Annotated in this window: 41 protein-coding genes and 1 pseudogene (1 of these 42 running past the window's edge); 21 read left to right on the forward strand and 21 right to left on the reverse strand. The window is 42.4% G+C overall.

The window, feature by feature from the left end:
* Positions 1-498 precede the first annotated feature (498 nt).
* A complete protein-coding gene (locus tag VL121_RS05335) occupies positions 499-2742 on the reverse strand; it encodes a Tex family protein (RefSeq protein WP_325402927.1) in 2244 nt (747 codons plus the stop codon).
* A gap of 189 nt (positions 2743-2931) precedes the next feature.
* The gene (locus VL121_RS05340) at positions 2932-4281 is read right to left on the reverse strand and encodes an exonuclease domain-containing protein (RefSeq protein WP_325402929.1); all 1350 of its coding nucleotides are present in this window, start codon (positions 4279-4281) and stop codon (positions 2932-2934) included.
* 722 nt (positions 4282-5003) lie between these two features.
* On the opposite strand from VL121_RS05340, the gene VL121_RS05345 reads away from it, so the two are divergent.
* Entirely contained in the window at positions 5004-7694 is a 2691-nt protein-coding gene (locus tag VL121_RS05345; RefSeq protein WP_325402931.1) for a valine--tRNA ligase, read from the forward strand.
* Positions 7695-7791: 97 nt separating this feature from the next.
* On the opposite strand, the gene VL121_RS05350 is transcribed toward VL121_RS05345, so the two are convergent.
* From VL121_RS05350 to VL121_RS05360, 3 genes are read right to left on the reverse strand one after another with little or no spacing between them, the layout of a single operon-like run.
* On the reverse strand, positions 7792-9837 hold the full coding sequence (locus tag VL121_RS05350; RefSeq protein WP_325402933.1) for an OmpA family protein: 2046 nt from the start codon (positions 9835-9837) through the stop codon (positions 7792-7794).
* A gap of 26 nt (positions 9838-9863) precedes the next feature.
* Entirely contained in the window at positions 9864-10862 is a 999-nt protein-coding gene (locus VL121_RS05355; protein ID WP_325402935.1) for a PorP/SprF family type IX secretion system membrane protein, read from the reverse strand.
* A gap of 32 nt (positions 10863-10894) precedes the next feature.
* Positions 10895-12478: a T9SS type B sorting domain-containing protein gene (locus VL121_RS05360; protein ID WP_325402937.1), complete on the reverse strand. Its 1584-nt coding sequence runs from the start codon at positions 12476-12478 to the stop codon at positions 10895-10897.
* 294 nt (positions 12479-12772) lie between these two features.
* On the opposite strand from VL121_RS05360, the gene VL121_RS05365 reads away from it, so the two are divergent.
* Positions 12773-13207 (forward strand): CBS domain-containing protein, encoded by a 435-nt coding sequence (locus tag VL121_RS05365; protein ID WP_325402939.1) that lies wholly within the window; start codon positions 12773-12775, stop codon positions 13205-13207.
* Between the two features lie 65 nt (positions 13208-13272).
* Here VL121_RS05365 and VL121_RS05370 read toward each other — a convergent pair whose 3' ends face one another.
* Positions 13273-13554, reverse strand: a complete 282-nt coding sequence (locus VL121_RS05370) for a DciA family protein (RefSeq protein ID WP_325402941.1) — start codon at positions 13552-13554, stop codon at positions 13273-13275.
* 155 nt (positions 13555-13709) lie between these two features.
* Between VL121_RS05370 and VL121_RS05375 the strand changes: the two genes are divergently transcribed.
* From VL121_RS05375 to VL121_RS05385, 3 genes are all read left to right on the forward strand, one after another.
* Entirely contained in the window at positions 13710-14432 is a 723-nt protein-coding gene (locus tag VL121_RS05375) for a YebC/PmpR family DNA-binding transcriptional regulator (RefSeq protein WP_325402943.1), read from the forward strand.
* Positions 14433-14483: 51 nt separating this feature from the next.
* On the forward strand, positions 14484-15134 hold the full coding sequence (locus VL121_RS05380; RefSeq protein ID WP_325402945.1) for a carbonic anhydrase: 651 nt from the start codon (positions 14484-14486) through the stop codon (positions 15132-15134).
* Positions 15135-15880: 746 nt separating this feature from the next.
* Positions 15881-18295 (forward strand): TonB-dependent receptor, encoded by a 2415-nt coding sequence (locus tag VL121_RS05385; protein ID WP_325402947.1) that lies wholly within the window; start codon positions 15881-15883, stop codon positions 18293-18295.
* A gap of 55 nt (positions 18296-18350) precedes the next feature.
* Here VL121_RS05385 and VL121_RS05390 read toward each other — a convergent pair whose 3' ends face one another.
* The 6 genes from VL121_RS05390 to VL121_RS05415 form a co-directional block, all read right to left on the reverse strand.
* Positions 18351-19130 (reverse strand): SGNH/GDSL hydrolase family protein, encoded by a 780-nt coding sequence (locus VL121_RS05390; RefSeq protein WP_325402949.1) that lies wholly within the window; start codon positions 19128-19130, stop codon positions 18351-18353.
* 15 nt (positions 19131-19145) lie between these two features.
* The gene (locus VL121_RS05395; RefSeq protein WP_325402951.1) at positions 19146-20153 is read right to left on the reverse strand and encodes an SMP-30/gluconolactonase/LRE family protein; all 1008 of its coding nucleotides are present in this window, start codon (positions 20151-20153) and stop codon (positions 19146-19148) included.
* A gap of 32 nt (positions 20154-20185) precedes the next feature.
* Positions 20186-21202 carry a zinc-binding alcohol dehydrogenase family protein gene (locus VL121_RS05400; protein WP_325402953.1) on the reverse strand — a complete coding sequence of 339 codons (1017 nt, stop codon included), beginning with the start codon at positions 21200-21202 and terminating at the stop codon, positions 20186-20188.
* A 57-nt stretch (positions 21203-21259) separates the two neighbouring features.
* Positions 21260-21721 (reverse strand): IS200/IS605 family transposase, encoded by a 462-nt coding sequence (gene tnpA / locus VL121_RS05405; protein ID WP_325402955.1) that lies wholly within the window; start codon positions 21719-21721, stop codon positions 21260-21262.
* Between the two features lie 490 nt (positions 21722-22211).
* Positions 22212-22586 carry a GxxExxY protein gene (locus VL121_RS05410; protein ID WP_325402957.1) on the reverse strand — a complete coding sequence of 125 codons (375 nt, stop codon included), beginning with the start codon at positions 22584-22586 and terminating at the stop codon, positions 22212-22214.
* 254 nt (positions 22587-22840) lie between these two features.
* The gene (locus VL121_RS05415; protein ID WP_325402959.1) at positions 22841-25012 is read right to left on the reverse strand and encodes an alpha/beta hydrolase; all 2172 of its coding nucleotides are present in this window, start codon (positions 25010-25012) and stop codon (positions 22841-22843) included.
* A gap of 221 nt (positions 25013-25233) precedes the next feature.
* Here VL121_RS05415 and VL121_RS05420 point away from each other — a divergent pair, with 221 nt between their 5' ends.
* Positions 25234-26586 carry an Nramp family divalent metal transporter gene (locus VL121_RS05420; RefSeq protein ID WP_325402961.1) on the forward strand — a complete coding sequence of 451 codons (1353 nt, stop codon included), beginning with the start codon at positions 25234-25236 and terminating at the stop codon, positions 26584-26586.
* Positions 26587-26625: 39 nt separating this feature from the next.
* On the opposite strand, the gene VL121_RS05425 is transcribed toward VL121_RS05420, so the two are convergent.
* From VL121_RS05425 to VL121_RS05440, 4 genes are all read right to left on the reverse strand, one after another.
* The gene (locus VL121_RS05425; RefSeq protein WP_325402963.1) at positions 26626-27162 is read right to left on the reverse strand and encodes a hypothetical protein; all 537 of its coding nucleotides are present in this window, start codon (positions 27160-27162) and stop codon (positions 26626-26628) included.
* A 50-nt stretch (positions 27163-27212) separates the two neighbouring features.
* Positions 27213-27896, reverse strand: a complete 684-nt coding sequence (locus tag VL121_RS05430; RefSeq protein WP_325402965.1) for a hypothetical protein — start codon at positions 27894-27896, stop codon at positions 27213-27215.
* Positions 27893-28021 carry a hypothetical protein gene (locus tag VL121_RS05435; protein ID WP_325402967.1) on the reverse strand — a complete coding sequence of 43 codons (129 nt, stop codon included), beginning with the start codon at positions 28019-28021 and terminating at the stop codon, positions 27893-27895. The genes VL121_RS05430 and VL121_RS05435 overlap by 4 nt, the downstream gene beginning before the upstream one ends.
* A gap of 661 nt (positions 28022-28682) precedes the next feature.
* A complete protein-coding gene (locus tag VL121_RS05440) occupies positions 28683-32909 on the reverse strand; it encodes a T9SS type A sorting domain-containing protein (protein ID WP_325402969.1) in 4227 nt (1408 codons plus the stop codon).
* Between the two features lie 328 nt (positions 32910-33237).
* Between VL121_RS05440 and VL121_RS05445 the strand changes: the two genes are divergently transcribed.
* On the forward strand, positions 33238-33873 hold the full coding sequence (locus tag VL121_RS05445; RefSeq protein WP_325402971.1) for a response regulator transcription factor: 636 nt from the start codon (positions 33238-33240) through the stop codon (positions 33871-33873).
* Positions 33874-34084: 211 nt separating this feature from the next.
* Here the strand turns inward: VL121_RS05445 and VL121_RS05450 are convergent, their stop codons facing one another.
* The 4 genes and pseudogenes from VL121_RS05450 to VL121_RS05465 form a co-directional block, all read right to left on the reverse strand.
* Positions 34085-35836, reverse strand: a complete 1752-nt coding sequence (locus VL121_RS05450; RefSeq protein ID WP_325402973.1) for a sensor histidine kinase — start codon at positions 35834-35836, stop codon at positions 34085-34087.
* The gene (locus VL121_RS05455; RefSeq protein WP_325402975.1) at positions 35833-37110 is read right to left on the reverse strand and encodes a two-component regulator propeller domain-containing protein; all 1278 of its coding nucleotides are present in this window, start codon (positions 37108-37110) and stop codon (positions 35833-35835) included. The genes VL121_RS05450 and VL121_RS05455 overlap by 4 nt, the downstream gene beginning before the upstream one ends.
* 204 nt (positions 37111-37314) lie before the next feature.
* Positions 37315-37809, reverse strand: a pseudogene (locus tag VL121_RS05460) (sensor histidine kinase).
* A gap of 82 nt (positions 37810-37891) precedes the next feature.
* Positions 37892-38230 carry a hypothetical protein gene (locus VL121_RS05465; protein WP_325402977.1) on the reverse strand — a complete coding sequence of 113 codons (339 nt, stop codon included), beginning with the start codon at positions 38228-38230 and terminating at the stop codon, positions 37892-37894.
* 317 nt (positions 38231-38547) lie between these two features.
* Here VL121_RS05465 and VL121_RS05470 point away from each other — a divergent pair, with 317 nt between their 5' ends.
* Entirely contained in the window at positions 38548-38838 is a 291-nt protein-coding gene (locus tag VL121_RS05470) for a hypothetical protein (RefSeq protein WP_325402979.1), read from the forward strand.
* A gap of 222 nt (positions 38839-39060) precedes the next feature.
* Here VL121_RS05470 and VL121_RS05475 read toward each other — a convergent pair whose 3' ends face one another.
* The gene (locus VL121_RS05475) at positions 39061-39258 is read right to left on the reverse strand and encodes a hypothetical protein (protein ID WP_325402981.1); all 198 of its coding nucleotides are present in this window, start codon (positions 39256-39258) and stop codon (positions 39061-39063) included.
* 262 nt (positions 39259-39520) lie between these two features.
* Between VL121_RS05475 and VL121_RS05480 the strand changes: the two genes are divergently transcribed.
* The 13 genes from VL121_RS05480 to VL121_RS05540 all read left to right on the forward strand — a co-directional run.
* Positions 39521-39916, forward strand: coding sequence for a RidA family protein (locus VL121_RS05480; RefSeq protein ID WP_325402983.1), 396 nt, complete (start codon positions 39521-39523; stop codon positions 39914-39916).
* 4 nt (positions 39917-39920) lie between these two features.
* Positions 39921-40892: a 3-hydroxyacyl-CoA dehydrogenase family protein gene (locus VL121_RS05485; RefSeq protein ID WP_325402985.1), complete on the forward strand. Its 972-nt coding sequence runs from the start codon at positions 39921-39923 to the stop codon at positions 40890-40892.
* Positions 40893-40972: 80 nt separating this feature from the next.
* The gene (locus VL121_RS05490; protein WP_325402987.1) at positions 40973-42277 is read left to right on the forward strand and encodes an aspartate aminotransferase family protein; all 1305 of its coding nucleotides are present in this window, start codon (positions 40973-40975) and stop codon (positions 42275-42277) included.
* A 40-nt stretch (positions 42278-42317) separates the two neighbouring features.
* Positions 42318-43280, forward strand: a complete 963-nt coding sequence (locus tag VL121_RS05495) for a 3-hydroxyacyl-CoA dehydrogenase NAD-binding domain-containing protein (protein WP_325402989.1) — start codon at positions 42318-42320, stop codon at positions 43278-43280.
* 159 nt (positions 43281-43439) lie between these two features.
* The gene (locus VL121_RS05500) at positions 43440-44528 is read left to right on the forward strand and encodes a dipeptidase (protein WP_325402991.1); all 1089 of its coding nucleotides are present in this window, start codon (positions 43440-43442) and stop codon (positions 44526-44528) included.
* 224 nt (positions 44529-44752) lie between these two features.
* A complete protein-coding gene (locus tag VL121_RS05505; RefSeq protein WP_325402993.1) occupies positions 44753-46105 on the forward strand; it encodes a hypothetical protein in 1353 nt (450 codons plus the stop codon).
* 177 nt (positions 46106-46282) lie between these two features.
* On the forward strand, positions 46283-47908 hold the full coding sequence (locus tag VL121_RS05510; RefSeq protein WP_325402995.1) for a glycoside hydrolase family protein: 1626 nt from the start codon (positions 46283-46285) through the stop codon (positions 47906-47908).
* A 41-nt stretch (positions 47909-47949) separates the two neighbouring features.
* Positions 47950-48219, forward strand: a complete 270-nt coding sequence (locus tag VL121_RS05515; protein ID WP_325402997.1) for a hypothetical protein — start codon at positions 47950-47952, stop codon at positions 48217-48219.
* A gap of 131 nt (positions 48220-48350) precedes the next feature.
* Positions 48351-49811 (forward strand): GDSL-type esterase/lipase family protein, encoded by a 1461-nt coding sequence (locus VL121_RS05520; RefSeq protein WP_325402999.1) that lies wholly within the window; start codon positions 48351-48353, stop codon positions 49809-49811.
* 486 nt (positions 49812-50297) lie between these two features.
* Positions 50298-53462: a SusC/RagA family TonB-linked outer membrane protein gene (locus tag VL121_RS05525; RefSeq protein WP_325403001.1), complete on the forward strand. Its 3165-nt coding sequence runs from the start codon at positions 50298-50300 to the stop codon at positions 53460-53462.
* A 35-nt stretch (positions 53463-53497) separates the two neighbouring features.
* On the forward strand, positions 53498-55108 hold the full coding sequence (locus VL121_RS05530) for a RagB/SusD family nutrient uptake outer membrane protein (RefSeq protein WP_325403003.1): 1611 nt from the start codon (positions 53498-53500) through the stop codon (positions 55106-55108).
* 229 nt (positions 55109-55337) lie between these two features.
* Positions 55338-56960, forward strand: coding sequence for a hypothetical protein (locus VL121_RS05535; protein ID WP_325403005.1), 1623 nt, complete (start codon positions 55338-55340; stop codon positions 56958-56960).
* A gap of 65 nt (positions 56961-57025) precedes the next feature.
* A protein-coding gene (locus VL121_RS05540) for a mandelate racemase/muconate lactonizing enzyme family protein (protein ID WP_325403007.1) crosses the window boundary here: on the forward strand, positions 57026-57671 show its 5' portion. 617 nt of this gene lie beyond the right edge of the window; only the first 646 of its 1263 coding nucleotides appear in the window; its start codon is at positions 57026-57028; its stop codon lies beyond the right edge, outside the window.

Genomic DNA, 57671 nt, shown 5'->3' on the forward strand with positions numbered 1-57671 from the left:
CTTGTCATGCTGAGTCCGCCGCCGCGGCGGGAACGAAGCATCTGAGTTGTTAATGATAAGCGTAGCGAAATGATCGGAGCGAAGATGGATTCCTCCCTGCCTACGCCAGTAGCCGGGCTTCATCGGAATGACAGGCGGTGGTAGTATAGTTGAGCTGTGGTAGTGAAGCTGAACCGAACGGCGTTGCTTGTCATGCTGAGTCCGCCGCCGCGGCGGGAATGAAGCATCTGAGTTGTTAATGATAAGCGTAGCGAAATGATCGGAGCGAAGATGGATTCCTCCCTGCCTGCGCCAGTAGCCGGGCTTCATCGGAATGACAGGCGGTAGTAGTATAGTTGAGCTGTGGTAGTGAAGCTGAACCGAACGCCGTTGCTTGTCATGCTGAGTCCGCCGCCGCGGCGGGAACGAGACATCTTTAGCTTCGAATTTAATATCCGCCCCGGCGGACAGGTTTGGTTCTTGTTTTTTGTTATTTGATCCTTTGTATTCTCTGTATGCTTATTTCCCAAACTTTTTCTTCAACGCGCTTAGGGCATCGGTAAGCGAAGCATTAGACAGATCAGGCTGCTTTTCTTTTTTTTCAGGCGATGGGGTATGGCCTTTACGGAACTCATTTCGTTGAGGCGCTTCCTGTGTTTGTTTAATGGAAAGGGCAATGCGTTTACGCGCCTGGTCAACCTCCAGCACTTTTACGGTTACCTTGTCGTTGAGCTTTAATACTTCGCCGGGATCCTGTATATATTTATGCGCTATTTCCGACACATGCACCAGCCCGTCCTGCTTTACGCCAATGTCAATAAAAGCGCCAAAGCGGGTAAGGTTGGTAACAATGCCCGGCAATACCATGCCCACCTGCACTTCTTCTATGCTGTAGATGGCCGCAAATTCAAACTGCTGTACTTCGCTGCGGGGATCCAGTCCGGGTTTCTGTAATTCTTTTAAAATATCCTGTATGGTATGCTCCCCAAATTGTTCACTGATGTATTGTTTGGGATTGATGTCTTTAACCAGGGTTTCATTTCCTATTAACGTTTTTACATCTACCTTTTTCTCCGCCGCCATTTGTTGTACCAGCGCATAGGCTTCGGGATGCACGGAGCTGCCGTCTAAAGGATTATCGCCGTCCTTAATCCGCAAAAAACCGGCGCATTGTTCGTACGCTTTTCCGCCCAGGCGCGGTACTTTTAATAACTGGCTGCGGTTGGTAAAGCCGCCGTTTTCATTGCGGTATGTAATAATGTTATCGGCCAAAGTGCTGCCAATGCCGCTTACGTAGGCCAGTAAATGTTTGCTTGCGGTATTAAGATTTACGCCCACCTGGTTTACGCAACTCACCACGGTCTGGTCTAACCGCTCTTTTAGCCTGAACTGGTTCACATCATGCTGGTATTGCCCCACGCCAATGCTCTTGGGGTCAATTTTTACCAGCTCTGCCAGCGGGTCCATCAGGCGGCGGCCTATACTAACGGCACCGCGTACTGTAATATCCTGGTCGGGAAATTCTTCCCTTGCAGTTTCGGATGCAGAATAAATGGAAGCGCCGTCTTCATTCACCAGGAACACCGGCAGTCCAAGACTTAATTTTTTAATAAATTGCTCTGTTTCCCTTCCCGCCGTTCCATCGCCAATGGCAATGGCTTCAATATGAAAACTTTCCACCAGATGCCTGATGGTATGTTCCGAACTGCTGAGTTTACCGGGTTCGTGTATATATATCAGGTCATTCTTTTTGAACGCTCCTTTTTCATCTAAGCATACTACTTTACATCCGGTGCGGTAACCAGGGTCAATCGCCAATACTTTTTTTCCACCCAGCGGTGAACTTAATAACAATTGTTTCAGGTTTTCCGCAAACACATTGATGGCTTCCTCGTCAGACCGCTGTTTCAGCATGGTTCTGAATTCCGTTTCCAGTGCGGGTTGCAGTAGCCTCCGGTAAGCATCCTTCACCGCTTTTCTTACCTGAACACTGCTTTCGCTCATACCTCTGGCGTACAATGCCTCCATTTGTTCAACCGCCTGTTCTTCTGCGGGCGCAATGGCAATACGCAATACGCCTTCCACAAAGCCCCGCAGCACGGCCAGTGCACGGTGGGAAGGCACCTTCATTACCGGTTCGCTGTAATCAAAATAATCCTTAAACTTTATACCTTCCGTTTCTTTATCGCTCACTACTTTACTCTGCAGGGTGGCTTTGTCTTCAAACAGCTTTCGCATTTTGGCGCGGAGCTGTGCGTCTTCATTTACCTGCTCGGCAATAATATCTCTTGCTCCCTGTAAGGCCTCGTCAGCAGTTTTTATTTTTTCATTGAAATATTTTTCAGCTTCAGCCCCGAGGTCATTATCCTTTTGTTCAAGGATCAGCAAAGCCAGTGGTTCCAGCCCGTTTTCCTTTGCTACCTGCGCTTTTGTTCTCCGTTTAGGTTTATAGGGCAGGTAAATATCTTCCAGCTCGGCGAGGGTGCCTGCATTATTTAATTTTTGCTGTAGCTCCTCCGTCATCTTTTCCTGATCGGAAATGGATTTCTCTATGGCCGTTTTTCTTTCTGTAAAAGCTTTCAGGGTTTTGGCTTCATCTTCTATCTGCTGTATCACTACTTCATCTAAGGCCCCTGTTTTATCTTTTCTGTAGCGGGCAATAAAGGGAATGGTGGCGCCTTCGGCGAGCAATGCCAGTACGGTTTCCGCCTGCTGGGTACGGATATTCAGTTTTGTTGCTATAAGTGGTGCGAACGCTGTCATAAGCATGCGAAACTAAAGGCTGTAATTGAAAACAAAAACTTGGAAAAATGGGTGGGATTAAGTAAGAGGGAATACAAAGCACGAAGAACCAAATAAAACTCAAATGCTAAATCCGAAGAAGAAAACCCAAAATCCGAAGACAAACCATAAACTACAAATTAAAAATCCGGACTCGCTACTCACTATTGACTATTCACTAAAATCTACCCTTTGCTGCGGATTGATTTCAGCGTAGCGGTAAATCATATCCCGGATAAAATCATTGTCGTGGGAGGGTGTTAACATTTTTTTCAGTTTGGTCACACCCTTGAGCTTCATTTCCTTGGGGATATAGCCCATACCATAGAATTTTCCTTTTTCAATTAATAAACAACTTTGCTGCCCTTCTGCCACGCCTTCACCCAAAACCACAAAAGTAGGCAGTTCATCATGCAGGGTTTGCAATGCCCTTTCTACCCGCCGGTTGTATACAACAGGCTCATCATATTGTTCTGCAAAATCGCCGGTTTCTTTTGTTTTATCTACAAAACAAAGCCTGGGCGAAAGCTGGTGGCGCTCTATCATATTCCACAGCAAACGATAACCATCCCATAATAACCCAAAAGTATGTACAGGACGGAGGTGTTTTCTTTTTCGTTCAATGGCCAGCCGCGCATACCCCCGCTGGTCTTCAAAAACGTATAAGCCGTACTGAATGCTGATTTGCTTGCGGCTTGTGTTATAAATAGGCCACAGCCTTTTGATCTCGGTTTCTTCCAGCACGGCGGCCATGAGTTCTGTGCCACAAAGCTGGTAGCTAATGTGGTGCACATTACGGATGAATTCCTGCTTTTGCCGGCCCGCGCCGTTATGTGTGAAGTGGCTGCTGATCCGCTGTTTTAAGCTCTTCGCTTTGCCTACATAGATCACTTTTCCTTTTTCATTTCTGAAATAATATACACCTGGTTTTCGGGGCAATTGCTCAATCTGTTCCTTTGGGAGGTGGAGGGGCAGATACTGTTCCTTGGAAGATTTTTTGAGAAATTGCTCTATATGCGGTTGCGCGTTATGGCGCAGCAGCATTTCAAACAATTGAACGGTAGCCCATGCATCACCTCCGGCACGGTGGCGGTTTTCAATGGGTATGCGCAGGGAGCGGCAAATATTACCCAAACTATAGGAGGGAAGCTCCGTAAATACTTTTCGGGTGAGCCTTACCGTGCATAATTTTTTAGCGCTCAGTTCATAGCCGCACTCCTGCAGCTGATGCTTTAAAAAAGAGTAATCAAAATTTACATTATGCGCTATAAATACTTTATCATTAAGCAATGCAAACAGTTGAGCCGCTACTTCCTCAAAAGGAGGTGCATCGGCCACCATTTCATTGGTAATGCCCGTCATGGTTTGTATAAAATAGGGGATAGGCTGCAGGGGGTTTACCAACGTTTCAAAATGGTCAATCACCTTTGTTCCGTCATGCACAAAAACGGCTATTTCAGTAATGCCATTAGCGGCGGCATACCCGCCCGTGGTTTCAATATCAACTACCGCGTAAATCAAAATCCTTCTTTTTTGGCTTAACTAAAGGTAAAATCCTTTATCCATTTTTAGTAATATCTGTTCAAAAAGATTGATTATCAAGTACAAATAAAACATTTATCACACTATATCCACAATAAAGCGTGGCATACACAATAAAGTGATTATTATACGCTGAAATGGCTTAACTTCGGGTATCATTAATTTGAACAGTAAATATTAAAATATACGACAGCTATATAACAGTATTACAACCTGGGCAACACCAATTGATCATAGTTCCTACCCTCCTTTGAAAGCTTTATATAATCCGGTCCTGGTTTTTTCATCTTTAAAATCATCAATTATGAGGCTTTTCAATTCATTACACTTAGGTGAAGGTGCAAAAATCGCTATGATTGTTATACTGGTTTATGCAACGATTGCGGTTATCACGTACCTCTCCTGGTAAAATTATTTTCTTGAAAAAGCACTTTCTCCGGTTAACAGGGAAAGTGTTTTTTTTGTCCTTACCCCAGCTCGTTGCTCGTGGCAGTGATCACTCCTTCTGAGCCGTTAGCTAAAGTATACTAATAACGAGCTGATAATTCCTCCTTCACTTTCCACCACTCACTATTTACCTTTCACCATTCACCCCTCACCTCCTGAAACGATAAACGTGAAACGACAGCTTTTCACCTATTCACTTCTCACTACCGACCACTCACAAATCCTCTCACCACCCGTTTTATTCAGCCTTAAATATGCTTACCTTTGCCAGCTTTATGGAAGAACTCAGCAAAAATTATGAGCCTGCCGCCGTTGAAGAAAAATGGAACAGGCACTGGAAAGAAAAACAATACTTTAAGAGCGTGCCGGATAGCCGCAGGCCCTTTACCGTGGTTATTCCCCCACCCAATGTTACGGGGGTTTTGCATATGGGGCATACGCTTAATGAAACCGTGCAGGACATATTAGTGCGTAAAGCCCGGATGAGCGGCTTTAACGCCTGCTGGGTGCCCGGCAGCGATCATGCTTCTATTGCTACTGAAGCCAAGGTGGTAGGTATGCTTAAAGAAAGGGGAATTGATAAGAACAGTTTAAGCAGACCTGAGTTTTTAAAGTACGCCTATGAATGGAAAGAAAAATACGGCGGTATTATTTATAGCCAGATAGAAAAACTGGGTTGCAGCGTAGACTGGGACAGGGTAACTTTTACCATGGACGATGAGTATTACAAAGCCGTAATGAAAGTGTTTGTGGATTTACACGGCAAAGGACTGATTTACCGCGGCGCAAGAATGATCAACTGGGATCCGGCAGCGCAAACCGCATTGAGTGATGAAGAAGTAGAGTATAAAGATCTGCAGGGGAAATTATATTATATACGCTATAGCCTTACAGATGAAGCGGGAAAAGAAATCATTCATCCGCTGACCGGCGAAAAAGGAATTGTTATTGCCACCCAGCGTCCGGAAACCATTATGGGCGATACGGCTGTTTGTGTTAATCCTAACGATGAACGCTATGCGCATTTAAAAAACGCGAAGGCCGTTGTTCCGCTCATCAACCGTAGCATACCTATTATTTTTGATGCATATGTTGACCCGGCATTTGGTACGGGTGCCCTGAAAGTTACGCCGGCGCATGATATCAATGACTATAATATCGGTTTAAAGCACAACTTAGAAGTGGTAGATACGCTGAATGCCGATGGTACATTAAGCGAAGCCGCGCAAATATATGTGGGGGAAGACCGGTTCGCCGCCCGCAAAAAGATCATTGCCGGCTTATCGGGGAAGGGGTTCATTGTTAAAGAAGAAGAATATGCTACCCGCCTTGGCTACAGCCAGCGCACAGGGGTTGTGGTAGAACCCCGTATTTCAACGCAATGGTTTTTAAAAATGAAACCGCTTGCCGAACCTGCTTTACAAGCAGTTATAGATGGCGGGATCACGATCCACCCCGGCGATAAATTTCTGGCTACCTATAAGTATTGGTTAGAAAATGTAAAGGACTGGTGCATCAGCCGTCAGTTGTGGTGGGGGCAGCAGATACCCGCATGGTACGATGAGAAGGGCAACGTGGTGGTGGCTGAAAATGAAACTGCTGCTAAAAAATTATATGTCGCTCAGTATGGCGAAGACAATGTTTTGACGCAGGATGAAGATGTGCTCGACACCTGGTTCTCTTCCTGGCTTTGGCCTATGGAAGTATTTAAAGGCATCTCTGATCCGGGCAATAAAGACATAGCATATTACTATCCTACATCGGTACTGGTAACCGGGCAGGATATTATTTTTTTCTGGGTGGCCAGGATGATCATGGCGGGACTGGAGTATAATAAAGAAAAGCCTCTTGAAAAAGCTATCCCCTTTAAGGATGTATATTTTACCGGCATGGTGCGGGATAAGCAGGGCCGCAAAATGAGTAAACAACTGGGTAATTCGCCCGAACTGCTGAAGCTTATTGATGATTACGGCGCTGATGCCGTACGCTTCGGTATTATGATCTCTTCTCCAGCAGGTAATGACCTGTTGTTTGATAATGCTTCCTTGGAACAGGGAAAGTTCTTCAATAATAAACTGTGGAACGCGCTGAAGCTGGTGAAAATGTGGGAGCAACGGGTAGATGATTCGTTACCCGCTAATGATCATTTTGCTACGCAATGGTTTGAAAGCAGGCTAAATGAAGTGAAAGCGGAAGTAGAAAAATTGTTTTCAGAATTTCGCCTGAGCGAAGCCCTTAAAACCATTTACTCTTTAGTATGGGATGATTTCTGCAGTTGGTATCTCGAGTGGGTGAAGCCTGGTTTTGAGCAATCCATTGCAGCGGATGTATATAATAAAACGGTAGTTTATTTTACGGAACTGCTGCAATTATTGCATCCGTATATGCCCTTTATTTCTGAAGAAATATATCATTTGCTGGAAGAAAGAAAAGAAGATTTATGTGTGAAGCAGTTTACACCTGTTGCTTCCGCTAATAACATAAGATTGTCCGAAGGCGAGCTGCTTAAACAATCCATTACTGCCCTGCGTGATGCGCGGGTAAAAAGCAGGATCAAATCTAAGGATGAAATAACGCTGCATATAGAAACAACTGATCCCGGAAAATATGATCCTATCCGTGCCATACTGGGCAGGCAGGTAAATGCTCCAACCATTCATATTGCTGATACAGCGGAAAAAGGAAATATCAGCCTGGTGATTGGGAAAGATAAATTTTATGTTCATTCGGCGCTTCCTGCCGATCATGCCATGCAGAAGGAACAACTGGAAAAAGACCTTGTTTATCAAAATGGCTTTCTTGCATCTATAGCAAAAAAATTAAGCAATGAACGATTTGTACAAAATGCCAAACCCGAAGTAGTGGAGCTGGAAAGAAAAAAAATGGCCGATGCCGAAGCTAAAATTAAAGCGATAGCAGAAAGCCTGGCGCAATTAGAGGGGTGATGCAGGTCTCAGGTTTCAAGTTTCAGGTTTCAGGGTTCAGGGGCATTCCCTTGCAACTTGCACCCTGTAACCTGCACCACTTACCACTCACATCTCCCTATTCACTCCTCACCACCCTGTATTCCACCCTCCTGTTCTTTTCCCGCGCGGCAGGGTTGTCTTTACCGTTTATTTTTTCCGGCTCCAGCGGACAGCATTCGCCGTATGCCTTACCTGCTAAGCGATCTTTGCTGATACCTTTTTTAACCAAGTAACGGATACAGGCGTCTACCCGTTTTTGCGCCAGTTTTATATTGTATGCTGCTGAACCTTTACCATCGGTATAACCGCCTACTTCGATTACGACAGCATTAAATTTGTGCATGAATGCGGCAAGCGAATCCAGTTCATAAAAGGAGGCATTCCCTAATGCCGACTGGTTGAAGGAAAATTTGGCCAGGGTGGCGGATTCGCTCAAATCAAACCCTTCCCGCTCCGTTGCGGATTGGGTTACTAAGGAAAGGCATATGTTGTTGTTACTGATCGTATCTGTTCCGGCTTCAAAATATACTTTATAGCTTTCATTCGCAGGATGGTACCCCTCTTTTTCGGCTGTGATTTCAAAACGGGAGCTATTTTTCAGTTCAAAACTATAGCTGCCATCACGGTTGGTTTGCTGTTTGAGCAATACTTTTCCGGCGTGCTTTGGATCTTTTATGGTTAATGCCACACCGGCTAAGGGCTGGTTGCTGCTACAGTCTGTAACCGAGCCGCTTACATATTGCGCGTTATCCTGGCGAACGGAAAAAAGTTCTAAACAACAATCCGTTGCCCTGTCGGAGCTTAACCAGCCGGTATTCCACAGGTTATCTTCATCGGTACTTATAAAATACAGGTCGTCTTTGGATGAGTTAACCGGCTTGCCGGCATTTACAGGCTTATCCCAGTTGGATAGCCGAAAATCTCCTTTCACCGAAAAAATATCGTAACCTCCCATGCCCACATGGCCGTTGCTTGAGAATAAAAGCGTTCTGCTGGTTTGGTGATAAGAGGGAGCGGCTTCATCTCCTGCAGTGTTCACAATATTACCCGCATTCGTAACCAGCAGGGCGTTAAAATTACTGTCTAAGGCGGCATACCATATATCGTATTTACCAACACTTCCTTCGCGGTTGGAGGAAAATAAAAGATATTTCCCGTCTGTAGTAATAAAGGGCTGTGTGCTGTTCGATCCATCCATATTTACCGGTTCAGGTAAAGGCACGGGTTTTGTCCAGCCGGTATCCGTTTTGTCTGAACTGTAGATGGCCGAAGTGGTGGTGCCGTTGTTCACCATCCACCGGGTAAAGAACATTTTTTTTCCTTCCTTTGAAAAAGTAGCTAACCCGTTATGAATACCCGGGGCTTCATCTGTTTTAATTATTTTCCCCTTTCCGGTTATAGCATCTTCCCCGGCCGCCTCATATAAGCGGGCAACAAACAGGTCATTTTTTTTATCTTCATGCACAGCCGTGTAAACGGTATTGCCCGGCTGGGAAGCAGACAGGGCATAGGCAGAAGTATTTGGCGGCATTTGTTTGCGGGTTACAAAAAACCCGTCTCTTTCTTTTAAAGATTGTTCTCTTATAAATTTAAGGTTTTCCAGCTCTTTATCTGCACCAACCAATAATTCGTCCATGCGGGTATACGATTCGCGGAAAGTGGTGATAGCATTGAATGCTTCCTCATATTTTTGATTGGCGCGCAATGAAACGCCATACCAGTATGGGCATGCGGGGTAAGCGCTCCCCGAAAATGACATGGCTTCCTTATACCATTTTTCAGCCAGGGTATAATTATTGACCAGCCGGTAGCTTTCAGCCAGGCGGTATACTACTTCGTTATGGATATTCAGATTTGATTTTCCGGGTGCTTTCTTTTTTACGGCAAAGGGCTGCGACCGCGGCGTTATTTTTATTTCGGTGCCGAGGTATTTTTCAAAATACTGTATGGCTTCGTAATACCTTTTTTGTTTAAACAGTTCCTCCCCTTTGGTATAATAACCCGGTTGATCAGTTTGAGCAGGCGCAACCAATGCGCAAAGCAAAAAAATAATGATGGTTCCGGCACTTCTCAATAATAAAAACATTTTTCTGCCTGCCAGGTATTTGAAGTTGTTGTGCATAGGATTATCATTTGCATGCCTCCGTTTTAAAAGCGGGGACAATAAAAAGGTTTTGTTTTCATACTGTTCTTCCGCCACCAGGTATAGGATAGCGATACTTCCACGCTGTTGCGGTTTATTTCCATTGCATTTTTGGTAGACACATTCGTGTCGTAACTCATTCCCACGGTTATACCTTTATAATAAAACCCGGCGAAAGGAGATATGGCATCCCGGAAGCGGAGGTTAGCGCCAAACATCAGGTCAACCTGCTCGCTTGCGTTTACCTGCACATAAGCGCCGGCCATCTTTTCTGCTGTTTCGCCCTGGCTCATATACAATACATTCGGCACAATATTCAACAGGCTGGATACAATAATTCTTGCCCCGGCATGCAGGCTGTAACGTATGGGCATTGTTTGCTTATCGCCTCCTGCTATAAACGGGTCCTTTGGCTGGGTGATATGAAAAGCTGAAAAACCGCCAAAGAGATTGATTTTTCTATCGGCTGTGGCATCATAATATACCAGTCCTGCGCCGGCATCAAATGAAAATACATTCGGTTTGTGAAATACTTCCGATGAGTGCGCCGAAGGATCGTAGCCAATGCCTGATATCCATTGTTCGCCAAACTGCAGTTGGTTTACATTAAAGCTCCTGTTCAGCACACCTGCCTGCATGGCCATTACCAGGTAATGATCCTTAAACCTTACCCCGGTATAGGCAATGCTCAGGTAAGCATTGGTATAGTTATATGCTTTATCGGAGGAAGACTGGTTCAGCAGGTTAACGCCAAGGTTAATATTTTTGCTGGTAGGCATTTCTGCCGACAGTCCTTTGGTAGAAAATGTATTACCATACTGGCTGCGCCATACAGCCGATACCCTGTAATCGCCCTCAATAGCGCCGGTAAGGGCAGGATTTAACGACATGGGCTGAATAAAATATTGCGAAAAATGCGGATCCGCCTGCGCATATCCGGCTCCGGGTAAACCATATATGCCCGCCATTACTGCCAGCAATATTTGCAATATGCTTTTCTTCATTTCAAAAAATTTATAATACCTCATTGCAGTTTTTATCTTATTAACCGTATGGTACCTTTTTTAATAAAGCTGTCCTCATTGGATAACCGTACCTTAACCACGTATACATACATGCCTACCGGCTGCGGATTGTTTTTATGTGTTCCATCCCATCCCTTCTGGTTGTCTTTTGTTTCATAAAGCATTACACCCCATTGGTTGTATATTTTTATTTCAGCGGCGGTTACCGATGATCCGTATACTTTGAACAGGTCATTCTTTCCATCGTTATTTGGGGTAAATGCGTTAGGTATAAAAAAATCTTTATTATCTACTTCTGTTTTTATGCTTGCCGTATCAATGCATCCGTCTGCCGACCTGGCTATAACATAATAGGTACTGGTGGTGTCGTTAATAATAAAAGACTGCGTATTGGCGGTTTGATTGCTGAAATACATTTCAGGCTTCCAGCCAATTACTTCATAGGTTGAACTGGCGGAAGTGGTAAGTGTTGCCGGCGCCCCCACCAGCATAGGGTTGGGGTTGGCTTTCAGCGAAACGGAAAATTCCCGCACCAGCACATTTACGATGGCGGTGTCTGTACAACCTGCTTCATTTATGGCGATGGCTTTATAAATAGCATTACCGGCAGGTTGCACTATAATGCTTTCGCCTGCTCCCGTGTTTTGCCATATTATTTCGTTGCCTGGTGAAGTTGCGGTAAGCGTAACCGGCAGGCCTTTACACGCCACCACCGTATTGTTGGTTGTTATAACCGGCTGGTCATTAAGCACCACAATCACAGGTGCGATGGTGGTTGAGCAGCCACCTGCGCTTATGCCGCGAATGTAAAACGTATCACTAACCGCTACAGCCTGTGGATCGCTAAGTGGTATCGTACCGGCTTCATCCGTAAAATAATGATAGGTGAGCCCGTTGGTGCTGCCCGATGTAATAGCGGGGTCTGTTATATCTGCAGTAGGTGACCCGCAAACAGGTAAGGGATTGGTAATAATAAGCAACGGATCGCCTACATCAATATTGGCAGTAGCCGTGCTGGTACAGGCCCCGCTGCTGAAAGTATAATTAACTGTATAGGAGCCGGGAGTACTGGCAGAAAGATTAACTGTTCCGGTAGTGCTGTTAATGGATAGCCCGGAAGCGGAATTGTAGGTCCCGCCGCTCTGTCCTGTTAATGTTACGGTGGCTGTACCCGTTCCGCAATAGGGAGATTGATCATAACTTATGGTTACTTCCGGCAAGGGGTCTGCTGCAATTTGTACAGCAGCAGAGGTATCACTTTCGGCACCGGAGTTTACTATTCTTCTGAACCAATGGGTTTGGCTTAATGCCCCGGGAGCGTATCCCTGGCTTGTTGCGTTATTAATATTAGTAAATCCTGCGCTGGCAGAGGTAGTGCTGCTTTGCCATTGAAAGGTAAAGCTCCCGTTTCCTCCTGTGGGAGCGCTACCCGTTAAGGCAGCAGGAGCGGTATGCTGACAAATGGACTGATCGCTGCCGATGGTATTGTTTCCTACCGGCAAGCCATACATATTCCAGGTTTTTTGCGGCAAGATGCCCGCGAAAGCAAACTGCACACAAACCACCAATGAAACTAAAAGGAAATGGTTTCTCATTACTGTCAACAGGTATTGGATTATGATATTGGTCTTTCTTCAAAAGTTATTATGTACATTAACTTATAGCTTCAGAAGTTATTGTATGTCAATATTTTTTTTTGATGATATTTAAAAAATGATCATGGGAAGCGCTGTAAATGAACCGGAATATCTATTGATGCCGAACAGAATGAGCCATACGGCACAGGCAGCTATCGGAATTTCCAGGATATCAAACAATTGTCGTATCTTTTGAACCATAATTCATCCTGTCTGCATAATTGTTTAATTTATAACCAAAAACATAGCATAATGAGAACGGTTGAACACATTTTTATGCGCAAAGGTCACCACAACATTACTGTTGATCCCGGCATTTCTGTACTTGGCGCATTGAAGATCATGTCTGAAAAGAACGTTGGATCTGTGATTGTTATGGATGACAAAGGGAGATACCGCGGACTGGTTACAGAAAGGGACTATGCCCGTAAAGTAATATTACTCGGAAAATCATCGGGCGATACGCCTGTAAGTGAAATTATGCTGGAACATTTGCCTAAAATTACGCCCGAGCACACGCTTGAAGAATGTATGAGCATAATGACAGCGCATAATATCCGTTATTTACCCGTTTTTAAGACGGGTGAATTTTATGGCGTGATTTCGGTGCTGGATATTGTAAAAGAAACCATACTGGCGCAACAGGAAACTATTGACCAGTTGCATAGTTATATACATTCTGTGTAGGAGCCGGGTATTTTGTACCCTGATTATGATTTAGGAATAACTGCAGGGTTAAAAGGATTCTGGGATCAGCGGATCACAATATCTGTAATAAGGCGCTCTCCAAGGGCTTCATTTACTCTTTGAATGATCTTTTCTTTCTGGAAAAGCAGTTCATTTTTAAGGGGTGCCACGGAAGTAACAATAAACAGCGTACGGTTCATAATCTGTATCTTATCGGTATACCGTGCAATGGTTTTGCCCATCAGTTGTTCCCATATATCGGTTATCTGCAGCGCCTGCATGTTTCCCTTCAGCCTGCTTTTCTGAAGAAACAATTTCATCGCGTCTCCCATGGAAAGTTCGCTCATACCGCTAAGGTAGGATGAATAGCGGATTTTTATTTTAAAAATAGCAAAGCGGTTATTTTTTATGGTTTCAGCAGGGTGCAACCGGTTTCCTGTATATAAATCGTGGCCGTGCCGCTATATATTTTTCCCTCCATTACCTTACATTTGCAACACTTATGGGAAGAATATTTGAAGTACGTAAATCAACCATGTTTGCACGGTGGGACCGTATGGCGAAACAGTTCAGCCGTATTGGAAAAGAGATAGCTATTGCCGTAAAAGCCGGCGGGCCAGATCCCACTACCAATCCGGCTTTGCGCCGCTGTATGCAAAATGCAAAAAGCGTAAACATGCCCAAAGACAGGATAGAGGCTGCTATTAAAAGAGCACAGGGCAAGGAAATGGAAAACTTTGAGGAGATATTATACGAAGGATACGCTCCTCATGGCGTGGCGGTACTGGTGGAAACCGCTACCGATAATCATGTGCGTACGGTAGCTAATGTAAAATCGCATTTTAATAAAGGTAACGGTACTTTGGGAAACAGTGGGAGCGTGGCTTTTCAGTTTAAAAAAATGGGCGTATTTAAACTGAAGCCCGAAGGGTTAAACGCGGAGGAACTGGAACTGGAATTGATTGATCATGGACTGGAAGAGTTAGGTGAAGGTACCGGTGAAAATGAAGAGGATATACTGGTACTGCGTACCGGTTTTACCGATTTCGGTAATATGCAGAAAGCGCTGGAAGAAAAACATATTACACCCATAAGCGCCGAAGTAGAATGGATACCTTCTACTACGGTTGAATTGCCCGAAGACCAGGTGCAGGACGTGCTGAAATTGGTTGATCGCCTGGAGCAGGACGAAGACGTGCAGAAAGTATTTCATAACTTACAATAAGCAGAGGCAGGTATTATATTTACATTACCTGCCGATGCGCCTTCATTTCATATGACTACCTACCAACAGATTTTTGAAAATAACAGGAACTGGGTCGCTTCTAAAACCGCTTTGGATGTTGACTTCTTTAAAAAATTAGCCTCTGATCAAAACCCGGAGTATCTGTATATTGGTTGCAGCGACAGCCGCGTGCCTGCCAATGAAATTATGGGACTCGACTCAGGCGAAGTGTTTGTGCACCGCAATATAGCCAACCTGGTATGCGCAACAGATTTAAATGTAATGGCAGTAATTAATTATGCGGTGCGGTACTTAGATATAAAACACATTATCATTTGCGGACACTATAATTGCGGTGGTGTAAAAGCCGCTATGCAGCCTAAAGACATGGGCATCCTTAACCCCTGGTTAAGAAATATCCGCGATGTTTACCGTTTACACAAAGAAGAACTGAACGCTATAACCGATGAAAAGCAACGGTACGACCGGCTGGTTGAGCTGAATGTGCAGGAGCAATGCGTAAACGTAATTAAATTAGCCAGCGTGCAGCAGGAATACGTAAAAACGGGTTATCCTATTGTACATGGCTGGGTTTTTGATTTGAAAACCGGGTTGCTTAAAGATCTTAACCTCGACTTTGAAAAGATATTGCACGATATCCAGGAGATATATAACCTTACTGATACCAACTGGAAGCGATAATTCTTGTTTTGGTATCAGGTATCAGCCATCAGATGAGTAACCAATGATACGATAAATTGGACTTCTTTCACTTCTCTCTTTTCTCCTCGCTTACACAAACACGCTGAAGCGTGCAATAGCGCTGCCTGTAAGCAGCGAAAAGCTAATTCAGCATTCGTTCAGGATTCGTGAGTAGGGTTACATTCTTAAAGAAAATAAATGCAACGCTTAACGCTTTTCTGTCTGGCTGCAACGGGTTCAGGTTGCTGCATGTCGGTGTTTGCGCAGAATAGTTTAGCAATCAATCCGGCAGTTTCAGATTCCTTAAGAGGAAAACAATTTTGTCAATCCCCTTTCCAAAACAAAAACTGCACCCGGAACCATTTATTATTCCCGCGGCTTTGTTTTTGTGCGGCAACCGTATATGCTTTAAACCTGCTGGGTATAAAAGGAAAATATAATCTTGTAGACGGAGCATGATTTACCTCATGTCGAATATTATTTTAAATGTTAGGGTTTCTTCCGTCAAGAAAATTTCGCATGAAATGGGGCCTAACGGATCTGATTATCTTTCTTTCCCTTCGGGACATACCGCGGAAGCATTTGCTTTGGCTGCGTTTCTTTACCGCTATATTTGCACAATCCCCTCATAATGTGGAACCTGTTGATAAACTTACCTTAAAAATAACAGAGAAACCTCCTTGTTGCGGGTAATTACTGTAAACTTGTTTTCATACAAATACAAAAAAAATTGCTATTCAATTAATATGAGTAAAATATATTGCTACCTGTTATTTCATTTTTTATATGCAGCTACGCTCAACGCCCAAACCGGGAAAATAACTTTGTCGGGAATCATTACCGATAAAACCAATAAAGCACCGCTCCCTTTTGTAAATGTGTTACTGAAAAATGAAAAGGACAGCAGTCTTGCCAGCGGAACGATTACCAATGAGCAAGGCAGGTTTTCGATGGATGGAATTTCAGGCGGTAATTATTTACTGGAGCTTTCCCATTCGGGTTACCAGCGCTTTTTCCTTAAAGTATTTGGAGGAACATTAAGTTCTTTTTTAGACCTGGGTAATATTGAACTTTCGCCGGATGCTGCCATGCTTGGAGAAGTAGTGATCACTTCTAAACAGCCGGATGATGTAAGCAACAAAATGGACAAGAAAACTTTTTCACTTACAGATAATATAAGCCAGAGCGGAGGTTCGGTATTGCAGGCTTTAAGAAACCTTCCGGGAATCACTACCACTCAGGATGGTAAGGTACAACTTAGAGGAAGCGATAGGGTGGTGGTGCTTATTGACGGTAAGCAAACCGCACTTACCGGCTTTGGTAACCAGTCGGGACTGGATAATATCCCTGCTTCTGCCATTGAAAAAATAGAAATCATCAATAACCCATCGGCAAAATATGATGCCAATGGAAATGCAGGTATTATTAATATCATTTACAAAAAAAGCAGGAAAGAAGGATTTAACGGAAAAGCAGGTGTTACAACAGGACTGGGTGCATTGTGGGAAAAGAAATCCAATCTTCCCGGCATTCGTCCGCAATACGGACCAACGCCAAAATTAAACCCATCTCTTGCGCTCAATTACAGTAAAAATAAAGTCAACGTTTTTTTTCAGGGAGATGGCTTGTATATGAAAACACTGAACAGGAATGAATTTGCGGAACGTATTTATGATAACGGGGAAAATATCCGGCAACAGGTACAGAGAAACCGGATTACTACAGATGCCACGGTAAAAACTGGTATAGACTGGCATATGGATGAACGGAACACTTTTACTGTTTCGGGACTGTACAGCAGGGAAAGGGTGCTTGATGACGGAGATATTCCTTATTTCAATGCGGAACTAAGCGATCGTAAGCGGCTATGGCAATTTCATGAAGATGAGGTCAACTCGGCTATTACCGCTATGGTCGACTGGCAACATAAGTTTAAACAGCCTGGACGTGTATTGAATGTGGGTTTTAACTATACCTTTCACAGGGAGGATGAAAAATATTTTCTTACAGATCATATGCCGGGCTACACCGGGAAAGACACATTTATGCTGATCGCCGACCAGCATGTGTCTGATTTGAATGTGGATTACATCCGCCCGTTAAAGCATGGCCGACTTGAAACCGGCGTTAAGTTCAGGAAAAGATATATACCCACTAATATGCAATTTTTTCCCGGTGTGCATTCTCCTCTCGACTTGAATGCAGCAGGCTGGGCTAACTATGCAGAAACTATTCCTGCACTTTACGGCAACTATGTATATGAGAACAGGAATTTTGAACTGGAAGCCGGATTGCGCATAGAATATGTGCATGTACAATATACCGTTAACCCGGATCATAATACGTATACAAGCGATGGATACCACTACACGCAGCCATTTCCCAATCTGCGGTTAGGCTATAAGATAGATGAGCACAATAAGATTTCTTTTTTCTATAACCGGCGCGCAGACCGGCCGGACGAAGGAGACATCCGCATCTTTCCCAAATACGATGAACCCGAAGTTTTAAAAGTAGGTAATCCTGCTTTGCGACCCCAATTTACCAACAGCTTTGAACTGGGTTACAAAACTACCGGGGAAAAAGGTTACCTGTATGGGGCGCTGTACCGGCGTATGACAAAAAGTACAATAACCAGGATTGGTACAATAGTACCGGGCAGCACTATTATTTACAATATTTATCAGAATGCGGGGCGCAGCTATAATTCGGGAATTGAATTGGTGCTGCAGCAGGATATTACCGGGTGGTTCTCCATTAATGCTAATGGAAATATTTATCAGAACATCATCAATGCATTTACAGTAGAAAATAAATATCCGGCACCTTCCGCCTATGCTGCCGGAAAGGAAAAAATGATTTCCGGAAATCTAAAACTTAACGTACTTTTTCATTTACCAAGGCAAACGGAAATACAACTTACGGGTATTTACCTGGCGAAAGATATTGTTCCGCAGGGAAAAGTCGGTTCCCGGTTTTCCATAGATGCCGGAGCAAAAAAGCAAATTCAGAAAGGCAAAGGAGAATTTTTTTTAAATGCAACCGATATCTTTAATACAATGCGTATTCAAAGGGAAATTGCCGGCAATGGATTTCATCTGACAAGTACGGACTATTATGAAACACAGGTTTTTCGCATAGGATACAATTATAAGTTTTAAGCTGTGGAAATATTATGCGCATGCCTGTTAATGGCAGAACATATATAAGACCCTGCTATTTCCTTATAAATTTCATTTTCCTTCTTACCTGCTTTATCCATTCCAGGGCCATCAGTTCATGCCCTGCAGGCATGGGGTGAACACCATCCCATATCCAGTAACTTGCCGGGGCTCTTTTTAATGCAGTATTAAATGCCTGCTGAAAAGCAATATGTATAGCGTTAAATTCGGTTGCCAGCAATTGTACAATATCCTGCCGCTTTTTTACTTCGGCATGGTATATATCCCATTTGTCTTTTACATTTTCTACGGGTAAAATAAATGGCTCGCACAGAACAAACTGTACCTGGGGTAATTCATTTTTAGTTTTTAGCAAAAGAGCGCGGTATTTTTCTTCAAACTGTTTCGGTGTAAACTGCTTGTCGCCATTAATCCATGCATAGGTGTCATTTATTCCAATCAGGATACTTACCAGGTTTGGTTTTAACGCCAGTGTATCGGTATCCCATCGTTGCTCCAGGTCGGTTATTTTATTTCCGCTGATACCCCTGTTATAAAAATGAAATTTCTTTTCAGGGAAATCATACCAAAGTTTGCTGGCGATGATATAGGCATATCCATGCCCCATTACATGATTCCAGTCATTATTGCGGGTTCTGTTGCCATCGGTAATAGAGTCGCCCTGGAACAAAAAAGTAAAATGGTCTCCTTCCCCTGTTCCCGTCAAACCAGATTTTGTATTTGCATACAAAACCGGCGTTTCTATCAATGATGCACCCGCTAATGCAAACCCCGTTTTTAAAAATGTACGCCGGCTGTTTTTGTGTAATGCCATAATTATTTTCTAATACTATTTAGTGCCTTTTACCTGCATCTGCAAAGTATAAACAGATGCTGACGCGGTGATGAACAGGGTCTTTCTGTCTTTTCCGCCAAAACATATATTACCTACCCAGCCCGAAGGAACAGGGATATTACCCACTTTTATTCCCGAAGGGCTATAAACAGTTACGCCTTTACCTGTTATATAGAGATTGCCTTTATTGTCGAGCGTCATGCCATCTGAACCCTGTGGTACAAAAAGCTGCCGGTTAGCTAAACTACCGTCTTCGTTTATTTTATACTTGTAGGTTTTATTAGCGCCTATATCCGCCACATACAGCCATTCACCATTGGCCGAGCCAATAATACCATTGGGCCGCACAAAGTCACTGTCCGCTATTATAGCTTCCTGTGCTCCTTTTGCTAAGTAATACAAATTCTGTGCTTCCATATCCGGCTTTTTTCTTTCCCAGTAATCTCTCTGGTAATACGGATCGGTAAAATAAATACCATCTTTTTTATCAATCCATAGATCATTGGGGCCATTGAACCGAAGTCCCCGGAAGCCGTTCAGCAATACCGTAACTTTTTTTTCAGGACTGATGGACCATAATTCATTTTTTTCATCGGCGCAGGCAATTAAATTTCCTTTTTCATCAAAATACAAGCCATTGGATCGCCCGGCATTATCCATGAATACAGATAGATTTCCTTTGGTATCATATTTCCATATTTTATTATTGGGCTGGTCGGTAAAAAATATATTCCCCTCTTTATCAACAGCAGGGCCTTCAGTAAAAATAAACTGATCAGATACCTTTTGCAGCGCTGCACCGCGTTTAATGAACTTCGCCAGGATAGTACCGGTGTCTGACGGGGCGGCTGATATTGCGGGAACAGTATGCTTTTGCTGATGCGGCAAGGCTTTCCCGGAAACGGAAGATAAGCCATGCGCATGCTTTCCGGCCTGCTGTTTTAGCGTTACTGCCACAACGCCGGAAATAAAAACACCTGCCACAAGTATAGCTTTAATCATAACCATATGTTTTGTTGTATACAACGCGCAATTTACTCCTTTTCCACCATTGCTTTTATTACACCTGCGGATGGATGGAGCCATTCCTCAAACACATCTTTTACTTCATCAAATTGCACCCGGTGCGTAATATATGTAAGCGGATGAATCAACCCGGCTTTTATCGTATGAATAACATGCTCAAAATCCTGGCGGGTAGCATTGCGGCTACTCATTAACGTTGCTTCCCGTTTATGAAATTCGGGATGACTGAAGCAGAATTCTTCCCGCTGCAATCCAATCAATACATACCGGCCACCATGCGCCAGGTATTGCAGCCCGTTATTGATCGCTTTACGGTTACCGGTTGCATCAATCACTACGGTTGGCATATCTCCGTTTGTAATTTCCGCCAGCCGTTTTATGGCGTCTTCTGCAGATGGGTTGATTGTATATGCAACGCTAATCCTGTTCCTGCAAAATTCAAGTCGCGTTTCATTAACATCCATTGCCATCACACGGGCGCCGGCTATCCGTGCAAACTCCATGGTACCCAATCCTATTGGCCCTGCGCCAACTACCAGCACAAATTCATCTTTCATAACATTCGCACGCCGTATACCATGCGCTCCTATAGCCAATGGTTCTACCAGTGCCAGTTCATCATAACTTAGCCCTTCGCTTTTTACAAGCGTGTCTTCCGGCACAGATAAATAGTCTGCCATCCCTCCATCCACATGTACACCGCATACCTGTATAGTTGCACAACAATTGGGTTTGCCATTGCGGCAGGCTATGCATTTCCCGCAACTGAAGTAAGGAATAAAGGTTAATGCTTCCCCGGGTATAAACCCGCTTAGCGCATCGGCATCTACCAGGTCGGCTGCTAATTCGTGTCCCAATATTCTTGGATAATTAAAATAGGGTTGTGTTCCCTGGTAAGCATGCAGATCGGTGCCGCAAATACCAATACGTTTTATTTTAATGATGGCATGTCCCGGCTGCAATACCGGCGCCGGCAGGTCTTTATATTCAAAAGCTCCGGGACGGCTGCATATTAACGCTTTCATTACAGCAAGGTATTTCTATTTTTTTAAACCTGCTGTTCGCTCAGCAGGAAAATTGTGCTAAGCGAGTTCTTTAAAAAGATATTGTTCGTCATAGTCTACTTCAAACAATTGTAGCATTTTTCTATATTCATCTAAAAATGTTTCTTTACGGTGATGAATTTCCTGGTTTTGGATGTAACGTATTACATTAGGTACATGACTTTTTGAATAGGAAAATGCACCATATCCTTCTTGCCAGTTAAAAGAGCCTTTGCAAAGCTTTTTTGCTTTTACCCACTTACTGCTTTCTGTTTTTACATTTTGGACCAACGCAGAAATGGATTGATGAGGCCGCATTCCAAGAAAAATGTGAATGTGATCAGGCATACTATTTATTTGCAGCATCTTATGATTATTCTGCTGGAAAATACCGGTTATATATTTATGTAAATCCTCTTTCCATTCTCTATGTATAAGCCCGGCGCGATATTTTACGGCAAAGACAAGCTGAATATGTAATTTGAAATAGGTGTTTGGCATAGATCTTTTTTAATAATTAATTATTTATAGGATCAGGAAGTTTGTTCGCAAAAAATAGTAGTAATAACTTTAATTTTTTTCTTAGTCCCATCGGGACTTTTGGTGGGTAGGGAATCCGGAGAAATACATAAAAACGTTCCTTCGGAACGTCTGGTGCTATTGCAATTAAATAATTGCAGGCAAAAAGTAACAGCACCTTCAATGACAAGATTTGCGAACAAAATGCCTAATTCCTATTATTTATTTAAATATAAGATAATTACACCAAACGTTCCTACGGAACGAGCTCCCTTTTTTACGTTTACTACCCATAAAATGTTCCTATGGAACATAAAGCGTTCCTGCAAAAAATTCAAAGTCTTCAATTTAAAAAAATGCATAATTAGGGCTTGCTCAACGACAGGTGAAACCTTGTGGATCTGTGGCGAAAGCAATAGAAATTGCCACGAAGGCACGAATAATCACGAATGGAGCTGTGTTCCTGCAGCAATTATAAAACAAGTCGTTTGTAACCCAGCCTTCCACGCCCGAAGTTTACCAGCAGGCCAAGCTTATTTCCGGATACTTTCAGGTAGTTGATAGTCTGGGAAATATGCTCATCTGTTAAAGCAGCAACACATTTCACTTCAAGAATGATTTTATCCATTACTACAAAGTCTGCATAAAACTTATGGGGCAGCAATATATTTCTGAACCAAACTTCGTATTCTTTTTCCCGCCCATGCAAAATTCCATCCTGCCGGAAGACCAGTTCCAGCGCGTCTTTGTACACGATCTCCGAAAAGCCATGCCCCAAAACGGAATGCACTTCCATGCATTTGCCAATGATCAGATACGACTCTTCCTTATAAATGATGTTTTCCATTTTTTATGTTTAGCTATGAAGACATGGATTTACACCAATTGAAGCCGAAGGCATAAATTTACACGAACACCTTCGTGACTATTAGTGTATTCGTGGCTATTTATATAGGACGGCCGTTTTTATGCTCCCGTTTTCATCGTACTCCAGCTTCTTTCCTTTTATATTACCTAAATGAGTTACGCCTTTTGCTTAAACTACGTTGTGGTAAAACAAATTGAACAAGCCCTGCTAACCAATTCCCCGCTAACCAATTCTTATTTTATCCATTCCAAATACAGATCAACATTTTTACCGGTTGCCTTACCGGGTATAATACGGAGTTGCTCACCCGCTTTTTTATGCTGGTAAGCTGTTTTGATGATCGCAAAATCTTTATCCATTGTCTCTGGGTCACACGTATTTCCTGCTCCATCCGTAGCGTCAACAATCAACAACTTCCCTGGCGCCAGGCTGGCGGAAAGATCGGGCAGATCATAAGCTGTAAGCGCGTTGGGTACTGTGCTATGAATGAAAGCCGGGTTATAGAAACGATTCATTACAACAGCACGGTAAGAAGTATATGGTTCAATAAGCGCTACATTTTTGATGGTGCTATCAAAAGCCGCAGCATGCAATAATACCGGCGCCATTTCTTTTCTGGCAACCCCGTAAATGGCTTGCACATTTTCATTTTTCTGCAATAGCCGGGCGAGGCTTACCACATCTCCCGCTCTCACACCAACAATGCTTCGGCCAATAAGCATGGAAGCAAACCATACATTATAGGAGACGCCTTGAATATAGGAATCTCCTTCAAAAAAACCCGGGCCCATTTCCCCCACTCCTATTAAATCGGGCGCCAGCACCGTAAAACCCTTTTTCACAAACCATTCCATCTCGCCACCTTCAGGGGCTTCTGCCTGCTTCCCTGAAGGATGTAAATACAACATGGCTTTGTGGTTGGGCTTGTCCGGTTTCATTAACAGGTAAGGAATAATATAATTCCCTTCGCCCTGCAGAAAATATTTTTCTACTACATAACCATCTCTTTGAAAACGTCCCGTAAAAACGGGTTCATGCATTTGCAATGGCGGCTCATAGCCCGAAAGTTTGCGTGCAGATTGTACCGCATTTAGCAGATGACCGTTCAACGCATTACGGAAAGTTTGCAATTGCTGTTCCAGTTGTTCCGCGTGTGTACGATTCAAACTAAAAACCATTTCACTTTTTAAGGAGGTGGCTATTTGCCCGGTTTCGGTTACCTGTAATTCCTGTGCAGTTAAACTATCCGTTACTTCATCAGCTGCATTGCCGGGATTGTTCAAATGCTTTTGAAAAAAAGCATACATGGCTTCACGGTTTTTTCGGGTAGACGCATGTGGCGCATCATCTTCCACCATGCCAAAATTGTCTTCCTTGTTGTATGCTTTATAAATACGCGATACTTCTTTTGCCGTTTCTCTTGCACCTTCAATACTAAACATATCACGTGTGGTGGTTATCATTAATGCAGGCTTAGGCGCCCTCACCAACAAAAAGTCAGCATGATCTATCCCGCGCAAAACAGCATCACCCAAATTCTGTTCCGCATCCTGGGGACCAATGCTTTGAAATATACGGGTGAGGCTGGTGATATAACATTCCGGAGCTGCTGCTTTTATCCGGTCATCTAATGCAGCAATATATGCTGATTGCGTACCACCGCCGGAACGGCCGGTTATGCCTATGCGTTGCGGATCCACTTCTTTCCTGGTAAGTAAATAATCCACCGCTCTTATGCCATCCCAAATCATATATTTTGCCTGTGAACTACCGGTAATAATAGCCTGTGCACCGGCATAGGAATGCTCATCAACCGGTCCGCCAACCGTTGATTTGCCGGTTGCGGCATCAAAATACTCCAAACGTTCGCCCTGGCCTACCGGATCAAATGCAAATACGATGAAGCCTTTTTTTACAAGATTGAGAATTACATGCTGGTACACACTACTACGGTAACCTTCATTGGCATGCCCGCTGCAATAGACAATTGACGGCAGCTTATTTTTCTTTTGTGCGGCAGGAATATATAATGAAGATGTAACAAAAAAGCCGGGCTGCGATTCATAAATGACATGCTCTATCCTATAGCCTACTTTATTTATTGTTCTTACTGTTTTTGCATTCAAAGCAGTTTTTGGTGGAAAAGGTCCTATCAAATCCTGTAAAGATTTACGTATATATTGCTGCCTGTTCTGCCAACCCTGCAATGAATGGATATCTTTCATTGCAGCAGTACGTTTATTCAAAAGCGCATAGGCCTGTCGGGAAAGACGATGATACAATGCATTGGGCGCATCACTGAACTCAATCCAGTTGTTCCGTATTACATCATATTCTTTTTGGGCATTTGCCTTATCAGCCGTTAGCAATACAACGCATAAAAAAATAAAAATGATTTTGTTCAAGGTTCGGCGTTTTTTGTTTTATCAATCAAACCCGGTTTATCCTAAATATAAGGCGAGTTGAGTGAAGCCGGTAAAAAAAGTGTGAAAACAAAAATATTCGTAGAGGTGGTTAGACGAAAATGTACTTTCTTTAGGCAACTTATATTTTTTAAAGGACTGATTAACCAGTTATACCAGTATATAGAAACCCGGAAATAAATTAACAGCACATAACCCCAACAATGATTGCGGATAATTATACCATAACACAGCATACTATTAAAGAGCCACCGGTAACTTTTGGATCGAAGCTCAAATTCCTCGGTCCGGGTTTTATTCTTTCAGCGTCTATTGTTGGATCGGGTGAGCTGATTGCTACCACCGTGCTTGGCGCCAGGGCAGGCTTCATTGCGTTCTGGATCATTATAGTGAGCTGCCTGGTAAAAGTAGCCATACAATTAGAATTTGGCAAACGGGCCATCCTATCCGGTGAAACGCCCATGCAATCTTTTTCAAAACTTCCCGGGCCGGCATTCGGGAAAACCAACTGGGCTGTAGCTGCAGTTTTTTTGCTAACCTTACTTAAAATAATACAGGTAGGCGGTATGCTCGGGGGATCAGCTATTGTTTTAAGCATGCTTTTCCCCGCATTACCGGTGTTTGCATGGGCTATCGCTATTGCTTCGCTGATTGCTGTACTGATCTATAAAAATTATTACAGGCTGGTTGAAAAATCTTCACTGATCATGGTGGTGGCTTTCACTGCATTAACCATTGTGTCGCTGGTGGCAGTTTCGTTTACCCCTTACCGTTTTACCATGGCTGATGTTGCAGCCGGATTGCAATTTGAACTGCCTTCCCACTTAGTTATTCTTGCCATCGGCGCATTTGGCATTACCGGTGTGGCCAGCGATGAAATCATTGCTTATAACTACTGGTGCATTGAAAAAGGATATGCAGCTTATACCGGCCCGGCTGAAAACAGCGCGGCATGGGAAAAAAGGGCAAGGGGCTGGACCAGCGTGATGTATCTCGATGCACTGGTGGCCATGATCATATATACAGGAGTTACAGCCGCGTTTTACCTGTTGGGCGCTTCCATACTGTACAACCGCGGAGAGATACCGGAAGGAAATGCATTGATAGAAACACTTGCCCAAATTTATACACAATCATTGGGCAGTGGTATACGAACGGCTTATCTTATTGGCGCATTTTTCGTATTATTTTCAAGCGTATTTGCTACCCTTGCCTACTGGTCGAGACTGTTCTCCGATATTTTCGGACAGTTGGGATGGATTGATTTTTCCAACCCTGTCAAAAGAAAAAACACAATTGCCGTTTTATCGTGGATATTTCCCGCGGTTTGGGTAGTGGCCTATCTTTTTATTCAGTTGCCGGTTTTAATGATCATATCAGGCGGCGTAGTAGGCTCGGTGCTTTTGCTGATTGTTGTTTTTGCCGCACTATGCTTCCGTTACAATAAAAACTATTTTTCATTAAAATCATCTCCCTTCTACAATATATTATTCTGGCTTAGTGTACTGTCTATTGGAATGGTAGCAGTATACGGGCTGGTGAAATTGATAAACTAAACCTGTTAGATTTGGAGTGCTGCGGTGCGGTCCGAAAACCTAACAGGTAGGGCAGCATACAAAAGGCACTTCGGTAAGCGGCGATGTGCGTAAGATGGGGTAATTGCCCAGCTCACCACCCAATGCCTGCCCGTTTCTGCTTCTGCGATCCGGCAGCGTGGCAGCCAAATCCTTTGTGGCCCTTTGCGAAGATGCAGCTGCCAGCCTTTCATCCGGTAACAGAAAAAGATGATCGAATATGCCGGTAATATTTCCAAACACTTCTACTATCAGCACACTCAAAGGGGCATCTTCAGGTAGCCCTAATTGTTTTAACAGCACAGCTATCTCTTTATTCGCCCACATGGCAGTGGCTGTTTTAGACTGATCTTTATATATCGCTTTAACAGCGCCTGCCAGCAGGCTTGCTTCTGTAAATTTAGCGGCCTTGGGCATAGGCGTAGCCTTACCCGCATCTTTCAGGTTTTCAAAAGCATGCAGGATGTTTGCAGCCATTGTCTTATCCACCGTCCATATAGCGGAGGTATGCACCACAGAAGATAAGAAAGAGGGTTCTCTCGCTTCACTTCTCACCATTCACATTTCATATAGCATTCTTGCTGACGCCCCGCTGACCGCTCATAGCCCTATGCCACCTGCCTGTCTTCGCCCCATGTTTTACTAAAGCTAATATCAATGATCAGAAAAATACTGATGTCGAGTGCAAATGTTACCTGCGCCGAACAATTGGTTTGCGCACTGGGGCCGGTGGTGCGCTCAATAATTCCTTTCGCTTCAATGGTAATGGTTACGTATACCAGTCCGCCAATAAGTGAAGCCTGTCCGCGGAACAGCATCATTGCCGCAACAATTACCTTGTCCTTATCTGCATACATCTCAACACCTACCATGTACGTAACACTAACGCTGCCCACTACCGGCAGGTTAACTACCAACTGCACGCCAAATCCAAATTTCAGGTACAGGCTTCGTCCTACCTGTGTATCCGCAGCTATTTTTACATCTACCGAACCCACCACATAAATAGAGCCCACTCCTGCGGAAAAGCACATTACACTCAGTCCGCCATGAAACTTCAAAAACGCCCCTGCGGTTGGCAGCAGTTGAGAAGGATCACTGGTTACTTTCCGCGCCGCATTAAAATATACCCCCACACCTAATGAAGCTTCTGATTTTAGTGGCGTTTGTGTACTGTTGTATAATTCATCCGTTGGCGGAAACCGTACCAGTGAAATTTCCTTGCTGGCTTCAAATTTATATTCCCATATTTCACCGCTATTGCTCATGGCAACCTTTAATCCTTTCTTCAATGACTGACCAGTGAAGCTGCAATTCTTTCCCTGGCCTGTTGCAATTGCTTTTGCTGATTCTGATCCGCAGTGGTAAGATGTCCTGTAATGCCTTCCAGCATGGCGGTTAATTGCGCTTGTATCATCTTCAAAAATTTATTCAATAAAAGAATCCGCCCAGACAAATGCATTCGCTGTACTCCCAAAAGCGGTAGTATTTGTCCTTACTGAAATAGTAACGGTAGTTGAATTTTAAAGATAGAACGGAGGCGGCGGAACATAGGATCCTGCTCAGGGAGGGAGAGTAATGGTAAAAAATAGAAACGGGTTTTCAAAACAATGTTGATAAATTATTACCTGGTTAACATACGAATAAGATATACCGATGCAGGTTCAAAAAAAATTCATGCGGGTGCATTCTTAAAAAAGGAACTTTTATTTGCAGCAATTCTTTATCTACCTGTCCTTATCATTGGGATGCTGAAAAAAATAAAATGAAAAGCAGCCGGAATCTGCAGTTCTGTCATTTCCCTAACGCTGCTTCTCTGGTGGACTTGAGGATATGGGAGTTTTATAATAATGTATTCATTAAAGTTAGTTTTTACATCATTACACAGGCATAGAAAAATGAAATGTATTGCCATAGAATTTTTTTATGCATTGCCGGTATTTACACTTATGATTGCTCAGCCAGCAGTAAATGAATATTGCACAGAGATAAAAAAAACACCTGCCTGGCTAATCAGCCCGGCAGGCGTTTAACTTGCTATTATGCTGTTTAACTAACCCGTAAAAACTGCTGTTCTTTTATTCTTTGATCAGCTTGCTGTTTTGTACCGTACCATCCTTTGCTATTACCTGCAATATGTAAATGCCTTTGGTAATGTTGCTGCTAACCGGCATGGAAAATATGCCGGGGTGGGTTTGCGATGGTGTATACCCCGCCACAACACTTCCGGTAACAGATACCAGTTGAACGCTTTTTACCGCTTTGCTGCTGTTGATATAGACGATATTGCCGACAGGGTTGGGGTATACCTGCATTGAAGCTTTGCCATCACAATTAATCGTAATTGCTGCTATCTTACTGTATTCAATACTTCCGTCTATATCTGTTAATCTCAAACGGTAGAACCATTTGCCGTTGCCGGGTTCGGTATCCTTATACGCCCAGTTATACTGGCCCGCTATATAAGCCAACCTGGACAATATCTCATATTGAACGCCATTGCTGCTGCGTTCCACAACGAAGTGAGAGAAATTTTCGACTGATTCCACTTTCCAGTTAAGCAGCGCATTACACGACTGAGCGGATGCATGAAACTTGCTGAGTGTAATGGGTAGTACAGCCGCGGGAGAAATGATTATTGCATCAGATACGGCGCATCCATCGGGGAAGCTTACATCTACACTGTAGGTTCCGGGTTCAGCAACGATAAGCTGATCCGAAGTACCTGCCGCAACCCCATCTTTCTTCCATACATATTCCGACATCGGTGAACCAAAAAATCCATCCGTATGCAATGTGTATGGAAATTCACTTTCTTCCAGTGCTATATCCGGACCCAGTCCCACAATAGGTGCAGCGCTATTATAAGGAGCAATGTTCCAGTTTATATTATTGCCCTGGTCAAAGCTATGTTCCCCGGCTGCAAAAGGGCTCGCGGCGCCCGCCGCGGTAATCCTGCGGATCCGTACATAATCCAAATCTACTGTACCCGAAGTTTTAGTGATAGTAGCATTCGCCGTTGTGCCTGAACTTACTATTTCGGTAAGGTTACAAGGTGTGCCGCTACCATACCAATTACCGGTAATGGTAGTATTGGTACCGGCGGTAAGTGTATATATTTTACCGGGAGAAAAAATAAGCTCATCAATTGTATTGCCTGTTCCGGTAATTGCGCCACCACCTTTAAATTCCAAACGGCCAATTGTATTACCCGCACCAATACGGGCACCGGAAGCGGCGGAATTTTGCGTGAATACAATTTCATTAAATGTGGTATTAGTGATACCGATATTGCTACCGCTAGCGGTGGTTATATTCACTCTATCGTAAGTACCGCCATTGGCATTAAAAACACCCATCGTTAAAACAGAATTGGCAGCGTTCAGTGTTTTATTTGTGCCCGTATATCGCCACGTGCCGGAAATAGTAGCATTGCTGATATTCAGGGTAGTTGGATAGGGAGAAGACTCATCTGAAAGCCCTTCCATCACAATCGTGCGGTTAGCTGCATTTAGCGTTCCTCTTTTTATGAGGATGTTCGTTTGAGGGTTTATTAAGTCATCATCTAAGGCCAGAGAAATGCTGCCATCTGGTTTATCAATCGTAAAATCAAAATTGCCGGAACCGCTGCCGTTAGTTGTTAGGGTACTGTTTGCTGAACCCATAAATTGCACCGCAGTGTTCATTGAAACTGCTGGGTTCATAACTAAGTCTCCCCATATTTCCATATTAAAGGAAGCGCTTTCATTAAAAACCGGGCTGTTTAAAGCTCCCGTCCAATCCATATTATGGCAATACGCATTACCCGTTGTAGTTACCGTGCTGCTACCCGCAGTAAAGCTATTGGCATCAAAAAACACATCATCACTAACAGTGGGTACGCAAGCCCCGCCCGGGCCGTTGCTGGTAAGGCTCCAGTGACTGTTATCATTCCAATCGCCACTGCCTCCTACCCAATAGCGGTCACCTGCTGCGGCGGATGTAATTGTAAAGCCTGTATTTCCTCCTGCATCGGCTCCCGTTACTGCTGGCGCCAGGCTTCCGGTTGCTGCCATGTTCTGCAGATATACATTGGCCAGATCAGTAGTGGCCGAAGGGCCAAAGTTTAAACCACCTGTCGTTTCATTTAATCCTCTTAATTCACCAAGTCCGCTACAAGCCGGGGTATTAAAACGGAATAGCCCGTTGATAGTATTATTACCATTTACATAATAATTACGGGAAGCTGCAAATAACAGGTTATTAATTACATTGTTGCCATTGCTAAGCCCCCCGGCGCCTTTGAATTCAAGTGTACCCATTGTATTATTGAAACCAGCCCTGGCAAATGAAAGTGGACTGGTGTTTGTAAAAATAAGTTCGCCTATTGTAGCATTGTTTATAGAAAAAACATTCTCCGCAGAAGTAAGGTACACCTTGGGGTATGTAAGTCCATCAACTGTAAATTCTCTATTTGAGGTAATAAACGAACCAGCCGCATTGCCAATCCAGGTGCGCCCCACACCATTTAAAACCCAATTCATTTCGGTAGTAATTGTAGCATTGGTAATATCTATTGTCCTGCCGCCGCTGCTGCTCCTAAATCCGGCAATTTGTATAGTACGCCCCGGTAACAGGAATTTACCACCATTCAAAATGATATAAGTATTTAAATTAACAAGGTTATCCACTAAGCTGAGTCCACCATCAGTTCCTGTTTTTTGTATTGTAAAATTCAGGTTACCCAAAGCGCTGTTATTGGAAGTAAGCGTAGCAGCGCTTTCGCCTCTTAATAACAATTCAGCATTCATAGTAACGGTATTGTCCAGCACAACCGAGCCCCATACTTCAAGTGCATAACTGGCACTTTCATTAAATACAGGTGCGTTGGGTACGCCAGTCCAGGTCATATTACGGCACCAGGTATTTGACAGGGTAGTAACGGTATTATTACCAGCGGTAAAACCACTATTGGCATCAAAAATTACATCATCAGCGCTAAATGGTACGCAATACCCGCCTGCTCCACCACTGGTGGCGCTCCAATGGGTTTTATCGTTCCAGTCTCCTGCGCCATTTACCCAGTACATTGTTGTGCCTGCAGGTGGTGTGGCAAAGCTCCATCCGGCATTTCCTTGGCCATCCGCTCCTATTACGTTAATTGGTATAATAGCGCCAGTTGCAGCCAAACTTTTAATGAATACATTTTTTACATCAACTACGGCGGCTGTGCCAAATTGCAGGGTAGCTGTGACTTCCCCACCAATCAATTCTCCCAACCCGCTACAATCTGCTGTATTCAATTGGAGCAGTTCATTAATCGTATTGGTTCCAAAAAATAAAGCCTGTTTTCCGGATGCTACTATTAATTTATTAATTGTATTGCCCGTGTTGCGGATACAACCATTCCCTTTGAATTCCAGCCGGTCAATGGTATTGCTTCCGCCAATACGCACTGAACCGGGAAGTGAAGCGGTATTGGTAAAAGCAAGTTCGGTAAATGTTGTATTGTTTATTACCATGGTGTTGGCTCCTGTAGATATATCTACCTTTGGAAAACTGAGTCCATCGGAATGAAATTGAGCCGTATTGATATAAGAGTTGGTACTGGTAAGCGTTTTGTTTGTTCCCCTAAAATCCCAGGCGCCACTCATGGTCAGGTTGGCATTACTGATATCTACGCCCCTTATATTGTTATTATTACCGGCAAAATTGCCGAAATTGTGATTCCCTCCGGAAAGGTTTAATTGTCCGGCAGCTAATGTTATCGTGGTAACAGCAAGTACTCCCGGAACATCATCCAGCAGCGTAAGTGATCCACCGGGCTTATTTATTACAAAAGGATTATACCATCCGGCTGCATTTACCCTTGCAGCGCCATTTATTTTAAAGGTTGCATTACCCGGCCCGGTAAATTCCATATACATAATTCCATAAGCTACAGTTGAGGAAAGTTCCATGCTCCCTGAAATATAAAGCCAATAACTTCCTCCGTAGCGAAAACTGGCGGTTGTAGTTACGCCAACCCAGGACATATTTCGGCAATAAGCATGCCCCGAAGTTGGTAATTGAACAATGTTGCCGGCTGCCAGTCCGCTATTGGCATCAAAATAAACATCATCTATGGAACTGGGTACAATGGAATGTTTGGTAGTTCCTCCCGATGTGGTTGCCCAGTGATTAATATCACTCCAGTTACCTGCGCCGCCTACCCAATAATAATCGGTGGCAAAGCTTTTAAAAGAAAATAAACACAACGTTAAAAACAACAGGGTTACCAGCCCGGCCCTCGCCGGATGGTTTTTTATGAGAAAAAGTTTATTCATTGGTTTGAATTATTGGTTGGGTTAAATAGTTGGATTTTAGTGCGCTTTTTGAGCCTGTCTCTTTAATACAGGAATCACCCGAAGTTAGTTTTCTGATAACTGTGCAGGCATAGTAAAAATTAAAAATCAGTATAAATGTTTTCCCTCCGGCAATACATATTTACACTTATGCGCTTCCCCGGATATTTACGCATATACATAATCGTTAGTCAACAGAAAAGTTTACTGTGTTTTACGCTCATATCCGGTAACTGCTTTAAAATGGGTATATTACGCCAGTAAATTTCATGTGCAGTAAGCAGCCATTGCCAAATTGTTTGAAACCACTATGCCATCCATCCTTATAGCCGAAGACCATAGCGTTGTGCGTATGGGCATTATTTTTCTGGTAAAAGAACTTTACGCAGACGCTGAGATTATTGAGGCTGAAACATTCGATGAAGTGATACAAGTGCTGAACAACAGGCATTTTGACCTGCTGCTGCTGGATATTCATATACCCGGTGGTGATAACCTGCAGATGGTGGAAGCCGTAAAGCTGAGGCAACCCGCTACTGCTGTACTTATTGTTTCCAGTTATGATGAACAGTTGTATGCACTGCGGTATATAAGAGCCGGTGCACATGGCTACCTGCAAAAAAATACCAGCCCTGAAGAAATTAAAAAAGCAATCAAAAAGGTGCTGAACAATGAAAAATACATAGGTCAGCTTATCCGGGAACAATTGGTAATGCAAAAACTGGATCCCGCCAGTAAACAAAGTGAAACGGATACCCTGTCAAACAGGGAAACAGAGATCATGCAGTTTTTGGTAAGAGGAAGCAGCACTTCCGAAATAAAGGAAGCCCTGAATATACAGGATTCTACCGTAAGCACATATAAGGCAAAAATTTTTGAAAAGATGCAGGTAAGCAATGTGGTTGAACTGGCGGAGAAGCTAAGGCTGCTGAATTATCATGTATAAGGTATAGGTATGAGGTATAGGTATAAGGTATAGGGTATGAGTTCTCAACCGTGAGCCTGGATTAACTAATCAATCGTACCTGGTTACATAGACATCTTGTCACCCCAACGAAGGAAGGGAACCAATCAGCCAATAGCACATTCGGGGCAGGTTTTCAAATTATGCTTTATCAACTTTCGAGTGCGGGCTGATGACCGCGTTGTATCAAATTTCAAATCATAAAAAAAACCGAAAAGCAGGTACCCTTTTCCGGTATACTGTTTACCCGCAGCCCGGCTCCTGTTAAAACAGCCAATTCTTTTACCATCATCAAACCAATACCGTGCGGTGCTGCTATCTCTTTTTCCCCAGTTGAAATACCTGCTGCTGTATTGATCCATTCCTGCAGTGATGCATGCATGCCCGGACCTGTATCTTCCACGGCAATGCACACCCTGCCATCTGCCAAACCAGCATTGATATCTATTCTGCCCTTACGGGTTACCTTTACCGCATTGTCAATAATGTTGTGGAGCATTACCGACAAAAGCTGCCTGTCGCCCGGCAAAATCAATTCCGCCGGAATATTATTAATAATAATTGTTCCTTTTTCCGCGGCAATCTCTTTAAAGATCATCAGCTTTTCTTCCACCAGTGCAAATAAACCGATTGTTTCAGTGCAACCCGGTCCTTCGGCCATTTGTACCTTCAGGTATTTCAACAGGTTTTCTACCATATAAAAAAGCCGGTGCGCCGAATCACTTAATATTTTAGCCGGTTCAATAGTGGAGGGATTACCGTCACTTAAAAGACCATTGTATAATTTTTGAGCTAATAATTTCTGATATTGTAAAGGTGTCTGAATATCATGACTAACTGAACGGATGATCTTATCCTGGATTTCTGTTTGCCGTTGCAGCTCTTTTGTTTTTGTGGTTACGATTTTTTCAAGTACCCTGTTCCGGTTTTTAATATATTTAAAACGAAACCGGATGAATAGCCACATACAAATAATCAGCAGCAAAATGCAAGCAGTATAAAACCATGTGGTTTCATACCAGGCCGGCGCAATCACCCATTCAATATTTTTTTGCGTATAGTTGTCTTTCCCAAAACCATTTAATTTTCGGACTATCAGTGTATAGCTGCCTGCCGGTAGTACAGAAAAGGAAATAGCACCATCTTCCGGCAGTGGTAACCAAACAGGAGATAAGTTTTTGCCCGCCAGGGTATACGAAATATGAAGATTCTTTTTATTACCTGTGTAGGGGCTGCTGATATAAAATTTTATTTGTCCGAATTGCCCGGGCAAATGAACAAGTTCCGATTTATCCAGCGCCCGGTTATCCATTTCAATCTTGTCCAAAAACAAAGCATTGCCCGGTAAGCCAGGCCGTATACTATCCGGGTTAAAAAATACCAGTCCATTTAATGACGGCAACGAAACATACCCGCTGCCAAGTTTTACCGCGCAGGGTTGGCAGCCTCCATTAAATTCATTGGTATTGAATCCTGCGCTTTTATCATAATAATGATAATACAGGGGTTGTTCCTGGTTTTTTGCATAGGCAAGCAAATCATTCTTTGCAACCTGGAAAAGCCCTTTATTGGTAGTAAGCCAGAGAAATCCCCTGTTATCTTCTACAATACAATGCGTAGCGGAGAGATAATTATCCCTGTCAGGAGGAAAAGAAGTGAGGCTATCCCTGTGATAAAGAAAAAATCCATCTTCATATGTACTGATCCAAACTTCATCGGTCCGGGGTGCATACATGCTGCGTACATACATATTTTCTAATCCTTTTATTGTATCTATACGTTTTGAAGATAAGTGCATACGGTATAACCCGGTGCCGGTAGCCAAATACAAAATATCATCTGCTGTTTGCTGAAGATAGGTTACATCCTTATTTAAAGAAATAAAAAGATACGGCTCGGCTGCTTTATTTTTTTTGTCTAATACAGCAAGTCCTGTTTCTTTCACGCCAATCCAAACTCTGTTGCAATCCCTTCATAAATCATTGTAATCGGGTTTGGCAATGACCAATTGTTCAGCACTGACAAATTTTCTTTGCTTAGCTCATAGAGTTTCCGGCTCGATTTAATCCAGGTATTACCTTCGCTACCGGTAAACATGCTATAGAAATCGGATGGTATAAGTTTAGTGACAGCAGGGATGTTGCGTGGCTTTTCCAGCAAACTAAACAGATTTCCCCGGGCTGTTATAATGGTTGAATCATTGCAGGCTGCCTGTCCGTAATAAACGTTTTCACCGGTTGATGAAGTAAGTGTCCGGAATTGTTGAGCAGATAGTATAAATAATCCCCTGGTTGAACTTCCAAGATAGAGTTGCCTGTCGCTTTCATTATAATAAGCGGTAAAAATATTTTTACCCGCTACTTCAAAACCTGTAAAAATGCGCTTGGTGAATAACTTCTTATTGGTGCCGGGTTTTGCAAGATAAAAGGAGCGGTTAAAATACAATAATACATACTCCCGTACGCTGGTGTTCCAGAATACGGTAATATCTCTCCGTCCATTTTTATAATGCTGATCGTTTATTATATCTCCTTCCAGTGAAATGTTACTCATTTGTACATTGGAGAAAAGAACCGCAGTGCCATTTTTGCGCAGGTAAAAAAGCTGACCGTCCAGTAAAAAGAAATCCCACCGGTTCTCCGGGCTGAAGGGAACTGTATAAGCAGGTTTGGCTCCCTGGTAAAACGAAATGCTATCCATGTTGATCCTGTAACTATTTCCGTCACCTGCATCAAAGATCATTTTACCTGGAATTACACCCGTATTTTGAACAGGATCAGGCAGGCTTACTGATCCTAAAACACCGGTTTCCGCAGGCCTGCCGGGAATATACCAATGTAATTGACCTTTTGAAAAATTCGCCTCCACCGTATCCCTGTATGGCTGCCCGTTTCTGATTTGTATATATTCATTTCTATCATTGACACAAAACAAACCATCCCCTCCTTTCCGATAAAAATTCCGGAACCGGCTGGAGGATATATTCATTTCGCTTTGTCCGAATCTTACAAAACGTGTTCCATCAAACCGCACCAGCCCGTCTTCAGTGGTGAGCCATACAAACCCTTCTTTATCCTGTGCAACAGACTTAACGCTGTTTTGCGGTAACCCATTCTCGTCTGTATATTGCCGGAGGTGAAAGGAAAGTGTATCCTGTGCAGCAAAGACCCGGCAAAAAAGAGTACATGTTATAACAAGTAATATCCATCCTTTGAACATTGAAGTATATTGATGCGCTATTGTATTTTACATACCGGCAATAATACAACATATACATCTTTATACAGCACGTAAAAACGCGCGATAAAAAATGCATTTCCTCCTGTGTAGAGGAAAGCCCTATTGTTTAGTGGGTAAAAACGCTTAGCCGGAAGATAAAGCCGGTGAAGATGATAAAGACTGGCAATGTTGCCTCATTGCATATTACCCGTGTGCCGGAATTGTTTTATGATGAGTATGAGCCGTTGAGGTTGGGCATGCAAAAGAAACATAAAAAATGGTACCGCCACCCTTCCTGTTTTCAAACCACAGCTTGCCTTCATGCGCATCCATAATTTGCATGCATATGGTCAAACCCAGTTCGTGAGAAGGTTCCCCGGAACTACCTTATCTTTTAGAATCATCGGTCATCATGAATATTTTTTCTTTCAGGTTTTCCGGGATACCGATACCCCTGTCTTTTATGACTACTGTGGCACGGTTGTCTTTCAGGGTGAAGTCACTATTAATATCACTGTTTTCAGGTCCAAATTTTAAAGCATTTCCGATGAGATTACTGAAAACACGCCATAGCTTCTTCCTGTCTGCATGTACGGTACACGGAACCGCTTGTAATTTTATGATTTGCTTTTTCTCCATTGCTTTGGGCGCAAGCATATCCACACAATAAGAAACCCGCACTGCCAAATCCACGGGCATTTTTTAACATCGTTCCGCTGCTGACCAGTATGCAAAATCTCCGCTATTAATTTAATAGCATGGTTACTTGTTTTGCTGATCATTAATTCCGCCAGTTTGGCAAGCGGCCAGGGTAAATCTTCAGCAGCGCGATGGGGTAAGCTATTGATTCTGACCGTTGTATATAAGCCTCTTTAAAGAACCTCGCTGCCTCATTATAACGTTTACGTTTATATGCAATTTTACCAAGACAGGTAGTGGAGTTGGTGAGCTGGCATGCGTCACCTGTTTTTAAAATGGCTTCCCTTGCCAGGAAATAGAAGCCAAACGCTTCATCATATCGCTTAAGCGCATGCAGGTCATCGGCTTTATACGATAAGGCAATAGCATACCAGTGCAGGTATTCCTTTTTTTGTCTGAGCTGCTTAACAATCATAAGCATGCTGTCTGAATACATTAAAGCCCTGGCATAATCTCTTTTCCGCTAGTATAAACAGGATGGGAGTCAAAATTTTTCCTTCACGCTTCATGGCAAACGTTTTTCAAACTGCATTCAAAATTTTGTGTTATATGCATAAACGTGTTTAATGTTCGTAACGAATGCAAGCTTATACAGCGTTTATACCATGTGGAGGTTAACAGCGGATGATTATACGATTATGTTACTGCGGTTATTCTTTATGAGGTTGAATATTTACCTGATAAAAAAAACTACATCTTCGCAGTACAACCAGCTACCAAAATGAAACATTTTTTGTTTTGCTCATCCTGCATATACTTTGTTCAGGTATATTGTTTGGCCGGCAAAAAGTGCGTATCATTAATAAAAAAGACCTTTCCTTCCCGGAAAACATTACAAAAGCGGTAATGGGTAGTTCGCGTATTTATCCTCAGCAAAGTACTCCGGCGTTTGGAGCTAATCAGGGCCGGATCACCAAAGGAGGGAGCATGTTGCCTTTTGGGGCCATTGCCGATCATATCCGCATTGATAACAGTTGGCCTGTTTACTTTCCCGGCACCTTCGATGTAGAAGAAGAAGGCGTGTTGTGAGTTAGATAGGAACGTTGGGCTTCGATGTTATGCCAGCGCCGTATTTTCTTAGTAGGGTTGCTTGGATTTCCGCAGAGTTGCCCTGCTAATTTTTCTTATCCAGCACATTACTATATTGGTCTAATAGCTTATTTACCGTTTCGGAAATGTTGATTTGCTCTTTATCCGGAAACTGCTTGTTATCAATTTTAGCAAGCAATAACAGGGTTTTGTATAAGCGGTTCAAGCGTTGCCCGGCCTGCGAAAGGTCGTCCAGCAACCTTGCAGGTTGCGGCTGGTTAATGCGGTAATAGCATTGTTTAATGCTGTAAATTCTGCAATATTTGTTTGTTCAAAACGGGGTACTTCATTTTTTCTATCAAAATAAGCTACAATGCTTTTACTCAACTCTTTTTCATCTTCAACAATAAGTATCTTCATTTCAAAAATATTTCGTAAAATAAGCTACTGATTCTGAATGAAAGCTGAATTCCTGATCCTGTCCCTTGTTGTTATTTGTACATCCCCCCTTAACAGCTTGCGGTAACTGGCAGGGCTGCCGGAGAACGATGTATTGCTCCGCTCACGCTTTTTTCTGAAAAATAATACTATAAATCCGGACAAAAGTAACATCTCCTAAAATGCAGGACTGCTAATTTTGGCATGCTATGGGAATCTGTATGTAAAATTTAAAAACTAATGTATGGGAAAGACAGGTGTTCATCATCCCGACAGGGATATTTCTTTTGTTACCGGCGCTTATTCGGATGCCGTGTTAACAGGCGGTTTTTTATTTGTTAGCGGACAAGCATCGGTTGATTTCAAAACTTCAAAGTTTATATTGGGAACGATTGAAGAGGAAACACGGCGCACCCTTGATAATATCAAAGCCATTGTTGAAGCTGCGGGAGCTACAATGGAAGATGTAGTGAAATGTACAGTGCATTTAAGCGATATCAGCGAATTTGATCGCTATAACAAAATATATGCTACTTATTTTCCGGGCATTAAGCCGGCCAGAACCACTGTGCAGTCTGTTTTGGCAGAAGGTATAAAAGTAGAAATTGATTGTATTGCCAGATTATCCACCCAAGCTTAAGTTAATGACAGGTATTAAAGACACCAATATAGGGATTGTAGGCGTAGGTTTAATGGGCAGCAGCATTGTGGCTTCTCTTCTGGCGGCCGGACATACGGTTAAAGCCATCGCTCCGATTGCAGGTGAGCAGGAATTGGCAGCCATGCGCATTAAAGAGCAGCTCCAGCTTTGTGAAAAAGGATCACTCTTAACAGAACCGGTAGCGTTCTATTTATCTTCTTTAACGATTTCAGAGGATTATAAGGCGTTACATGATTGCAGCTTAGTAGTGGAATGTATTATTGAGGACATTGAGATCAAAGAAGCGGTTTTCAAAAAAATTATAGCCTCGGTTGGTAAGGATACTGTTTTAGCGAGCAACACATCTGCCATACCGATCAGTATGTTGCAGACATTTATTCCCAATCCTGAAAGGTTCATTGGTATTCACTGGGCCGAACCTGCTTTTGCTACCCGCTTTCTCGAAATCATTTGCGGTGAAAAGACCGCTCCTGAAACTGCCGATTGGGTATTTGAGCTGGCTCATCAGTGGGGAAAGGAACCCACATTGCTCAGGAAGGATATTAGGGGATTTATTACCAACCGCCTGATGTATTCGATATACAGGGAAGCTTTAACGCTGGCAGAGAACGGGCATGCAACGATTGAAGATGCAGACAAAGCTTTCAGGTATGATGCGGGTTCCTGGATGACGCTCATGGGTATTTTCAGGCGAATGGATTTTATGGGTTTGCAGGATTTTCAGGTAATATTCAATTCCTTATTTCCCGGTTTGAGCAATACCGGCGAAGTGCCCGCTGTTGTGCGGGAATTGATGGACCAGGATGCGAGGGGGACGCAGAATTGTAAAGGCTTTTACAGCTACACGGAAGAGGAGTGCAGGAACTGGGATAAGGCTTTTGAGGCTTTTAACCAGGATATATACCGGCTGGCAGCCTTATATCCGTCTGAAACGATTAGCCCTGTATTGAAGTAGTGCTTATATTTAAAGCGGTAGTACGGTCGGTACCCGATGGAAGGAGGGGCAGACCGCACGATAAACTGAGATTTAACTCAATGGAAAAAAATAAATACACACAATCTGCAAACCTGCTTGAAAGGGCAAAGAAAGTAATGGCTGGTGGTGTTTCTTCCGAATTCAGGAAATACAATCATCCGCATGCCATCTTTTATACGCATGGCAAAGGAAGCCGGGTATATGATGTTGACGGTAATGCCTACCTCGATTTTACGTTGAGCCAGGGTCCCCTGATCCTGGGGCATTCCCATCCGCATGTGCTGAGATCTGTAAATGAATATTCGCAGCAGGGGCAATTGTTTGCAGGACAGCACATCAAAGAAATTGAGCTGGCAGAAACCATCAACCGCTTAATTCCTTCGGCGGAGCTGATGCGCTTTTGCTTAGATGGATCGGAAGCCGTTCAAACCGCTTTAAGAGTAGCAAGGGCTAAAACAGGTAGAAAAAAATTTTTACGTTTTGAAGGACATTATCACGGCTGGCTCGACAACATGTGCTGGGGCATCTCAGCGCCTTCCGCAGCCGCTTTGGGCAGCAGGGAACAGCCGGAAGTATTTCCATGGACAGAAGGTCTGCCCGATCGCGTGAGAGACGAATTTATTATAGCGCCATGGAATGACATGGATACGCTGAAGAAAATCATAGCCGAACATCACCAGGAAATTGCCGCCATTATTACGGAGCCGGTGATGTGTAATAACGGCTGTATCATGCCGGCCGAAGGCTTTTTAGAGGGCCTTCGTGAAATATGTGATCAGTATGGAATGGCGTTGATTTTTGATGAGGTCATTACGGGCTTCCGGTTAGGGCTTGGTGGCGCCCAGCAGTATTTTAATATCAGTCCCGATCTTTCCATCTTTGCCAAAGCTATCGGTAGCGGATACCCGATAAGTGTGATAGCGGGAAAAAAGACTTGGATGCATTTGATTGAAGAAGCAAAAGTAATTCATGCTGGAACGATGAATGCGGGCAATCCTACTGTTGCCGCAGCGCTTGCTACCATCGAGGTGCTGGAAAAGGAAAACCCATATCCCTTAATGTTTCAATATGGAAAAAAATTAATGGAAGGCTTAGGTGAAGCGGCTGCGCAATACGGGCATAGCCTGGTTATTCAGGGTCCCGGCCCCATGTTTCATATGGCTTTTACAAACAAAACTGAAATAAAGGATTACAGGGATACGCTGGACCTGGATCGTGTTAAGCTGGGGAAATTCGTTGCAGGCATGCACGACAGGGGTATAAGAATTATTGGAAGAGGCTTATGGTATATCAGTGCAGCACATACTGCTGAAGATATAGACCATGCTGTTAATACAGCGGCAGAAGTGTTCAGCAATATATAAACCGGCATGAGTTGCATTACTTATGCTCAAATAAAAAAGCATGGCATTAAACGGAGTTAAGAAAGAAACGGTGTTGATCGCAGGAGAAGGGAAACTGGCATTTAGTATTGCTGCTTGTTTGTTGCAGTCGGAATATCCGGTGGTACTGTGCACGGAAAATAAGAATGAGGCTAAAAAAAATATGGCTGTTCATTATACCGACTTACTCCGGCATACTGGTCAATCGTTTAATAGAAAGCAATTGGAAGTTACAGATACCCTGGATACCGAATTGCACTATAAATTGGTTGTGGCTGTTACAGGTGAAGATGTGCCCGGGAAAAAATCGCTGATAAGGGAATTGGAAAGAAAGCTGCCGGCAGGTTCGCTTATCGCTGTTAATACGGAAAGTATTCCGTTGTGCATTTTACAGGAAGGCGCCAGGCATCCTGAGCGCGTCATAGGACTTAACTGGACAGAACCTGCGCATACCACCTATTTTATGGAGATCATTGCCAATGCAAAAAATGACAGTGTGTTGGTTAAACAATTGGCCAACGAGGCAAAAACATACTGGGGTAAAGACCCTTACATTATTTCGGGCGAACTTGGTATTCGCGCCAAAATGATGGCTGCTATGACAAGAGAAGCTTTTTACCTGGTAGAGAAAGGTTATGCTTCCATTGAAGATATTGACAGGGCTTGCAGAAATGACCCCGGCTATTATTTGCCTTTTGCAGGAAACTTCAGGTATATTGATCTGATGGGCGGCGCCGGGGCTTATGGAAGAGTGATGAAAGACCTGAATCCTGAACTGTCGAAATCAGGAAAAGTGCCTGAATTTTTTACAAACGCTGCTCAAAAACCCGATGGGTTTAAAAGAAATACAGGACTATATGAATACCAGGAAGGCGATATGGAAAAATGGGAAGAAACATTCCGGGAATTCAGTTACCGGATAAAGCAGGTTATGGATAAATATCCCTTTGCTTATTCTGTACAACAAAAGCCCGCGGAGGTTTAATACGCCACGAATACACGAATGAAAATACATTAGATATTCGTGCATTAGTGGCTGATTTAAGTTGTATTCATAAATCAGCCCGCTTGCAGTCCGCTGGAATTCGTGGCAATAAATACGTTATTTTATGGTAAACGAAACAATAATTATCCGCTTAATGATATGAAGGAACGATTTATTATTGATGCGCATCTTGATCTTGCAATGAACGCGATAGAATGGAACCGTGATCTCACGCGTCCGTTAGAAGAGATAAGGTTAAGAGAGATGAATTTGAAAGATAAAAATGACAGGGGCAGGGGAACAGTATGCCTGCCTGAATTGAGAAAGGGAAGCATTGGACTGGTAGTAGCTACCCAGTTATCGCGGGTAACGGCTTTTGGAAGCTCATTGCCGGGATCAAGCTGGAATTCGCCGCAACAGGCATGGGCTATGACGCAGGCGCAGCTTGCCTGGTACAGGGAGATGGAAGCTTTGGGGGAAATGGTACAGGTTACCAATTTGCAGCAGCTCGAAAATCATTTATCATTATGGAACGATGCAAGTATAGCCGATGAAAAAAAAGCCATTGGATATATACTGAGTTTGGAAGGCGCGGATTCTTTAGTGGATGTTTCTTACCTGCACAAAGCGTATGATTATGGATTGAGAGCTGTAGGGGTATCGCATTTTGGCCCGGGAAGATATGCGCCCGGAACAAAAATGACCGGCCCGCTAAACCATTTGGGTGTTGAACTTTTAAAAGAAATGAGCAGGTTGAACCTTATCCTTGATGTAACCCATTTAACGGATGAAGGCTTTGACCAGGTAATGGAAATATACCAGGGACCGGTGTGGGCAAGTCATCACAACGTGAGAGCGATAGCGCCAACCCAGCGGCAGTTGAGCGACGACCAGGTAAAACGTTTAATAGAAAGAGATGCAGTAATCGGCGGTATGCTGGATTGCTGGGCAATGGACAGCCGCTTTATTGATACGGTATCCGACCCCTGGCAACTGAACATCCGCCTTGAAAATTTAGTAAATCACTGGGATCATATCTGCCAGATAGCGGGCAATAGTTTGCATGTGGCTTTTGGTACCGATTTAGATGGAAATTTCGGAACAGAACAGTCGCCCTGGGATATGAACTCCATCGCTGATCTTCAAAAGTATGAAGCTATCCTTTATGCCCGTGGGTATACAACTGAAGACATTGACAATATATTTCATAAAAACTGGATCAGATTTTTGCGGAAGGCGTGGAATTAATGTGGAGATGTGGGAATGTGAGAATGAATTTGAAAATGAGCTAATTTGAAAATTTGAGAATTGGAAAATGGATTTGAAAATTGATGAAATGCTTAGCCGGGGTTAATTCAATCGCAGATGTGGTAGAACCAATAGTTTAGCATTGTTCTGCAGTACCGCTTCCTCTACTTTGCAAGGAGAGGGAGAAGGAGGGTGAGGCTTTAGATTTATAAAACTAATTTCGTATGAATTCTTTTTTTGCCGGCGCCGCCCAAACAGATATTACGCCACCGTTGGGAACCATCATCAACGGTGAGTTTGTGGCTTTTTATGCGCATACTATTCACGATCCTTTGTATTCAAAAGCATTGGTCTTACGCGATGGCATAACTACTATTGCTATAGTGATAGTAGATATCTGCGCGATGGAAAAAGAATTTATCGGCGAAGTAAAAAAAGAGATACATGAACAGGCAGGCATAAAAGCAGAAAATATTTTAATAGCGGCTACGCATACCCATTATGCCGGATCCATAGTGGATTTATTAGGCGGGCCTTGCGATTTAGCATACCGGAAAAGCCTAAGCGCTAAAATTGTTCAATCAGTAAAAAACGCTTTGGCGGTATTGCAACCCGCAAAGATCGGACATGCTTCAATCAATGTTCCGGAGCATGTAGTATGCAGGCGCTATTATATGAAGCAGGGTTATAAAGCGTTAAATCCTGTAACGGGTGGTTATGATATAATTAAAACAAACCCGGCAGGCGGCGAGGATTTTATTGAAAAGAGAGCTTCAGAGCCGGATCCGGAATTAAGCTGCATTGCAGTAACGTCTGCAGCGGGAGAATGGATCAGTGTGCTAGCCAATTATTCCATGCATTATGTGGGCGATTGCGCCAACGGAACCATCACAGCGGATTATTTCGGCGTATTCTCCAGGCATATTTCGGCCAATTTAAAAGCAGGAAAAGATTTTGTGGCCATGTTGAGCAACGGAACCAGCGGGGAAGCCAATATCTGGGATTTTTTGCAACCGGATCGCTACCCAAAAGGAGACCATCAGAAGAAGGAAGTGATAGGGAAAGACCTTGCGGCGAAATTGAGTGAAACAATAAAAAATATACAATGGCAGGCCAATCCTTTATTGTCTGCAGCTTTTAAGGATGTAACATTAGGCGTTCGCAAGCCATCCGTTGCAGAAGTGGAAGCTGCAAAAGAAATCGTATCTCAAACAGACTACCGGCTCATTACTCCCGACCAGGAAGCGATGGTTAAAATATATGCACGGGAACAGGTGCTGCTGAATGAATATCCCGATACGATTGAATTTCCTGTACAGGCATTAAAGATCGGGGATATTACTATCGGCGCGCTGGGAGGAGAATTTTTTGCGGAAACCGGCCTGGCTTTAAAAAATAAGATCAACACCGGAAAATATTTTACGATCACCATGGCCAATGGATACATCGGTTATATACCACCCGCCCATGAAATAGAAAAAGGCGGTTATGAAACATGGAGGTGCAGGAGCAGTCATGTGAAAGAGGAGGGGGAAAGCATTGTAAGAAATGCATTGTATGAAATGGCGAAAATGTAAGAGAGTAAGATCGTAAGATTGTAGGACCGTAAGACCATAAGACCGTAAGAGAGTAAACTGTAAGGGAATAAGAATTTTCATCTTACAACCTTGCTGTCTTACCATCTTGCAATCCTCGGGTCTGCCTTTGTTCTGTATTAAGGTTTAAAATAAATTGCGGAAACTAATAATTAAGGGATGATGAAGCTGCTATATAACCTCACATTTTGTTGGTTGGTTGCTTTGCAGGGTTGCAACGATTCTGCTGATCCGGTAGCCGTCAGGCATCGTTTGATTTATAACAACGATGGCACAGAGATTCTGGGTAACAACTGGTTTAACAAAAGACCATTGACGCTCGGGGATCTTAACCGCTATGTAGACATGGTTGCGAATTCGCAGGTTACCACATTTATGATCTGTTCCGGTAGCGACTTTTTTTACTATCGTTCAAAGTATGGCAGTATAATAGGTGATGATAAAAACGGGCAACTGAACTGTGGAAAAAATACAGCGTTATATAATACGCTTCGCCGTTTTTATCATAACGCAATGGTGCTGGATAAAGAAGGAACAGATATAGTAGAAGCTACATTGAAAAGAGCTAAAGAAAAAAAACTGGAAGCGTTTATTACTTACAGGATGAACGACCTGCATTTTGCAGATACCACTACACAATGTTCTATTCAATATTCAGATTTTTGGATAGCGCATCCGGAATGGTGGACAAACGATACCACGCTGACAGGCTGGCACAGCAATAATGCGCTCGATTTTGCACACAAGGAAGTACGCGATCATAAATTAGGCATCATTAAGGAGCAGTTAGAAAAGTATGATATGCTGGATGGTTATGAACTGGATTTTATGCGCTTCATTGTGTACTTTAAACGTGGCGAAGGAGTAAAGAATGCGCCGTTAATGACCGGGTTAGTGAAGGATATAAGGAATATAGTAGATTCTTTATCCCATGTACGCAAAAAGAAAATATTGCTGACGGCAAGAGTACCGCCAATGATTGAAACCTGTATAGACAAAGGCTTGGATGTGAAAGAATGGGTAAAACAGGGGTTGCTTGATTTTGTTACGCTGGGTATTCACTGGTTAGGTGAGCCTGCTATGCCGGTGGCGCAATTTAAAAAAGACCTGGGATATGATACTCCCGTGTATGCCACTATAGATGATGGTGGATATTTGCCCCGGGAAGTATATTCTCACGGTATGTACAGAGGGATGGCTTCACATGCTTTGGCACAAGGCGCGGATGGCATCAATTTATTTAATTACTTTTTTACAGAATACAATAATGCAGGTGGGCAACTTCATCCATTAGAAGGTACAGAAGTATGCCGCACCATCGCGCCTGAATTGTTGCAGGAGATAGGTTCACTGGAAACATTGAAAAAAAGAAACAAGATATATAGCTTGTCAGATGGCGCCAGTTCTTATGGGTTACAACCCAATAGTCCATTACCACTAAAGGTGACAGAGAATGCCGGGGCTACTATATATGTAGGGGACGATGTTCAGGAAGACCAACCCGAAGAAATTGTTTTATTTGTACGAACCAATACGCGGGACACTTTATCAGTTTCAATCAATGGGTATTTTTTGCAACATCAAAATCCTGCATATCCGCAACTATTTGATAAGTTGCAGAACATAAAGGATACTCAGAAAGTATCTGCTTATATAGTACCTGCAGCACATTTGGTGCAGGGAGAAAATAAAATTAACTTTTCCACCACCGGTACCAACGTTGTAGTACAGCGTATTGAGCTGGCGCTTAAGTATGGTGCAGTTGAACAGTATGGCTTCTTTTAGATGATATTATTTTTCTAACAGCGTTTGCAATTGAATTTCCTGTGCAGGCATTAAAGATCGGCGATATCACTATTGGCGAACTGGGAGGAGAATTCTTTGCAGAAACTGGTTTGGCTTTAAAAAATAAGATCAACACCGGTAAATACCTTATCATCACCATGGCCAATGGATATATTGGTTATGTTCCCCCTGCGCATGAAATAGAAAAGGGCGGTTATGAAACATGGAGGTGTAGGAGTAGTCATGTGAAGCTCGAGTCCGAAGGAATGATAAGGGGTCAATTGAAGGAACTGATTGGTAGTTTTTCGTAAGGAAGAATTTCTTAAACTCTTCTAACGGTCTCTGTTAAAAGTATTGTTTGAACACAATTAATTTAATAAAGTAAACAATGATTTTGCATTTTTTAATTAAAAATTTTAGCAGTTCGATAAAATGGATAATATTGATAGGTATTCTTTTTGTCCATCATTGTTCTCTTCTTGCACAGGTACAAAACGAATTTAATGGGCAGGTTCGTCATCTTAAAACTGAAAGTGGGCTGGAGTTTGGGTTGTGGGGGGGAAATGGAGGTTCCTCTCAGGTACCTATCCTATTTATATTAGCTAACACAATAGATGAAACTTTAGGCAGTGAGTATTTTCGGCAGTGTGGAACAAGGCTGGCGAAACAATATGGATGGTTATGTGTATCTCTTGACTTACCCTATCACGGTAGATTTCAGAGTGAAGGATTTCCCAAAGAGTTAAAGGGATGGGCTAATGCTGTTCAGCGTAGGGAAGATTTTGTTTCGGATAATAATTTGAGGATGAGGGAGATACTGGAATTTTTGATTCAAAGGGGATATGCCGACCCAAAAAGAGTTGCTGTTTGTGGAACATCAAGAGGAGGATACCTAGCGCTTCAGTTTGCAGCATTTGAAGAGCGGGTGAAGTCGGTAGCTGTATTTGCACCAGTGACAGATTTGTTTGTATTACACGAATTTAGTGACTTTAAAAAAGATGTTTCCCCAGACTCATATTCTTTGGCTAATCGTATAGTTGAGTTGTCAAAAAAAAATGTTTGGATTGCAATTGGTAATCAGGATCAAAGAGTGGGAACAGATCAGGCTGTTCGATTAGCAAGGGAGATAAGTAAATTGTCAACTGAGCATATCAAGGGTAGAGGTGAAATAGAGCTGAATGTTATGTTTGAACCCGGAGGACACACCACTCCCCGAGGTGCAATAAATCGGGCTGTGGAATGGATTCATAGTAGATATACAACCTTATTAACAGCTCCCAAATGGGATAGTACATCCCGGCCAGACATTTTTAAATCAAGGGTTGAACTGTTTAGATCTTTGCCTCATTCAAAGAAAGATATTGTTTTCTTAGGAAATAGTATTACGTTTTGGGGAGAATGGAATCAGTTAACAGGATTATCTCGGATAAAAAACAGGGGAATACCTGGAGATATAACTTTTGGGGTTCTTGAGCGACTTGATGAGGTAATTGATGGAAAACCTCAAAAGGTCTTTATTTTAATTGGTATTAATGATCTGGCAGCCAATATCCCTGATAGTATTATATTGTTGAATTACAAAAGAATAATACATAGGATTCAGACTGGAAGCCCCTCTACAAAAATTTATTTTCAAACTATCCTTCCTACAAATGATATCCTTAATAAGGGATATTCCATTTATACCAAAGATGAGAATATTCGGAAAATTAATGACGCTTTAAAGCAAATTTCTTTTGATAGCAATCGAATTGAAGTAATAGATTTATATGAATTATTTGCTGATGAATCAGGTAAATTAAAGAAAGAGTATACCTGGGATGGAGTTCATTTGAATAAAAATGGATATGATCAATGGGTAAGATTATTAAGAGATGGAAAGTATTTGAAACGCCGAAAATAAATAACAAGTATCACGATTACGTAACCGCTTTTTCTTTTTATAAGAAACAAATATTGCAGTATGAAGCAGAGATAGAATTGTTGTTTAAAAAGAAGTTCCCTCCTATACAAACGAAGCAATCGCTACACAGGAAGTCATTCATACATTAAAATCAGTTCAAAGTTTTGTAAAACGAAGCCTTGAGGAATTACTGAATTATATTCTGACGAAACATCTGCCAGACAAGCGGTTGACAAAGAACTTATTTTATGTCAGAGCCGGACTGAGTAGAGTTAAGCAACGATTATGATATTATTGAAAAATAGTACTAATAATGTAAATAAAAGTAGAAGAGATGCAGGTGTGCCTATATTAAATTTGAAAATTCTTTCACGGGTATTCAGTTTTTTCGTAATCAGTAATAAAAGCTGAGCATCATAAAAATGGACAATCTCGGGGAAGTAACTCACAATAAACATTTAAAGAATCAAACCAAAAACTACATTTATGATGTATAATTTTTCTGCACAGGAGTGTATATTATGTTTTCGGTATAAAGCAGCGAAAATACCGGTTCCAAAAAGATTACTGCATCTGCTGATTTTGTTTCAGCTTTATAGTGTGGGTGCATTTGCGCAAACAACTATCAGGGGTATAGTTACAGATTCAGAAGAGCGACCGTTACAAGGCGTAAGTGTTGCTTTAAATGGAACTTCAATTGGAACCACAACAGATGCCGCAGGAAAATATTCACTTAATCTTGCTAACGCGAAAGGGCATTTAATATTTAGCTTTATTGGCTTTACAAGTATGAAAATTGACATTGCCGGGAAATCCGGTGAAATTAATATAGTATTAGTATCGGATAATGCTCGTTTAGATGAAGTGCTTGTTGTTGGTTACGGTATCCAGAAAAAAGAAAACCTGACAGGTGCAGTTTCATCAGTTAGTTCGAAGGATATTCAGAACCGGCCAGTTAGTAATCTGGCCAATGCGTTACAGGGAACAATGCCTGGATTTCTTGTAACACGAACCGGCGGAAAACCGGGAAGTGAGAACATTGAGATACAGGTTAGGGGAGCGACATCTGCGAATGGAGGTGTGCCGCCTCTTTTAGTGGTAGATGGAATAACTACTCCGATATTTACCTTGCAAACTATCAATCCAAATGATATTGCCAGCATCTCTGTCTTAAAGGACGCCTCGGCGGCTGCAATTTATGGTGCACAAGCAGCAGGGGGAGTAATTCTTGTCACGACAAAATCAGGTAAATCAGGTAAAACAAAATTTGAATATTCAAATTTATTTGGAGCAGACTGGGCATTGAATATACCAAAAAGACTAACGCTGTTGCAGGAAGCTGAGTATAGTAACCTTGCAAGGGCAAATGCAGGTGTAGCTCCTGAATATAGTGAATTTGATCTGGAAAATATTCGGAATAATGTTGATCATATTATCCATCCAACGCTACCGATATATTATATATATTATAATCAAAAAGACCATGTTAAGGAGACATTGCGTAAGTATAGTTTTATGAATACCCATAACTTATCTGCGAGTGGAGGAACAGATAAGCTAAGCTATTCAGCTTCATTGGGTTTGTATGATAAGAAAGGTGTCTTTAAAGTTGGTCCTGATGGACTAAAACGCTATAATGCGCGTTTAAACCTTGGTGCTCAGCTTACGAAACATATTTCGCTTGATTCAAGATTATCTTATTCGTTACAAAAGCAACAAGGAGCATCTACAGATGCAGATGGACAAAACCTTTTTTTTCAAACTTATCATTTCCGTCAGCAATATCCCATCTTTACACCAGAAGGCAGACTGAATGGGTACGGCACGGGCAACTATACCTACGCCCGTTTGTTGGCAGGGGGATATGATAATACGGACAGAAACTACTTTGATGGCATCTTCACTCTAAAAGCAGCAAATTTTGTTAAGGGGTTACAATTGAGAGCTGTTTATGGAGCGCAGTATAGAACGGAAAACAGAAATAGGTTTAGGCGTACAGTTGAATTATGGGGGCGTTCAACTGTAATTGATTATCTGAATAATCCTAATTCATTTCTTTTAAGTAAAGGAACTGTTATTAATAATAATTTACAGTTTCTGGCAGATTACGATTTTAACATAGGTAACAAAAATAAATTTCATATTCTGGCAGGTTATCAATGGGAGGATAGTCGTAATTCCCTGCTGTCTTCAACAGCAAGTAGTTTAGTTAGTAATGATTTACCTTCTCTGAACCTAGCTAATGTGGCGAATAAAAACTCAACAGAAGCTATCAGCACCTATGCTTATCAATCTTACTTCGGTCGTTTTAATTATAGTTATGATGATAGATTTTTATTTGAAGCTACGGTAAGAGCAGATGAAAGTTCACGTTTGGCCCCCGGTAAGCGAATTAAATCGTTTCCAGCCGCTTCCGCGGGATGGAATATGCATCGCGAAAATTGGTTTAGCAATGCCTTTCCCTTCATTAGTACATTTAAACCAAGAATTTCGTGGGGTAGATTAGGCAGTGTTATCGGCGTTGGAGACTATGCTTATCTGGATTTGCTTTCTACAAACTCCAACATCGTACTTGGTTCACCAGAAACAAGAGTTACTTATTTTTATCAAGACATAACACCCTCTTCCAGTCTAACTTGGGAAACTGTTGAAACAACAAACGGAGGGGTGGATTTCGGATTATTTCAAAATAAGCTTCAAATATCATCGGATTATTATGTAAAATATAACCGTAATATGTTTACGCCGCTTCTTTTGCCTAGTACATTTGGTGTAGGTACCCCGCGCATTAATAATGGTAAACTCAAATCATGGGGTTGGGAAGTGGACCTAAAATATTTTGATAAGATCGGAAAAAATATAGAATATTCTCTTGGCTTCAATCTCTCGGATACTAAAAATAAACTCATCTCTTATGCCGGTAGGCGTATTATTTTGCCTGGTTACAATCAGATAATAGAAGGATATCCGCTCAATTCCTTCTGGGGGTATAAAACCGATGGCTATTTTAGTACGACTGAGGAAGCTAAAGACTGGGCATTTCAAAATAATCTTACTGATGCTGGAGACATAAAATATCTTGACCTTGATGGCGATAAAAAAATTAACGGCGGAAAAGGCACTTCCGAAGACCACGGTGATCTGGTGTATATGGGATCAGATCAACCACGCTATGCTTTTGGATTTACCGGAAGTATGACTTGGAAAAACATTGACTTTTCGTTTTTTTTCCAAGGCATTGGTAAGCGTTCTATTTCTCCCTCAAGCAATGCCATAATACCTTTGGTGGAGGCATGGATTCAGCCATTGGCAATTCATCAGGATTATTGGACAAAAGAGAATCCTAATGCAGTATTTCCGCGTCCTTATTTACAGGGACGGCATAATTTTTTACCTGCTGATAAATGGCTATTGAACGGGCAATATTTACGATTGAAAAATATTCAGATGGGCTATGCCTTTTCAGAGACTTTGCTCAGGAAAATTAACATCTCCCATGCGAGAATATATTTTAGTGGACAGGATATACTCACTTTCTCAAAAATGGGAGTTTTTAAATCAATCTTTAATCCAGAAACCAGGGGCAACGGGGCAGGAAGCGACTATCCCTTTTTTGCTACTATCTCAATGGGCCTGAATATTACATTATAGCTGCTTTCAATTCATTCACTATAAATTTTAATCAAATGAATCCTATAAAATATATAATTTTAATTATCTTTTTAACTTTTGCAGGTTGTAAGGTTGACCGCCTTCCAGAAACGGAATTGAGCGATCCTTCTTTCTGGAAAAGTGAAAGCGATTTAAAGTCCGCTACCAATTATTTATATACTTTTTTGCCCACGCTGCCTGTTGCTAGTGATATTTGGTCTGATGATGCTTTTGGGGCTGTTGCGAATAACATTAGCGATGGTACCCGATCTGCTCCGTCTTCGTCTACAGATTACAGTTTACCTTATAAATTAATCCGGGCTGCAAATGTAATTATTGAGAAAGCCCCACGAATTTTACAATCCGGAGTTTCTGAAGACCGGATAAATATATACATTGGAGAAGCCCGTTTTTTTAGAGCTTGGGCATACTTTCAGCTCGTTCAAAAGTATGGAGGTGTACCTTTAATTTTGAAGCCTTTGCTGGAAAATGCTCCTGAACTTACTGCTGCTGCCGCTTCAAGAGAACAGGTATATCAGGCTATTTATGATGACCTTGATTTCGCCAATGGAAAACTACCCACGCCAACAATATTGGGAACCAATGATTATGGACGTATATCCAATACAGCCGCACTATCTCTTAAAGCTAGGGTAGCGTTGTTTGAAGGGACACGTTCTAAATTTCATGCGTACAGTAATGCATCGGAACATCTGAGAATAGCTATTGAAGCAGCAAAATCTGTTATGGATAGTAAAGAGCATAGCTTGTTCGGAAGTTACTTTAATCTCTTTCAACCCGAAGGAGATGGCAGGCAGAATAAGGAAAATATTTTGGTCAAGCAATACGGAGTAAGTATAACAAATAATGTGCTGAGCCATAATTCGGCCAATGACATAGAAAACGGAGCTGCAAATCCCACCAGGGCCTTAATAGATTCCTATTTGATGGAAGATGGATTGCCCATTAACAAATCACCACTTTATCATACACCTTCTAACACTGTTGAAGTGTTTAATGACCGTGATCTTCGGTTAGGCAATACAATTATGAAGCGTGGAGATCCTTTTGTTCCAGGCAGGCCGGTTTTTGATGTTGCGGATCTTAGTAGACAGCGAACAGGCTTTATGTCCCGAAAATTTTTTAACTACAATGATCATGAAAGCCGGAGAGGATTTATGGATTTTCCCATAATACGATATGCTGAAATATTATTAATATTTGCAGAAGCAAAATATGAATTAACGGAAAGTATTACAGATGATGATTTGAACGAAAGCATTAACCTGTTGCGTAGTAGAGCCGGCCTTCCAGCTTTAAATAATAATTTTATCACTACTAATTTGCTTGATATGAGAATGGAAATTCGTAGGGAAAGAAGGGTTGAGCTTGCTATGGAAGGCTTTAGGTACTGGGACCTTATTCGTTGGAAAACTGCTGAAACAGAACTTCCCAAAGAAGTAGTGGGGAACTATTTTTTTTCTGAATTTGGTACAGCAGTTTCACCAATGCTCACACCCGACAATTATATCTTATTGCAGAAGGCAGATTCCCGTAGTTTTAATCCGAACAGGGATTATTTGTGGCCGCTGCCGGTTGTAGAACTCGCATTGAATCCATCTTTAATACAAAATCAGGAATGGTAATGGGGTGCATAATTATTTAGTGGCTTTCCACTGGGTTTTAATTTTTTAAGGGTAATAATTTATGTCTAAAGTTCAGGTAAGATAGTGGATGTTTATCCCTCTTTTATGTGCCTGCAGTTTAATGCGGTTCTATTTTTACATATCGTCACGCCTTTATACATAATAGATTATATTTCGAAGGGTTATATACAAGTGGTTAATAATTATAAATATTTATTCAGATTGAATTATGGAACAAAAAAAAATAAGCTCAAGGCGTAAGTTTCTACAAAACTCAGCATTGACTGCCGCTGGGTTTACGATGGCCCCATCTATAACAATCGCTCAACAGGAATATAATGATTCTGAAAAGGAGACTTCAGATGACTTTAGTGAGAGAACTTTATTTGCTTTTGATGATCATAGCATCCCGTGGCAACATAATCTGAAAGTTACCCTGGTTGAAGCTACCAAATATCCCGGTAACCCAGTTTTGAAATCAGGTTTAAAAGGTGCACCTGATGAAGGACACGCTATTCTTTACGGTACCGTTATTAAAGACGGTAACAAATTTCGTATGTGGTATCTGGGGATGTTTGAAAATGAAATATTAAATGGTCAGGCACCTGGCTACTGGCGTCCAATGTGTTATGCAGAAAGTATAGATGGAATAAACTGGATCAAACCTGAATTAGGTTTGGTCACTTTCAATGGCAATAAGCGTAATAATATTTGCCAGATTGAGGGTACGCCTGAATCTTGGACACGTGTAAATGATTTCCTTTCTGTTCTATATGAACCTAATGATCCTAATCCCTTGCAACGATATAAAAGCGTTTATATCGCTCATGTACCTTATAAAGATGTTTACGGAGGGTCAAAAACCAATCGGGTTATCTGTGCTATCTCTGCCATAAGTGCGGATGGTTTGAGTTGGAAAGTGGTAGGAGACCGTGCTGTTCACGCAGAGGGTGAGCCTTTCGAAGTAACCAGCATATATCGCTTTGGTGATTTTTATTACTCAACGGGGCAAATATTTGCACCCTGGTCGTGGCTACCGGAGAAGAGAGATGTCACTCGTGTGATGATTGCGTACCGGTCGCCAGATTTTCTCACATGGTCTAAGGCAAAAGCATATGCATTTATTCGCCCCGGCCAACTTACGAATCCTCCTGTAAAAGGGCAACAGGTGCATATGGGTGCGGGACTTTGGAATCGAAATAATGTTTTGATAGGTCTTTATGGGATGTGGGACGATGGAAATGAACCGCCTGAACGCAGAACTGGAGAGGCCCACCTTCGCGGAACACATGTTGATCTTGGCCTAATAGTAAGCAATGATGGCATTCATTTTCGGGAACCAGTTTCTGATTTCAAAATTATTGAACGGGGTAAGGAGGGTGAGTGGGATAATGTTGCTCTACTTCAGGGACATGCCTTTGTGAATGAAGGGGAATACACAATGATTTGGTATTCCCATTGGGATACTAGTGGACTAATCAAATCAATGGATATTGGACTTGCTACCTTGCGAAGAGATGGTTTTGGGTATCTTTCCCGTAAACATGAAAAAGAAGATGCACATTTTATTACAGCGGCTTTTACTGCTAAGAAAAAAGAAAAATTAGTAATAAATGTAGATGGACTGAAGGCAGAAGCACCTTTAAGGGTTGAATTATTGGATAACCATGATAAACCCATAGAAGGCTATTCAGGAACCAATGCTGCCCTGATTACTACTAGTGGTACCCAACTTAAAGTTTCGTGGCCAAGGGGAAATTATCTGCCAGTCAATCAGAAGTTTTCGGTGCGGGTAACATTTCCTGACAATAGTAACGCTAAGGTATATGCGCTATATATTTCCCGGAAATAATATAAAGCCTACAGGTGAAAGTTTAGGTTATTATTTTTGTTTTAACTGAGTTAAACATTATTTCTATGAAAATTACTGACGTCAAAACTATATTGCTCACTGGTCCTTGTACGATGGATCCATACCTCACAGAATCACGGAAGTTTCGTAGTGCTGCGTTTATATGTATTGAAACTGATAGCGGATTAACTGGGCTTGGAGAAACGTACGCAGGATATTTTTTCCCCGAAGGGGTACCTGTAATCGTAGATTTTTTTAAGCCAATACTTATAGGAAAAGGCGTTGACGATATACCGGAATTATGGCGTAGGATGTACCATTGCGGTAATTTTTGGTGTCGTGTTGGACTTGGTGCGATTGTGTTAGCAGGAATTGAAGCTGCGTTATGGGATTTGAAGGGCAAAGCGTTAAAATTGCCTGTGCATAAAATTCTCCGTGATGCTTGGAAGAACAACTTTTTGGTGGATTATACTGATAAAAATGGATTTACTGAACATTTGCGGCTTCCATGTTATGCAACTGGAGGGCCTAGCAATTACCCTTTGGAAACTCTTGCGAAAAAAGTAGAATTTTATTGTTCCCTGGGCTTTCAGGGAGTTAAGGTGGGTGCGGGTACTTTTTCGAAAGAAAAAGGTTTTGAAATAGCTGATGAACCTGCTGCCGCAGCTGATATAGAAGCAAATAAAGCGGCGTTTATTCGGAAGGAATTTG

Source organism: Agriterribacter sp., from assembly GCF_035497235.1.
Classification (GTDB): domain Bacteria; phylum Bacteroidota; class Bacteroidia; order Chitinophagales; family Chitinophagaceae; genus Agriterribacter.

Coding starts and splice junctions, on each gene's coding strand:
- VL121_RS05535 (WP_325403005.1), top strand. CDS start 55,338: ATGGAACAAAAAAAAATAAGCTCAAGGCGTAAGTTTCTACAAAACTCA.
- VL121_RS05370 (WP_325402941.1), bottom strand. CDS start 13,554: ATGAGCGAACTTTCCATGGGAGACGCGATGAAATTGTTTCTTCAGAAA.
- VL121_RS05500 (WP_325402991.1), top strand. CDS start 43,440: ATGAAGGAACGATTTATTATTGATGCGCATCTTGATCTTGCAATGAAC.
- VL121_RS05485 (WP_325402985.1), top strand. CDS start 39,921: ATGACAGGTATTAAAGACACCAATATAGGGATTGTAGGCGTAGGTTTA.
- VL121_RS05455 (WP_325402975.1), bottom strand. CDS start 37,110: ATGTTCAAAGGATGGATATTACTTGTTATAACATGTACTCTTTTTTGC.
- VL121_RS05530 (WP_325403003.1), top strand. CDS start 53,498: ATGAATCCTATAAAATATATAATTTTAATTATCTTTTTAACTTTTGCA.
- VL121_RS05395 (WP_325402951.1), bottom strand. CDS start 20,153: ATGATTAAAGCTATACTTGTGGCAGGTGTTTTTATTTCCGGCGTTGTG.
- VL121_RS05345 (WP_325402931.1), top strand. CDS start 5,004: ATGCTTACCTTTGCCAGCTTTATGGAAGAACTCAGCAAAAATTATGAG.
- VL121_RS05375 (WP_325402943.1), top strand. CDS start 13,710: ATGGGAAGAATATTTGAAGTACGTAAATCAACCATGTTTGCACGGTGG.
- VL121_RS05525 (WP_325403001.1), top strand. CDS start 50,298: ATGATGTATAATTTTTCTGCACAGGAGTGTATATTATGTTTTCGGTAT.
- tnpA (WP_325402955.1), bottom strand. CDS start 21,721: ATGCCAAACACCTATTTCAAATTACATATTCAGCTTGTCTTTGCCGTA.
- VL121_RS05440 (WP_325402969.1), bottom strand. CDS start 32,909: ATGAATAAACTTTTTCTCATAAAAAACCATCCGGCGAGGGCCGGGCTG.
- VL121_RS05360 (WP_325402937.1), bottom strand. CDS start 12,478: ATGAGAAACCATTTCCTTTTAGTTTCATTGGTGGTTTGTGTGCAGTTT.
- VL121_RS05400 (WP_325402953.1), bottom strand. CDS start 21,202: ATGAAAGCGTTAATATGCAGCCGTCCCGGAGCTTTTGAATATAAAGAC.
- VL121_RS05355 (WP_325402935.1), bottom strand. CDS start 10,862: ATGAAGAAAAGCATATTGCAAATATTGCTGGCAGTAATGGCGGGCATA.
- VL121_RS05465 (WP_325402977.1), bottom strand. CDS start 38,230: ATGCTTATGATTGTTAAGCAGCTCAGACAAAAAAAGGAATACCTGCAC.
- VL121_RS05490 (WP_325402987.1), top strand. CDS start 40,973: ATGGAAAAAAATAAATACACACAATCTGCAAACCTGCTTGAAAGGGCA.
- VL121_RS05435 (WP_325402967.1), bottom strand. CDS start 28,021: ATGATACAAGCGCAATTAACCGCCATGCTGGAAGGCATTACAGGACAT.
- VL121_RS05365 (WP_325402939.1), top strand. CDS start 12,773: ATGAGAACGGTTGAACACATTTTTATGCGCAAAGGTCACCACAACATT.
- VL121_RS05385 (WP_325402947.1), top strand. CDS start 15,881: ATGAGTAAAATATATTGCTACCTGTTATTTCATTTTTTATATGCAGCT.
- VL121_RS05510 (WP_325402995.1), top strand. CDS start 46,283: ATGATGAAGCTGCTATATAACCTCACATTTTGTTGGTTGGTTGCTTTG.
- VL121_RS05445 (WP_325402971.1), top strand. CDS start 33,238: ATGCCATCCATCCTTATAGCCGAAGACCATAGCGTTGTGCGTATGGGC.
- VL121_RS05335 (WP_325402927.1), bottom strand. CDS start 2,742: ATGACAGCGTTCGCACCACTTATAGCAACAAAACTGAATATCCGTACC.
- VL121_RS05495 (WP_325402989.1), top strand. CDS start 42,318: ATGGCATTAAACGGAGTTAAGAAAGAAACGGTGTTGATCGCAGGAGAA.
- VL121_RS05480 (WP_325402983.1), top strand. CDS start 39,521: ATGGGAAAGACAGGTGTTCATCATCCCGACAGGGATATTTCTTTTGTT.
- VL121_RS05420 (WP_325402961.1), top strand. CDS start 25,234: ATGATTGCGGATAATTATACCATAACACAGCATACTATTAAAGAGCCA.
- VL121_RS05505 (WP_325402993.1), top strand. CDS start 44,753: ATGAATTCTTTTTTTGCCGGCGCCGCCCAAACAGATATTACGCCACCG.
- VL121_RS05350 (WP_325402933.1), bottom strand. CDS start 9,837: ATGCACAACAACTTCAAATACCTGGCAGGCAGAAAAATGTTTTTATTA.
- VL121_RS05475 (WP_325402981.1), bottom strand. CDS start 39,258: ATGAAGATACTTATTGTTGAAGATGAAAAAGAGTTGAGTAAAAGCATT.
- VL121_RS05380 (WP_325402945.1), top strand. CDS start 14,484: ATGACTACCTACCAACAGATTTTTGAAAATAACAGGAACTGGGTCGCT.
- VL121_RS05390 (WP_325402949.1), bottom strand. CDS start 19,130: ATGGCATTACACAAAAACAGCCGGCGTACATTTTTAAAAACGGGGTTT.
- VL121_RS05410 (WP_325402957.1), bottom strand. CDS start 22,586: ATGGAAAACATCATTTATAAGGAAGAGTCGTATCTGATCATTGGCAAA.
- VL121_RS05425 (WP_325402963.1), bottom strand. CDS start 27,162: ATGGTGAGAAGTGAAGCGAGAGAACCCTCTTTCTTATCTTCTGTGGTG.